Annotated in this window: 49 protein-coding genes; 22 read left to right on the top strand and 27 right to left on the bottom strand. The window is 65.5% G+C overall.

All coding sequences use genetic code 11. From position 1 onward, the window contains the following. Positions 1 to 353 precede the first annotated feature (353 nt). Positions 354 to 527, top strand: coding sequence for a hypothetical protein (locus NTD82_RS09440; RefSeq protein ID WP_262128565.1), 174 nt, complete (start codon positions 354 to 356; stop codon positions 525 to 527). A 159-nt stretch (positions 528 to 686) separates the two neighbouring features. On the opposite strand, the gene NTD82_RS09435 is transcribed toward NTD82_RS09440, so the two are convergent. Then, positions 687 to 1,550, bottom strand: a complete 864-nt coding sequence (locus NTD82_RS09435) for a GGDEF domain-containing protein (protein ID WP_095156710.1) — start codon at positions 1,548 to 1,550, stop codon at positions 687 to 689. Between the two features lie 264 nt (positions 1,551 to 1,814). On the opposite strand from NTD82_RS09435, the gene NTD82_RS09430 reads away from it, so the two are divergent. Continuing rightward, the gene (locus NTD82_RS09430) at positions 1,815 to 2,510 is read left to right on the top strand and encodes a tRNA (adenine(22)-N(1))-methyltransferase (protein ID WP_305885284.1); all 696 of its coding nucleotides are present in this window, start codon (positions 1,815 to 1,817) and stop codon (positions 2,508 to 2,510) included. A 102-nt stretch (positions 2,511 to 2,612) separates the two neighbouring features. On the opposite strand, the gene NTD82_RS09425 is transcribed toward NTD82_RS09430, so the two are convergent. Both NTD82_RS09425 and NTD82_RS09420 read right to left on the bottom strand, forming a co-directional pair. Next, a complete protein-coding gene (locus NTD82_RS09425; RefSeq protein ID WP_262128564.1) occupies positions 2,613 to 4,202 on the bottom strand; it encodes a hypothetical protein in 1,590 nt (529 codons plus the stop codon). Between the two features lie 117 nt (positions 4,203 to 4,319). Then, a complete protein-coding gene (locus NTD82_RS09420) occupies positions 4,320 to 4,937 on the bottom strand; it encodes a LysE family transporter (protein WP_262128563.1) in 618 nt (205 codons plus the stop codon). 140 nt (positions 4,938 to 5,077) lie between these two features. Here NTD82_RS09420 and NTD82_RS09415 point away from each other — a divergent pair, with 140 nt between their 5' ends. After that, positions 5,078 to 5,557, top strand: coding sequence for an isochorismatase family protein (locus NTD82_RS09415; RefSeq protein WP_262128562.1), 480 nt, complete (start codon positions 5,078 to 5,080; stop codon positions 5,555 to 5,557). Positions 5,558 to 5,621: 64 nt separating this feature from the next. Here the strand turns inward: NTD82_RS09415 and NTD82_RS09410 are convergent, their stop codons facing one another. Beyond that, positions 5,622 to 6,839 (bottom strand): MFS transporter, encoded by a 1,218-nt coding sequence (locus NTD82_RS09410; RefSeq protein ID WP_262128561.1) that lies wholly within the window; start codon positions 6,837 to 6,839, stop codon positions 5,622 to 5,624. Between the two features lie 128 nt (positions 6,840 to 6,967). Between NTD82_RS09410 and NTD82_RS09405 the strand changes: the two genes are divergently transcribed. Beyond that, positions 6,968 to 7,615 (top strand): TetR/AcrR family transcriptional regulator, encoded by a 648-nt coding sequence (locus NTD82_RS09405; RefSeq protein ID WP_262128560.1) that lies wholly within the window; start codon positions 6,968 to 6,970, stop codon positions 7,613 to 7,615. Positions 7,616 to 7,617: 2 nt separating this feature from the next. Here NTD82_RS09405 and NTD82_RS09400 read toward each other — a convergent pair whose 3' ends face one another. The 9 genes from NTD82_RS09400 to NTD82_RS09360 form a co-directional block, all read right to left on the bottom strand. Next, on the bottom strand, positions 7,618 to 8,724 hold the full coding sequence (locus tag NTD82_RS09400) for a class II histone deacetylase (RefSeq protein WP_262128559.1): 1,107 nt from the start codon (positions 8,722 to 8,724) through the stop codon (positions 7,618 to 7,620). Positions 8,725 to 8,757: 33 nt separating this feature from the next. Then, entirely contained in the window at positions 8,758 to 9,921 is a 1,164-nt protein-coding gene (locus NTD82_RS09395) for an MFS transporter (RefSeq protein WP_262128558.1), read from the bottom strand. Positions 9,922 to 9,943: 22 nt separating this feature from the next. After that, positions 9,944 to 10,816: a transporter gene (locus NTD82_RS09390; protein ID WP_262128557.1), complete on the bottom strand. Its 873-nt coding sequence runs from the start codon at positions 10,814 to 10,816 to the stop codon at positions 9,944 to 9,946. Between the two features lie 133 nt (positions 10,817 to 10,949). Next, positions 10,950 to 11,927 carry a helix-turn-helix transcriptional regulator gene (locus NTD82_RS09385; protein WP_262128556.1) on the bottom strand — a complete coding sequence of 326 codons (978 nt, stop codon included), beginning with the start codon at positions 11,925 to 11,927 and terminating at the stop codon, positions 10,950 to 10,952. Positions 11,928 to 12,383: 456 nt separating this feature from the next. Then, positions 12,384 to 13,634 (bottom strand): OprD family porin, encoded by a 1,251-nt coding sequence (locus tag NTD82_RS09380; RefSeq protein WP_262128555.1) that lies wholly within the window; start codon positions 13,632 to 13,634, stop codon positions 12,384 to 12,386. 77 nt (positions 13,635 to 13,711) lie between these two features. Continuing rightward, complete coding sequence (locus NTD82_RS09375; RefSeq protein WP_262128554.1) at positions 13,712 to 15,094, bottom strand: tripartite tricarboxylate transporter permease; 1,383 nt, start codon at positions 15,092 to 15,094, stop codon at positions 13,712 to 13,714. Continuing rightward, positions 15,094 to 15,552, bottom strand: coding sequence for a hypothetical protein (locus tag NTD82_RS09370; RefSeq protein ID WP_262128553.1), 459 nt, complete (start codon positions 15,550 to 15,552; stop codon positions 15,094 to 15,096). The genes NTD82_RS09375 and NTD82_RS09370 overlap by 1 nt, the downstream gene beginning before the upstream one ends. A gap of 100 nt (positions 15,553 to 15,652) precedes the next feature. Next, positions 15,653 to 16,567 (bottom strand): hydroxymethylglutaryl-CoA lyase, encoded by a 915-nt coding sequence (locus NTD82_RS09365; RefSeq protein ID WP_262128552.1) that lies wholly within the window; start codon positions 16,565 to 16,567, stop codon positions 15,653 to 15,655. Positions 16,568 to 16,569: 2 nt separating this feature from the next. Then, positions 16,570 to 17,856, bottom strand: a complete 1,287-nt coding sequence (locus NTD82_RS09360) for a hydroxymethylglutaryl-CoA reductase, degradative (RefSeq protein ID WP_262128551.1) — start codon at positions 17,854 to 17,856, stop codon at positions 16,570 to 16,572. A 147-nt stretch (positions 17,857 to 18,003) separates the two neighbouring features. On the opposite strand from NTD82_RS09360, the gene NTD82_RS09355 reads away from it, so the two are divergent. The 4 genes from NTD82_RS09355 (at position 18,004) to NTD82_RS09340 (ending at position 23,566) form a co-directional block, all read left to right on the top strand. Beyond that, complete coding sequence (locus NTD82_RS09355; RefSeq protein WP_262128550.1) at positions 18,004 to 19,392, top strand: PLP-dependent aminotransferase family protein; 1,389 nt, start codon at positions 18,004 to 18,006, stop codon at positions 19,390 to 19,392. A gap of 71 nt (positions 19,393 to 19,463) precedes the next feature. Further along, positions 19,464 to 19,973 (top strand): sigma-70 family RNA polymerase sigma factor, encoded by a 510-nt coding sequence (locus tag NTD82_RS09350; RefSeq protein ID WP_262128549.1) that lies wholly within the window; start codon positions 19,464 to 19,466, stop codon positions 19,971 to 19,973. 5 nt (positions 19,974 to 19,978) lie between these two features. Continuing rightward, entirely contained in the window at positions 19,979 to 20,977 is a 999-nt protein-coding gene (locus NTD82_RS09345) for a FecR domain-containing protein (RefSeq protein WP_262128548.1), read from the top strand. Positions 20,978 to 21,073: 96 nt separating this feature from the next. Continuing rightward, positions 21,074 to 23,566 (top strand): TonB-dependent siderophore receptor, encoded by a 2,493-nt coding sequence (locus NTD82_RS09340; protein WP_262128547.1) that lies wholly within the window; start codon positions 21,074 to 21,076, stop codon positions 23,564 to 23,566. 845 nt (positions 23,567 to 24,411) lie between these two features. On the opposite strand, the gene NTD82_RS09335 is transcribed toward NTD82_RS09340, so the two are convergent. Beyond that, positions 24,412 to 25,482 (bottom strand): AbrB family transcriptional regulator, encoded by a 1,071-nt coding sequence (locus tag NTD82_RS09335; protein ID WP_262128546.1) that lies wholly within the window; start codon positions 25,480 to 25,482, stop codon positions 24,412 to 24,414. 128 nt (positions 25,483 to 25,610) lie between these two features. Between NTD82_RS09335 and NTD82_RS09330 the strand changes: the two genes are divergently transcribed. Then, entirely contained in the window at positions 25,611 to 26,513 is a 903-nt protein-coding gene (locus tag NTD82_RS09330; protein ID WP_095156730.1) for a LysR family transcriptional regulator, read from the top strand. Between the two features lie 6 nt (positions 26,514 to 26,519). On the opposite strand, the gene NTD82_RS09325 is transcribed toward NTD82_RS09330, so the two are convergent. The 3 genes from NTD82_RS09325 to NTD82_RS09315 all read right to left on the bottom strand — a co-directional run bounded on the left by NTD82_RS09325 (position 26,520) and on the right by NTD82_RS09315 (position 30,220). Then, entirely contained in the window at positions 26,520 to 28,673 is a 2,154-nt protein-coding gene (locus tag NTD82_RS09325) for a TonB-dependent receptor (protein ID WP_262128545.1), read from the bottom strand. A gap of 72 nt (positions 28,674 to 28,745) precedes the next feature. Continuing rightward, a complete protein-coding gene (locus NTD82_RS09320) occupies positions 28,746 to 29,141 on the bottom strand; it encodes a DUF2946 domain-containing protein (protein ID WP_262128544.1) in 396 nt (131 codons plus the stop codon). Between the two features lie 74 nt (positions 29,142 to 29,215). After that, on the bottom strand, positions 29,216 to 30,220 hold the full coding sequence (locus tag NTD82_RS09315; protein ID WP_262128543.1) for a helix-turn-helix domain-containing protein: 1,005 nt from the start codon (positions 30,218 to 30,220) through the stop codon (positions 29,216 to 29,218). A 419-nt stretch (positions 30,221 to 30,639) separates the two neighbouring features. On the opposite strand from NTD82_RS09315, the gene NTD82_RS09310 reads away from it, so the two are divergent. The 5 genes from NTD82_RS09310 (at position 30,640) to NTD82_RS09290 (ending at position 35,425) form a co-directional block, all read left to right on the top strand. After that, on the top strand, positions 30,640 to 31,452 hold the full coding sequence (locus NTD82_RS09310; RefSeq protein ID WP_256587789.1) for a transporter: 813 nt from the start codon (positions 30,640 to 30,642) through the stop codon (positions 31,450 to 31,452). A 52-nt stretch (positions 31,453 to 31,504) separates the two neighbouring features. Further along, positions 31,505 to 32,545, top strand: a complete 1,041-nt coding sequence (locus NTD82_RS09305; protein WP_095156734.1) for a phenylacetaldoxime dehydratase family protein — start codon at positions 31,505 to 31,507, stop codon at positions 32,543 to 32,545. A gap of 20 nt (positions 32,546 to 32,565) precedes the next feature. Next, on the top strand, positions 32,566 to 33,192 hold the full coding sequence (gene nthA / locus NTD82_RS09300; RefSeq protein WP_262128542.1) for a nitrile hydratase subunit alpha: 627 nt from the start codon (positions 32,566 to 32,568) through the stop codon (positions 33,190 to 33,192). Between the two features lies 1 nt (position 33,193). Next, positions 33,194 to 33,826 (top strand): SH3-like domain-containing protein, encoded by a 633-nt coding sequence (locus NTD82_RS09295; RefSeq protein ID WP_262128541.1) that lies wholly within the window; start codon positions 33,194 to 33,196, stop codon positions 33,824 to 33,826. Between the two features lie 84 nt (positions 33,827 to 33,910). Next, positions 33,911 to 35,425, top strand: coding sequence for an amidase (locus NTD82_RS09290; RefSeq protein ID WP_262128540.1), 1,515 nt, complete (start codon positions 33,911 to 33,913; stop codon positions 35,423 to 35,425). Positions 35,426 to 35,921: 496 nt separating this feature from the next. Here NTD82_RS09290 and NTD82_RS09285 read toward each other — a convergent pair whose 3' ends face one another. Beyond that, positions 35,922 to 37,250: an OprD family porin gene (locus NTD82_RS09285; protein WP_262128539.1), complete on the bottom strand. Its 1,329-nt coding sequence runs from the start codon at positions 37,248 to 37,250 to the stop codon at positions 35,922 to 35,924. A gap of 254 nt (positions 37,251 to 37,504) precedes the next feature. Here NTD82_RS09285 and NTD82_RS09280 point away from each other — a divergent pair, with 254 nt between their 5' ends. The 5 genes from NTD82_RS09280 (at position 37,505) to NTD82_RS09260 (ending at position 43,949) form a co-directional block, all read left to right on the top strand. Further along, positions 37,505 to 39,058 (top strand): alkaline phosphatase D family protein, encoded by a 1,554-nt coding sequence (locus NTD82_RS09280; protein WP_262128538.1) that lies wholly within the window; start codon positions 37,505 to 37,507, stop codon positions 39,056 to 39,058. 155 nt (positions 39,059 to 39,213) lie between these two features. Beyond that, positions 39,214 to 39,732, top strand: a complete 519-nt coding sequence (locus tag NTD82_RS09275) for a sigma-70 family RNA polymerase sigma factor (RefSeq protein WP_262128537.1) — start codon at positions 39,214 to 39,216, stop codon at positions 39,730 to 39,732. Beyond that, positions 39,729 to 40,649 carry a DUF4880 domain-containing protein gene (locus NTD82_RS09270; protein WP_262128536.1) on the top strand — a complete coding sequence of 307 codons (921 nt, stop codon included), beginning with the start codon at positions 39,729 to 39,731 and terminating at the stop codon, positions 40,647 to 40,649. The genes NTD82_RS09275 and NTD82_RS09270 overlap by 4 nt, the downstream gene beginning before the upstream one ends. A 76-nt stretch (positions 40,650 to 40,725) precedes the next feature. Beyond that, positions 40,726 to 43,095 carry a TonB-dependent siderophore receptor gene (locus tag NTD82_RS09265; RefSeq protein ID WP_262128535.1) on the top strand — a complete coding sequence of 790 codons (2,370 nt, stop codon included), beginning with the start codon at positions 40,726 to 40,728 and terminating at the stop codon, positions 43,093 to 43,095. 14 nt (positions 43,096 to 43,109) lie between these two features. Next, the gene (locus NTD82_RS09260) at positions 43,110 to 43,949 is read left to right on the top strand and encodes an alpha/beta hydrolase (protein ID WP_262128534.1); all 840 of its coding nucleotides are present in this window, start codon (positions 43,110 to 43,112) and stop codon (positions 43,947 to 43,949) included. 6 nt (positions 43,950 to 43,955) lie between these two features. On the opposite strand, the gene NTD82_RS09255 is transcribed toward NTD82_RS09260, so the two are convergent. The 3 genes from NTD82_RS09255 to NTD82_RS09245 form a co-directional block, all read right to left on the bottom strand. After that, a complete protein-coding gene (locus NTD82_RS09255) occupies positions 43,956 to 45,287 on the bottom strand; it encodes an MFS transporter (RefSeq protein WP_262128533.1) in 1,332 nt (443 codons plus the stop codon). A 141-nt stretch (positions 45,288 to 45,428) separates the two neighbouring features. Then, positions 45,429 to 46,250: an NADPH-dependent oxidoreductase gene (locus NTD82_RS09250; protein ID WP_262128532.1), complete on the bottom strand. Its 822-nt coding sequence runs from the start codon at positions 46,248 to 46,250 to the stop codon at positions 45,429 to 45,431. Between the two features lie 134 nt (positions 46,251 to 46,384). Beyond that, complete coding sequence (locus NTD82_RS09245) at positions 46,385 to 47,086, bottom strand: GntR family transcriptional regulator (protein WP_262128531.1); 702 nt, start codon at positions 47,084 to 47,086, stop codon at positions 46,385 to 46,387. A gap of 194 nt (positions 47,087 to 47,280) precedes the next feature. On the opposite strand from NTD82_RS09245, the gene NTD82_RS09240 reads away from it, so the two are divergent. From NTD82_RS09240 to NTD82_RS09230, 3 genes are all read left to right on the top strand, one after another. Further along, entirely contained in the window at positions 47,281 to 48,342 is a 1,062-nt protein-coding gene (locus NTD82_RS09240; protein ID WP_262128530.1) for an aromatic ring-hydroxylating oxygenase subunit alpha, read from the top strand. Then, positions 48,339 to 49,289 (top strand): PDR/VanB family oxidoreductase, encoded by a 951-nt coding sequence (locus NTD82_RS09235; protein WP_262128529.1) that lies wholly within the window; start codon positions 48,339 to 48,341, stop codon positions 49,287 to 49,289. The genes NTD82_RS09240 and NTD82_RS09235 overlap by 4 nt, the downstream gene beginning before the upstream one ends. A gap of 421 nt (positions 49,290 to 49,710) precedes the next feature. Next, on the top strand, positions 49,711 to 50,754 hold the full coding sequence (locus NTD82_RS09230) for an ABC transporter substrate-binding protein (RefSeq protein WP_262128528.1): 1,044 nt from the start codon (positions 49,711 to 49,713) through the stop codon (positions 50,752 to 50,754). Here the strand turns inward: NTD82_RS09230 and NTD82_RS09225 are convergent. Genes NTD82_RS09225 through speB form a run of 6 tightly spaced genes read right to left on the bottom strand, consistent with a single transcriptional unit; the run spans position 50,751 to position 56,604 of the window. After that, entirely contained in the window at positions 50,751 to 51,650 is a 900-nt protein-coding gene (locus tag NTD82_RS09225) for a LysR family transcriptional regulator (RefSeq protein ID WP_262128527.1), read from the bottom strand. The genes NTD82_RS09230 and NTD82_RS09225 overlap by 4 nt on opposite strands. A 58-nt stretch (positions 51,651 to 51,708) precedes the next feature. Beyond that, a complete protein-coding gene (locus NTD82_RS09220) occupies positions 51,709 to 52,434 on the bottom strand; it encodes an SDR family NAD(P)-dependent oxidoreductase (protein ID WP_262128526.1) in 726 nt (241 codons plus the stop codon). Positions 52,435 to 52,449: 15 nt separating this feature from the next. Further along, complete coding sequence (locus NTD82_RS09215) at positions 52,450 to 53,367, bottom strand: NAD-dependent epimerase/dehydratase family protein (RefSeq protein WP_262128525.1); 918 nt, start codon at positions 53,365 to 53,367, stop codon at positions 52,450 to 52,452. Between the two features lie 11 nt (positions 53,368 to 53,378). Beyond that, a complete protein-coding gene (locus NTD82_RS09210) occupies positions 53,379 to 54,209 on the bottom strand; it encodes a polysaccharide deacetylase family protein (protein WP_262128524.1) in 831 nt (276 codons plus the stop codon). Continuing rightward, a complete protein-coding gene (locus NTD82_RS09205; protein ID WP_095156753.1) occupies positions 54,206 to 55,630 on the bottom strand; it encodes an APC family permease in 1,425 nt (474 codons plus the stop codon). Before NTD82_RS09205 ends, NTD82_RS09210 begins: the two co-directional genes overlap by 4 nt. Positions 55,631 to 55,647: 17 nt before the next feature. Further along, on the bottom strand, positions 55,648 to 56,604 hold the full coding sequence (gene speB / locus NTD82_RS09200; protein ID WP_262128523.1) for an agmatinase: 957 nt from the start codon (positions 56,602 to 56,604) through the stop codon (positions 55,648 to 55,650). Positions 56,605 to 56,775 lie beyond the last annotated feature (171 nt).

Below are 56,775 nucleotides of genomic sequence, written 5' to 3'. Positions count from 1 at the left end.
AGTTTGGTAAGTTGATTTTAGTTTGCGGGGAGTTGTTGAGCTTGCGTTCAGATGGTTGTTTGGTTTTTGGGGGCGTTGTTTGTTGTTTTATTGTTGGGGTTGTTGTGTTGCTATTTTTTCTGGATTCTTGGCGGTGGATGAAGGGCGAATTTTAGTTGTTGTTTGTTTTTTGCAGTTAGGTTGTGGGTGGGGAAGTTGCAAGGTCGTATTCAACGTGCACGCATCGGAAGTGCGGGCGGTCTTAAGTGGAGTTTGATGATTTTTATAGTCGTAAAGGTGTCTCGCCCCCGAAAACATGGAGCAATCCCGGGGTGAGAGAGCGACGAAGGCGTGCGTAGTGGAACGGAGTAAAAGTGTCCGCTGTTCAACGGGAAATGGGCGATGGCCTGTTCGTGAAAAATGAAAAATCGACGGCATTTATCAGCCCCGATTACGCCCGTCCCGACGTTGGAACTGTGTCCGGAAAACGGTTCAAATGGGGTGCTTGGCATCTGAATGAGTGGCTGAATATTTCCACTTATGTTTGAGCCAAAACGCGTCCGGGCATTGTTTTTATTGCCCGTGAAACCATCAGGAAAAATGTGACGCAGTAGACATTTTATGGGGGTGTCAGGCGAATACGGTATACAGCGTAATTCAAGGCCTGAGCCATTACACAGGACGCGTGGAAATACATTCCGTATGTCTTATCCCGCCGCCGAACGACGCCTTTTTACCCGGTACATATCGCTGTCCGCATGGCTGAGCAGGGTATCGGCATCCTCGCCGTCAGCGGGATAGCAGGCCACACCGATGCTGCAGGACGGCATGGAAAGCCCGTCGAAGTCGTCACCCAGCGGTTCGGCCATGACCGCGAGAATCTGCGCCACCTTTTCGGCAACGGCTTCTTCCGACGGGATATCGCTCAGCAGCACGGTGAACTCATCACCGCCCATCCTCGCCACCGTGTCCGTCTCGCGCACGCAGCGTTCCAGGCGCCGGGCAATGGCGCACAGCACGCGATCACCGGCGGCATGCCCGTGGACATCGTTGATCAGCTTGAAGTCATTGATATCCAGAAACAGCAAGGCCGCCGTGCTGTTGTGGCGCTGCGCCGTGCGCAGGGCCGATTCCAGGCGGTCATTGAACACCGAGCGGTTGGTCAGTTTGGTCAGCGGGTCGTGATGGGCGAGAAACCGCAGCTCATCCTCCGCCCGGGTCAGGGCCGTGACGTTGCGCGCGACACCGATCCGCGCCTCCACCTCGTCGGACCAGAAGGCCGCCCAGAGAATATTCACCACACCGCCGTCCTTGCGGATATAGCGGTTGCGGAAATCGAAGTGGGGTTGCCCGTTCATCACCCGAATGATCGAAGCCCGCGTGGCCGGCAGGTCGTCGGGGTGCATGTACTGGGTGATCAGGGTACCGGTCAGTTCGTCGGCGCGGTAGCCCAACAGTGCCTCGCAGGCGTCGCTGACAAAGACGATCCGGTTGTCCCGGTCGACCACGAAGACCGTGTCCAGCATCAGGTGGATCAGTTTGGGGTAGAGCGCTTTGAGGTCAACGGGCATGGTTCATGGCGTCCGATTGATACAACTTGATCATGGCCCGGCCGTGCAATCAGGCCCCGAGCGTTGTTGCAGACGTCCATGAAGTGGCGAGTGTCGCCTATCGGCTGGCCATTTGGAATGGGTTGGCCAGCGTCGCCGGTTGCAACCCGCGCGCCGATCGCCGCCAAACCAGCACCCACCATTTGAAATACCCGGCATTGCCCGACAGAATTGCCCCCGATCCGGCCAAGCGCGCCGGACGCTTGTGGTGAAAAAGGGGCGGTAGTGAACGAACAGACATTGTCCAAGCGCCTGGAGCGCGTGGCGGCGCAGGTGCCAGCCGGGGCGCGGCTGGCCGATATCGGCTCGGACCACGCTTATCTGCCGGTCGCGTTGATGCGCCGTGGCGCCATTGCGGCGGCGGTGGCGGGCGAGGTCGCGTTGACGCCGTTTCGTGCGGCCGAACGCACGGTTCGCGAGAACGACCTGCAACACGGCATCACCGTGCGCCTGGCCAACGGCCTGGCGGCGATCGAGGCGGGGGACGGGATCACGGCGGTCAGCCTGTGCGGCATGGGCGGCGAGACGATTCGCGACATCCTCGCCAGCGGCAAGGCCCACCTGAGCGGCGAGGAACGCTTGGTCCTGCAGCCCAACGGCGGCGAGCAGCCGCTACGGCAATGGCTGATGGACAACGACTACCGCATCCTCAGCGAAGAAGTGCTGCGGGAAAATCGCTTCGACTACGAAATCATCGTCGCCGAGCGTAGCGGGCCGGTGCTGTACAGCCCCGAGGAACTGTACTTCGGGCCGTTGCAGATGCAGGCGCGCAGCCCGGCCTTCCTGGCCAAGTGGCAGCGGTTGTTGCGGCTGAAGCAGCGCACGCTGGTCAACTTCGCCCAGGCCCGACAGGCCGTGCCGGAAGAGAAAGTGCGGGATTTGGCCCGGCAGGTTCAGTGGATCACTGACCTGCTGGGCTGAGGGTCAAGCATCCAGCGCCATTGCTCGTGGGTGCATGTTGGACGATTTAGGTCGCGGCGTTTCGCGAGCAAGCTCGCTCCTACACCTGTCCGCTGCACGTTGCTAGCCGCGGATCTCCGACGTATTGGACTGCAATCCCCACTCACTGCGCTTCGACGTCAACTGTGCTTCGAGAATCGAAACCCCGCGATCCCTCAACGACGCCCGTTCCTGAGTGAACGCGTCATTGAGCAGACCCAGCAGGTTACGCGACTCGGACGTCGAGGTCGGCGTGCTCACATCCGCTTCCACCGCACCATTGATAAAGGTACGAACACGCTCGTTCTGGCTAGCCTGCTGAGTCGCGGTAGCCTCGATCAGCCGGTCTTTCTTGTCGTAGGCCAGGCGAGTGCTGCTGCTCGATTGATCGTTGATCTCGTGATAGCGGTAGTTCTGCGATGCGTTATCAGTGCCAAGCGCCAGCGCCACCTCCGGGTTGAGGCTTGCGTGGTAGGCGGCTTTCAGGCTGGCCTGCTGGTCCTGTTGGACCGAGCGGGCGGCCTCAGCAGTGCCACGAACCGTGGTCGACTGGGAAACCTTGTAGTCGAAGTAGTCAGTCTCCGACAGCCGCATCGGGTTGACCTGCTTGACCTCCTGGCTGATCGAGGCGCTGAAGTCGGCCAGGCCGCTGAGCAGCACGCGGTCGTTCTTGCCCAACACCGAGGTGCGTTCGGTGGCGGTCTTGGCGCCATCGTCCGCGCTGTTGAGCTGAACGAAGGCGGCCTTGAACAGGTTCGTCAGGTTTTCATCACCCTTGCCCCGGCGCTGCGCCGTGTCGAACTGGGTCAGGTAGTTCTGGATCGCCGCCTGGCGCTGGGCATCGTTACCCAGCAGCGTCTTGTCGCGGGTATCGAGGTTCAACTGCACGTTGCCGGAAGGGCCTTGCAGGCTCAGGGTGCGGGCGCTGTCGTCCAGGCTCAGGTTGAAGCGCTGCGGTTCGCCGCTGGCGGTTTCCAGCTGGGCGCTCATCTGCAAGGAGCTGAACAGGCTCGGGTCGAGCTTGACCAGGTTACCGAGGTCCAGGCGCGGCGGATCTTCGGTCAGGCCATTGATGGCGCCTTGGAAACTGTCAGCCAGCGCAGCCAGGCCCTTGAGTTCATTGTCAGTGAGCTGGCCGCCCTCAACCTGGGCGCTGACCGCCAGGCCTTTCTCGTTGCTGGCCAGGGACAGGGTGACGGTGGCGCCGGAGGCGCTGGTCAGGGTCAGGCTGACGGCGTTGGTCGGGTTCTCGCGCAGGCCGTTGCCTTGCAGTTTCAGTGCCTCGGCGCTGGGCTGGGTGCCTTCGGTGAAGGTGAACACCGATTGCGAAACGGATTGCCCGCCATTGGCCGCCAGTTGCTCCAGCAAGGCCGCGCCGATGCCCTGGAAGCGGGCGCCGATGGAGGACGACTGGATGCTGCTGATCAGGCTGATGCTGAGTTTGTCGAGGTTGTCTTGCTCCAGCGCGTAGCGGACCTGCGACGCGCCGAGGGTGCCTCGCGAGGTGTAGAGGCGTGCGTCCTCGTTGCTGTTGGGGCTCTGCCCAAGGCTGACGGTGGTGCTGGGGATGGCCGTGACCGCCTCGACCGCGTTGATGCTCTCGGTACTGACGGGTGCCGGCTGGGGCGCAATGTACACGGGGGAAATGCGCAATCCCGCGATGGTTGGGCTCATGATCGGTAGCCTTTAGTTTCCATACTGGTTCAGGCTGTATCGGCGGCGATCCCCAGAGCTTGAAGAAATTCGTCGACCTGCCGGTTTTCGCGAGACTGTCAACGGCCGCGAGCGCTATTAGCGCATGGCCGCCAGCTTGATCCCGAAGCCCACCAGGCAAGCGCCCGCCGCGCGTTCGAAGAGGTTGCTGATGCGCGGGTTGGCGCGCATGCGCTCGGCCAGTTTATGGGTCAGGACCACGGCGATCAGGCCGTAGAGGAAGGTCACCACCGCGACGGTCGCGGCGAGGAAGCCGAACGTCACCAGGCCCTGGTGCTTCACCGGGTCGACGAACAGCGGGAAGAAGGCCATGTAGAACATGATCGCCTTGGGGTTGAGCAGGGTGATCATCATGGTCTGGCGCAAGTAGTGGCCGTTGTCCATGCGGCTTTTGCGCGGTGCGGCGCCGGGTTTGCTCAACAGCATGCGCAGGCCCAGGTACGCCAGATAGGCTGCGCCTACCCACTGCACCAGGTGGAAGGCCGCCGGATAAGCGGCCAGCAGCGTCGCGACGCCGGCGACTGCCAGCCACAACAGCACCTGATCACCGAGAATCACCCCGCAAGTCGCCGCCAGGCCCGCCTTGATTCCGCCTTTGCCGGTGGCCGTGATCAGGGCGAAGTTGCCGGGGCCGGGGATGGCCAGGACGATGATGAACGCGATCACGAAAGCGCCGTAGTCGGTCACGCCGAGCATGGGGGAATCTCCTGTAGCGGATGGAAAAAGCCGAGTGGGGCGTAGCCTATCATCCGCTGCAGGTATCGAGGGGGCCCAGTGTGTGTGGCACGCCACTGGCGATATACTCCGCGCCCTTCATTCACCTTCGAGGGCCGTCCATGCGCCAGGTGCTACTCATCGTCGATATCCAGTCCACCTTCAGCCCGCCCGAGTGGCTGGTCGACCGGGCGCGCTGGCTGTCGGCACGGTTGCCGGCGATCGCCTCGGTCGAACTGCATGATGAGCAGGTCACGCCGTTTCAACGCCAGCTTGGCTGGCACCCGGCGGCGGAAGACGAGTGCCTGGTCGAGGTTGACCGGGTGTTCGTCAAGCACGGCTACGGCCAGAGCGCCGAAGCCCTCGAGTACATCAAGCAGCTTGGGGTGGAGCGGGTGCTGGTCTGCGGCATGCAGACCGAAACCTGCGTGCTCGCTGCCGGCTTCGCGCTGTTCGATGCCGGCCTGAGCCCGACGCTGGTCACCGACCTGACCGTGGGTTCCTCGCTGGACCGCTCGGGGCGGTTGGGGATTGAGCTGTGGACCCATCATTTTCGCGAGGTCATTACGACCGCGCAGGTGATGGAGGAGTTGGCTGGGTGAGGTGCGCCGGGCATGTCCGACAGGTTTTCGCGAGCAAGCTCGCTCCTACCGCGCGACAGCGATCTCAATGCCCCGCAACCACCCCAGCCTCAGCCCGCCTCGGCCCCGGAGTAAACCCATGGGCCCGGGCCCCGCGGGCGATGGCGAAAGCGAGTCCCAGCAACACCAGCATCGCCCACGGAAACGCCTCGACGCCCCAGCGATCCAGCAACACCCCACCGGCCACGCCGCTCCCCGCAATCGCGCTGTTCCACGCCACCACGTTGAGTGACAACGCCACATCCGCGCCATCGCCCGCGGCGTCCGCCAGGGCGGTCTGCAGGAGTGTCGCCGCGCCGCCGAAGCTCAGGCCCCAGACCGCCACGCCGAGGTAGATCACTTCAGGCACGCTGCCGAGCACGCCGAATACCAGCGACACCAACGCGAAGGTCGCCAGGCTGGCAAGGGTGGTCACGCGCAGCAGCGGCTCGACCAGCCGGGCGGTCATCCAGATCCCGGCCAGCGCGAAGATGCCGAACACCAGTAGCACCAGGTCCACCCGTTCCGCCAGCCCCGCTGGCGCCACGAACGGGGCGATGTAGGTGTAGAGGATGTTGTGCGCCAGCATCCAACTGATCACCACCGCCAGCACCGGCCGCACCCCCGGCGTGGTCAGCACCGCGCGCAGCGACCGGCGCTGGTGCGCCGGCTGCGGCGGGTAGTCGGGGACTTTCACCAGCACCCAGACGATCAACGCCAAGGTCAGCGCCGAAATCAGGCCAAAGGTGCTGCGCCAGCCGACCAGCCCGCCGAGCCAGGTGCCGAGCGGCACGCCGAGGGACAGGGCGATCGGCGTGCCGACCATCGCCAATGCCAGCGCCTTGCCCTGTTGCTGCGGCGCGACCATGCGCCGCGCATAACCGGCCAGCAGGCTCCAGGCCAGACCCGCCGAGACACCGGCGAAGAAGCGCGCCACCAGGGTGACGCCGTAGTGCGACGACAGCGCGGTGATCGAGTTGAACAGCAGGAAGCCGACGATGGTCAGCAACAGCACCTTGCGCCGGCGCCAGCCACGGGTGGCGATGGTCATGGGAATCACCGCCAGCACCGAACCCAGCGCGTAGGCGGTGACCATCTGCCCGGCCATCGACGGGGAAATCGCCAGGCCCTCGCTGATCAGCGGCAACAGCCCGGCGGGCAGGGTTTCGGTGACGATGCAGAGAAAGCCGGTCATGGCCAGGGCGAGCAGGGCGCCGACGGGCAAGCGCTCGGGCGCTGCCGGCGAGGGAAGTGAGGTGGTCACGGAGAACTCCTTGAACAAGTATTTCGATTTGGATACCAATCGATACAAATGTTGGCGGTCGCTCCCGTGCGTTGTCAATGATTTATGTATCGAATAGTATCTAACTCGTTTTCCAGAGGATTTCCGACATGGCGAAAATGGGCCGTCCCCGCACATTCGATCGCGACCAAGCGGTGGACCAGGCGCTGCACCTGTTCTGGCAGCACGGTTATGACGCGACCTCGCTGACCCAGTTGAAAGCCGGGCTCGGCGGCGGGATCTCCGCACCGAGCTTCTACGCGGCGTTCGGTTCGAAGGAGGCGCTGTTCAACGAGTGCGTGCAGCGTTACCTGACGAGCTACGCCCAGGTCACCGAATGCCTCTGGGATGAATGCCTGCCACCGCGCGAGGCCATTGAAACCGCGCTGCGCCAGTCAACCTGCATGCAGTGCGAGGACGGTCATCCCAAAGGCTGCATGGTGGCGCTCGGCGTGATGAGTGCGCCGAGCCCGGAAAATGCGCGGGTGACGGAAGCGCTGACGCAGTCGCGGCTGCGCACGCGGGCGGGGTTCGTGGCCTGCGTCGAGCGAGGGATTCGCGACGGGTTACTGCCGGAGGCCACTGACGCGCGGGTGATGGCGACGGTGTTCGACAGTTTTCTGCAGGGGGTTTCGATCCTCGCCCGGGACGAGGTGCCGCATGCGCTGATCGAGGCGGCGATCCCCAGAGTGATGACCACCTGGGACGCGGCAGCGCAGTCCAGCAAGGGCCTGCAAGGCAGGCCCCGTCCAGACTGACGTCAGCGCTTTTCAGCCATCTCGTCCACCAGCCGCCGCTGGAAGGCCGTCACGGTGGCGCTCGGCTGTTGCAACTGCACGAACTCCAGCATCGGGTCGTTGACGTCGGTCCTGATGCCCGCCAGTTCCTCGATCGCCGCCAGTCCGCAGAACGGCACATACGCCTCCGAATAGCCCCCTTCATGCACCAGCACCAGCCGCCCGTGGCATAGGCGCTCGGCGGCTTCGCGCACTTGCCGGGTCATTTCGCGGAACGAGTCGCTGTGCAGCAGCATCCGCGCCAGCGGGTCGACGGCGTTGGCGTCATAGCCGCAGGCGACGACGATCAGCTCCGGCTCGAAACGCTCCAGCGCCGGGATCACGATGCGCTGCATGGCGTGCAGGTAGGCGTCATGTCCGCTGCCGGGCGGCAGCGGGATGTTGATGTTGGCCCCCAACCCCGCGCCGCGACCGCGGTCCTCTTCGCCGCTGTAGCCGGCCGGGAAGCAGCCGTCCTGGTGCAGGGAAATGGTCAGCACATCGCCGCGCTCCTCGAAGATGGACTGGGTGCCGTTGCCGTGGTGCACGTCCCAGTCGATCACCGCGACCTTGCCCAGGCCGCGTTTGGCCTTGGCCGCCTCGACGGCGATGGCGATGTTCGCCAGGAAGCAGAAGCCCATGGCGCTGTCGGCCAGGCAGTGGTGGCCCGGTGGTCGCGACAGCGAGTAGGCGTTGTCCACTTCGCCGGCCAGCACGGCGTCGACCGCGGCCATGGCCAGGCCGGCGGACAGTTGGGCGATCTCGTAGCTGCCCGGACCGATGGGCGCGTGCGGCCCGAGTTCGCCGCCGCCGGCGTCGCTCAGGGCCTTGAAGCGCTGCAGGTACTCGGCGCTGTGGACGCGCAAAAGATCCTCGTCCGTGGCGCTGGCGGCACTGCGCACCTGCAACTGGCGGGTCAGGCCGGAGACGTCCAGCAGGCTTTTCAGGCGGCGCTTGGTCTCCGGCGATTCGGCATGGCCGGCGGCGGCGGGTGGCTGCACCCAGCCGCCGACCGGCAGGGTCAGGGCATGCAGGCCGGCGCTGTGCCAGAGGCTGAGTTCATCGAAGAAAAAAGCAGTGGTTCGGCTCATGGTCTTTCCGTTCTTTCAAGGTAATGGGGCGGCTCAGGCGTTGGTGCGGCAGCCGAGAATCAGCAACAGGGAGATGAGGGTTACGCCGGCGGCGCTGATTAGCAGCGGCTGGAAACCGCCGCTGCTTTCGATCAGGCGGCCGGCGATGGCCGGGCCTATCGCCAGGCCGCCACCGATCACCAGGTTGGAGGCGTTCATCAGTTTTCCGGAGCGGTCCAGGTCCGCCAGGCAGGCGAGGATCAGCGGCAGGATGAAGGTCCAGGTGAACTTGAACGCCAGCGCCGCCAGGGCGAGCCGAGCCAGTGGCGGCTGGCCCAGCAACAACAGCACCGCGCCGGCCATCAGGCCGTAACCCAGCAGCAACAGCAGCACGCGCGGCAGGCGGTCGCCGATCAGCGAGGCGCAGCCGGCACCGACGATGCCCATCACGGTGGCGATGGCGAGCACTTCGCCGCTGGCGTCGGCGGAGATGCCGGCGTTGGCGCTGATGGCGCCGATAAAGGTCCAGACGCCGCTGAGGCTGATGTAGAAGCTGAGGATGCCGAGAATGCCCAGCGCGACTTTCCACTTCGCCGCCCGTGGACGCTCATCGACGCTCTGCTGCGCACTCGGCGCACCTTGGGGGAAGAAGCGCGCCAGCGGCAGGAACAGCGTCATCAGTACCGCCAGGGTCAGGTAGCAGGCCGCCAGTCCGTAGTGCTCGAACAGCCGGGGCAGCACGCTCAGGCCGATGGCGCCGACCACCAGTTGGCCCATCACCCACAGGCCATAGACCCGGCTCGGATTGGCCGTGGACGCGGCGCTGGACAGGCAGATGATCATCAGCGAGCCGCCGGCCAGCGCGCTGCAAAAACGCAGGGCCAGCAGCGCGCTGTAATCCTGGGCCCAGATCGACAGCAGGTTGGCGCCGATGAACAGCACGCCGGCCAACACCGCCGCGGTACGCCAGTTGACGCGCTTGAGCCACCAGAACGCGGGCAGGGTGGCCAGGCTCATGGCACCCAGCTCGGTGGAAAACAGGTCGCCGATCTGCGACGGGCTCAGTTGCCATTGCGTGGCCAGTTGCGCGGCGACGGCCGGCGCGGTCATGAGGATGGTCGGGGTGATCGCGGCAAACAGCACAATGGCCGCGAGCAGCGCCAGTTGCGAGGAGGCGAACAGGTTGCCGCCGGACAGCGGCCTGGTCTGGGTGGTCATGGGCAAGCTCCGGGACAGTCGATCAGAACACGTGGACCAGACGCAGCAAGGCGTCCGCGCCGTGGTAGCCGTTATCGGTGGCGACGTTCTGCGAGAGGCTGAACATCAGTTGGTTCTGCGGGTCGAGCCAGTGGCCGACCTCGAAACCGACCTGGGTGTAGCGCTTGTGGGTGTCGTCGATGCGCTGGTCGTTGATCCGCAGTTCGCCGCCATCGGCGTGGATCAGCCGCAGCGCGCCGTAGGTGGCGGGGGTGAAGTCGTAGGAGGCGAAGGCTTGCAGGCGGTAGAGCGGATCCTGCTTCAGCTCGGCGCCGAAATAGTCGTCGTTCTTGCCGTAGAGCTGGGCTTCGAGGTTGGCTTCCAGCACCCACTTTTCGCCGATGCCCTGGGTGTAGTTGTAAACGAAGGTGGTGCCCCAGCGGTTGGCGCCCGGCGACACGTCGGGGTTCTGCCCGTGGTACTCGCCGACCGGCAGGGTGACCAGGGTCAGCAGGCCGCTGTAGGTGCGCGAGGCCGGGTCGTTGATGAAGAACAGCGTGCCGCCGACTTGCGGGTCGCCGAAGCCGCTTTCGCCGGTGTGACCGCTGGCGCCGGGCAGGCGGGCGTCGATGTCGGCGAAGGGCACGATGAATTGCGGCGTGCACAGGGTGCCGCAGAGGTCGGTGAAGAACACCTGACGATAGGCCACGGCGTTGACCTTCAGCTCGGCCTTGCCGGTGCTGTCGGCCGGGCCGTGGAAGTCATTGGCGCGGGTCGCCGGCAAGTACAGCACGCCGAGGCTGGTGCCGGACGGCGCGCCGAAAAAGTCCCGGGCGTTGAGGTCGGCGGCGCTGGCCTGGAGGCTCAACAGGCCGCCGGTGACAGCGGCGAGGGTGCGGAGGAGGGGGTTGCTCATGCTCTTTTCGTCTCTTCTTCGAGGGGTTGTGTGGCGAACGGCTCGCCGGTGCCGGGCAGTGGCAAAAAAAAGGCAAGGGGGTGCCGTCGCCGGTAAAACCGGCGAATCGGTCAGTGCGGGTCAGCGCTGTGGATCAGTCAGGTGGCGTGTGCAGCAGGTGGGCGATGCGGGTTTTGTCGTTGACCCCGAGCTTGCTGTAGATGGCGCGGATGTGATGGCGCACGGTGTTGGGCGACATGCCCAGGTCGCGGGCGATTTCCTTGTACGTCCGGCCTTCGCCGAAGCCCTGGGCCACGGCGTTTTCACGGGGGCTGAGCTGGACGAAGACGTTGCGCCCACGGGCGGCCAGCAGGAACAGGTCGCCGACCGCCGAGGCTTCGACCTGCAACCGCTTGCCGTCGTAGCCACGGGCGTCCATGGGCACCGGTAGCAAGGGGCCGCTCCAGTCCGGCCACTCGTTCAGCAGCAGATCGACGAAGCCGCGCTCGGCGCAATGCAAGGTGCCGCGCTGGTCGCACACCGCCAGGGCGAGGTTGCGCGAAGGCGTGAGCATTTCGCGCTTGGCGACCAGCGTGCGGATATGGTTGGCCGACACCGCCGCCACCAGGTGCAGCATGATGTTGTCGAGGATTCGGCAGTCCTGCTCGGTGAAGCGCGGTGCGCCAGGGGCGCGATACAGGGCGAGGTGGTCGCTGAGGTGGGTTTGCGGGTCGATGTAGACCACGCACAGCAGCTCGCCGATGCCGTAGGTTTCCCCGAGCCAGTTGAGCCCGGCGCCGTTGGCGGGGTCGCGCATGTCGACGATGACCGTTTGCCCCGGACGTTCGTGGACGCGGTGGATGGTCACGTCGGTGTGGCGAATGGATTGCCAGTCCGGCAGGTAGCTTGGCGCCAGGTTGTAGAGGTACGAGCTGTGCTCTTCCGGCATCCCGTCGATCAACGCCGCGCGGCCCCACCAGGCGCTGGTGAACGGCAGCACCTGGCTGATGCTCGCCAGGGCGGGCTGGTGGAAATGTTCGATGTCGTTGTTTTGCGCCAGGCGTTGCAGCTCCAGCGTCATCGCGCTGAATGCCCCGAGGAGGCTGGCAAGGCTGTGTTCATGACCGCTCATGGGTTTTATTACCTCTGTGCGACTTTTCTTATTGGTTTCGTCACGGAGTCAGGGAGGACCGGAGCGCCGCGTGGACGTTGGCAGGGCCTGGGGGAGAGTGTCGGTGGATTGGGGCGGGATCACTATCCTACAGATGCAGGATGGAGGGGGAAGGTTGTTGGTCGGGGCGGGGGATTTGTTGTGGGTATCTACACATCTCGCCGGCAAGACGCAGAACCTGTAGGAGCGGCCGTTAGCCGCGATGGGCCGCAACGCGGCCCTGAATCCATCCAGCACACTGTTTCTGGCGGGTTGGGGTCTCACATTCAGGGCGCCTGAGCGTCGAAAGTGAGACCGGATATAGACAGCCACCTCGTGCAGGATGGTTTTGGGGCCGCGTTGCGGCCCATCGCGGCTAATGGCCGCTCCTACAGGTTCCGCGTGTTGCCTGTGAGATATGCAGATACCAACGCTGAATCACAACACCGAAAGCGGATAACTCACGATCACCCGATGCTCATCGAACTCATTGCTGCTGAAGTCCCGGCGCAAGGTGGAGCTGCGCCATTTGATGGTCAGGTCGCGCAGGGACCCGCTCTGGAGGGTGTAGGCCAGTTCCGTCTCACGGCCCCATTCCTTGCCGTCGCGCACCGCGCCGATATGCACGTTGTCGCCGCTGATGTAGCGAGTCATCAGTTGCAGCCCCGGCAGGCCTTCGGCGGCGAAGTCGTGGTCGTAGCGCAGCTGCCAGGAGCGCTCGCGGGCGTTGTCGTAGCTGGAGTTGAAGCTGTCGTTGGCCAGGCTGGTGCCCGCGGTGCCGTTGACGCGCATCCAGCCGGTATCGCCGCTGACCCGTTGCAGGCCGAGATAAAAGGTGTGCGCGCCGGTCCGCGCCGACAGCATCAGCGAGCCGGTGCGGTTGTCCATGTCACCCGCCAGCGAGCGGCCGCTGTCCTGGCCGACGAACCAGCCGAGGTTGGCTCCCAGGGTCCAGTTGCCCACGACCTGGCGGTGGATCAGGTTGTAGTACTGCTGGCGGTAGATGTCTTCGAGGTCCGAGTGCCAGACTCCGACCTGGGTCGCCTTGTCGTTGAACAGGTATTCCGCGCCGACGATGTCCAGCCGGTCCGACGTCGCAGCGGGCCGACCCGCCATGAACATATCGTCCATGCTCGCGTCGTTGCGCGGGCTGTTGCCGCGGAAGCGGGCTCCGTAAAGGGTCAGGTCGGCGATCTCGCGGGAGGTCACCTGTGCGCCCTGGAACGTCTGTGGCAGCGAGCGGCCGTCGTCCGAGCGCAGCACCGGCAGCATCGGCGACCATTCGCCGACCTTCAGTTCAGTCGCGGACAGCTTCGCCTTGAGCGCCACGCCCAGGCGGCCGAAGTCATCGGCCGGGCGGCCATCGTCGTGCACCGGCAGCAACTGCGTGTTGGCCGTGCCGCGACCGCCATCGAGCTTGACCGAATACAGCCCCAGCACGTCCACGCCGAAGCCGACGGTGCCCTGGGTGAAGCCCGATTTGGCGTCGAGGATGAAGCTCTGGGTCCATTCCTCGGCCTTGCTTTGCGGGAACGCCGGGTCGACGAAGTTACGGTTGATGTAGAAGTTGCGCAGGGTGAGGCCGGCCTTGGCGTCTTCGACGAAACCCTGGGCCTGGACGGCGCCGGAGCTTAGCAGCAGGCAGGCGCAGGCGGTCGGCACGCGGCGAGGGGTGCAAAGGATATTCATTGTTGTTGTTCCTTTTTTGCGGGCGAGTAAAGCCACGCAGCCAGCCCGGGCTGCGTGGGTCGTGAGGGGGGATCAGGTCAGGCGAACAGCGCGACGATGGCCGGCACGCTGAGCACGGCGGTGTAGTAGCCCATGAACTGCACACCGATGTTGAAGCCGATGAAGCGGTAGAGGAATCCGCCCAGCAGGCCGATGGTGAGGATCACCAGCAAGCCGAGCAGGCCGCCTTCCCACAGGCCGATCACCAGGATCAGGCCGACGAAGGTAGCGATCACCGCCTCGTGGCTGATGCGCCGCGACACGAACGAGGCGGCGCGGTGGGCGAAGTTCATCGAGAACGGGTACGCGATGAGGATGGCGATGACCACCGCGAGCATGCCGAAGGCGAGGAATTCCCAGGCGCTGAGCAGGTTGTGCAGGTTGTTCACCTGGCCGGTGGCGGTGTCCACGGTAAACCGCGGCGGTGCGTTGAACAGCGGCGCGGCGGGGCCGGCGGCCACCGGGCTCAGCGGCAGGCCGAAGGCGATCAACGGGATCAGCGCCTCGGCAATGTAGGTGGATTCGGTGACGCCGTTGCGCACGGTGATTACCGAGGTCAGACGGTGGTAGGCGTGCTTGATGCGCGCACCGACCACTTCACCGAGGATCACCGTCATCGCCACCGGGCTGAACACGAAGGTGGCGCTCGACACGGTGGCGGTGACCAGGGTCCAGCCGGCCTGGCGACGGTCGAGGACTTTCAGCGGGTTGGGGAACCAGCCGCCCCAGCCTTTCACGTCCGGCGACAGCGAGAAGGTCCGCGGTTCGTTGCGCTTCATCCGCGCCCGTTCCGCCGGGGCAAGCATGGCGAACAGTGCAGCGATCAGCGGGCCGATGGCGATGCCGAGGAAGTAGCTGACGCTGAGCTTGACCCCATGCTGGCCGGTGAGGGTCTGCAGGGCGATGATCACCAGCACGAAGGGCAGCAGCGCCAACACCGAGGCCCAACGGCCCGCCGAGAAGTAGGCGATGGTGGTGGCGGCGGCGAGGAACACCCACGGCGCGGCCTGTTTGATCGCACTGCCGAACGGCGCCAGCAGCACGGCGAACAGCACCGCCAGCGGCACCGCGACCAGCGCGGCGATCACCGCGCCGGAAATCATCTTGCGCAGGGCAATGTGCGGCACACCGAGGTTGCGCAGGAAATTCGCCTCGCGCATCAGCGGCGTGGCCATGGTGTCGCCGGGAATCCCCAGCAGCGCCGTCGGCACCGCGTGGGTCATGTGCTTGGCCACCGCGCCGGCGAGGAAGAAGGTGAACACCCCGGCGGCGGGCACGCCCAGCAACACCACCAGCAAGGTCAGCGGTGCCAGGGTGGTGGTTTCGTCGCTGCCGGAAATCAGGCCGATGGCGGAGAACACCACGGCGCCAATCACGCCCATCAGGGCGGCAATCAGGATCTGGTCGAACAGGGCGTCCATCAGGCGACACCTCCCTTCAGGGCCGCGCCGTGCGGGCGCGATTGGGGTTGCTGCGGCGCAGGGGTTTCGGCGTCTTCGAAGAGGCGATCCAGGCCCAGCTCACGCAACTCGGCGAGCACTTCCGGGGGCAGGTCGGACATCTGGCCGAGGCCGCCGTATTCGGCGCGCAACTCTTCGATGACCTGCAGGCGCCACGCCGGGTCGGTGACGTGTTCCACCACGTTGCGCTTGGGCTTGAACAGGCAGGCGCTGACCGCGCCGCCGACCAGCGAGCCGAGGATGCCGAGCAACATGGCGTAGGCGCGGGCCATCTGGTCGGACTCGACCCAGCCGGTCAGCAGGTGCTCAGCCAGAAAGAACGCACCCAGGCTGCACGCGGCGCCGACGGCGATGGACGCCATCAGGTGGCGGCTGTCGACGGTGTCGCCCCAGACTTCATAGAGGTTGTCGTCAGCCATGGTTGGCCTCCGGGCGGAGGCGGTGCAGGCGGCATTCAGGTTTCATTGGAATTCTCCTGCCCTTGCGGGCTTGTTGTTTTTGTTCGGGAGCAACGTCGGTTCAGGGCTGGCGAGCGCTCCTCGCGGCCAGGGCCAGGCCGACACGGGAGCGCGACGGCTGGCCCAGTTCGGCGCTGATCCGCGCGCCGACCCGGGCCATGGCCTCCAGGTCGATGCCGGTTTCGAAGCCCATGCCGTGCAGCAGGTACAGCACGTCTTCGGTGGCGACGTTGCCGCTGGCGCCGGGTGAGTAGGGGCAGCCGCCGAGGCCCGCCACCGAGCTGTCGAAGGTGCGCATGCCCAGGCTCAGCGCCGCGTGGATATTGGCGATGGCCATGCCGTAGGTGTCGTGGAAGTGGCCGGCCAGTGCCGTTATCGGTAGCGCTCGGGCACAGTGTTCGATCAAGCGCGCCGTCTCGTCCGGCCGGCCTGCACCAATGGTGTCGCCCAGGCTGATCTCATGGCAGCCCATCTGGTACAGGCGGCTGGCGACCCGGCCCACGGCATCCCTGGCGACCGGGCCGCTGAACGGGCAGCCGAGCACGCAGGATACATAGCCGCGCACCCGCACGCCCGCTTCACGCGCGGTGCGCAGCACCGGCGCGAAGCGTTCGAAGCTCTCGTCGATGGAGCAATTGATGTTGCTGCGCGAGAACGCCTCGGAGGCGGCGGCGAACACCGCCACCTCGCGACAGCCCGCCCGCAGCGCGGCGTCCAGGCCCTGGAGATTGGGCACCAGGGCGGAATAGTTGACGCCATCGTCGCGCGGCAACTGGCGGAACAGTTCTTCGGCGCCGGCCATCTGCGGCACCCAGCGCGGCGACACGAAGGCGCCGCCCTCGATATGCCGCAGGCCGGTGGCCGCCAGGTCGCGGATCAGGCTCAGACGGGCCTCTACCGACAGGTGCCGAGGCTCGTTCTGCAGGCCGTCGCGGGCTGCCATCTCGACGATTTTCACTCGCTCGGACGTGGCCATGATCACGCGCCGCGCTTTTCTTTGAGCAGTTCGACGGCGCGGTCGGCGCGCACGTCATGGGCCTGCACCAGTTGCCGGGCGACCCACTCCACCTCATCGCCGCGCGCACCGGCCACCAGGGCGATGTTGCGGGCGTGCAGCGCCATGTGCCCGCGCTGGATGCCTTCGGTCGCGAGGGCGCGCATGGCCCCGAGGTTCTGCGCCAGGCCCACGGCCACGGCGATTTCCGCCAGTTCCTGGGCGGTCTTGACGCCGAGGATGCGCAGCGACAGTTGCGCCAGCGGGTGGGTCTTGGTGGCGCCGCCGACCAGGCCGACCGGCATCGGCATTTCCAGGGTGCCGACCAGATGGCCGTTGCCATCCTTTTCCCAGGTGGTCAGCGAGCCGTAATGGCCGCTGCGGCAGGCATAGGCGTGGGCGCCGGCTTCCACGGCGCGCCAGTCGTTGCCGGTGGCGACGATCAGCGGGTCGATGCCGTTCATGATCCCTTTGTTGTGGGTGGCGGCGCGGTAGGGGTCGATGGCGGCGAAGGAGTAGGCGTCGAGGATGCCTTCGATCACTTCTTCACCGCTGAACGCGGCGGATTTCAACTGCTCCGGGGTAATCCGCACCTGGGCGCGGGCCAGGCGCAGGTCGGCGAGGTTGGAGAGGATGCGCAGGCGCACTTTGCCGCCGGTGATCTGTTCCATCAGCGGCGCCACCGCTTCGGCCATGGTGTTGACGGTGTTGGCGCCCATCGCGTCGCGCACGTCGACGATCAGGTGCGCCACCAGCATCGGGCCGCGCGGGGTGTCGGCGAAGGTGTGCACTTCGATATCGCGGCAGCCGCCGCCTAGGGTGTTCAGCAACTGGTCCTTGCGGTTGGCCAGTTCGATGATTTCGTCTTTGCGGCGCAGCAGGCTCAGGCGTGCATTGAGCGGGTCCTGCACGCCGACGATCTGCACCTGGGCGCGCATCAGCGGGGCGCTGCTGGACGTGATGAAGCCGCCGTTGGCGCGGGCCAGCTTGGCCATGTACGAGGCAGCGGCCACGATCGACGGCTCTTCCACCACCAGCGGCACCAGCACGTCGCGGCCGTTGAGCTGGAAATTGCTGGCCACGGCGTAGGGCAGTTCGAATTTGCCGATGACGTTTTCGATCATGCCATTGGCGATGTCCATCGGCAGGGCGCCGGTTTCGGCGAGCAGGCTCACGTCGTCGCTGCTCAGGTTGAGCAGTTGGCCGATATGGTCAAGGCGGGCTTCAGGGGACAGGTTGCGGAAATCGGGCAGGCGCGAGTCGAGGCTCATGGGGGGCTCCGTTGGAGTCATTGTTGTTGGGGCGGCGGCTTGAGCGCGTCGCCGGCGTGGTGCTAAATGTGCAGCCACTGTGCCCTTGAATAAAGGTACAGTTTCGCCCAACAGTACCCAGACTGTACCCAGGACAGGAGCCCGACGATGGCCCGTATCACCCTTGCCCAGCAGGTTGCCGACGCGGTGGAACAGCAGATCCGCACTGGTGTGCTCAAGGCCGGCGAGCGCCTGCCGTCGCTGCGCGAGTACATGCGCTTGCACGGGCACTCGAAGAACACGGTGATCACCGCCTACGAAATCCTCGCCTCCAAGGGCCTGGTGGAAGCGCGCCACGGCCAGGGCTTTTTCGTCGGCGCCTTGCTCCAGGCGGCGGAAGTGGATGAAACCCCGCCCTACACCCGCGCCATGGACACCATCTGGATGATGCGCCAGCAGTTCGTTCGCGAACCCGGCCTGGCGCCGCTGGGCGAGGGCTTCGCGCCGGTGTCCTGGCTGCAGGACATGCGCCTCGACAAATTCACCCGGCAAGTGATGCGCAGCGGTGCCGGCAACCTGTTCCGCTACGGCAACCGCCTCGGCAACCCGGCGCTGCGCCAGAGCCTGGTGCGCAAGCTGGCGAGCTATGCGATCAGCGCCACGCCTCGGCAGATCGTCACCACCCATGGCGCCAATCACGCGCTGGATTTGATCATCCGCCGCTTCGTCGTCCCCGGTGACGCGGTGCTGGTGGAGAACCCCGGTTACTACCCGCTGTTCGGCAAGCTGCAATTGCAGGGCGCGCGCCTGCTCAGCGTCCCGCGCCTGGCCGACGGCCCGGACATGGCTGCCCTCGAAGCGTTGCTGCGCAGCGAGCGGCCGAAGCTGTTCTTCATCCAGTCCATCAGCCACAACCCCACCGGCTCCGACATCTCCCCGGCCAAGGCTCACCAGTTGCTGCAACTGGCTGAGCGGCACGACTTGATCCTGGTGGAAGACGATGCCCTGGCCGACTTCAAGCCCAGCTCCGCGCTCAAGGTCGCGGCGCTCGATCAACTGCGCCGCTCGCTGTACATCGGCAGCTTCTCCAAATCGGTGTCGGCGGCGTTGCGGGTCGGCTACATCGCCGGCAGCAAGGAGATGATCGATGAACTGGCCGATCTGAAAATGATGCTGCACACCAGTTGCTCGGAACTGTGCGAGCGCACCGTGGATGTGATTCTTGGCGAGGGGCATTTCCTGCGGCACCTGATGCGCCTGCAGGACCGGGCCCGCGAAGCGACGTTCCGTGGCCTGGAAGTGCTCGATGAGCTGGGCGCCGAGGTGTTCTGCCGGCCCGAGCAGAGCCTGTACCTGTGGGCGCGTTTTCCGGGGATCGACGACACCGCGTCGTTCACCCGCGAGGTGCAAGGCAAGGGCGTGATGCTGGCGCCGGGGGCGATCTTCCAGACCAACCAGAAAGGCGTGACGCCATGGACGCGGTTGAATGTGGCGTACCTGGAGGAGCCGGTGTTTGCTGACTGTATTCGCCGAGGGATTGAGGCGGCCCGAGATTAAGACAGTTGCGCCGTGCTCGGACGAATCGCTAAGATTGCGAATCGTTATCATCTACGCAGGCGTTCTGGCCCATGGGCACGCACAACTCATTCGAGCAGGATGTCGAAGTCCTTTATCTGCAGCATCACAGTTGGCTCAAGAGCTGGTTGCAGCGGCGCCTGGGCGAAGCGGCGGACGCGGATGACCTGGCCCACGACACCTTTGTGCGCATCATCCGCGCCCGCAGTTCGGTCAGTGAACTCAAGCAACCCCTGGCTTACCTCGCCACCATCGCTAACAGCTTGCTGATCAACCGCTGGCGCCGCCTCGCGGTGGAACGGGCTTACGCCGAGGCCCTGGCCGCGCAGCCGGAGCACGTCGAACTTTCCGCCGAGGCGCGTTACCTGCTGATCGAAACCCTGACCGAGATCGACGCGCTGCTGCACGGCCTGTCGCCGCGGGTGCGGGAGATTTTCCTGCTCTCGCAGCTCGATGGCCTGACCTACAAGCAGATCGCGGTCCAATTGGGGTTGAGCGTCAATCAGGTGCAGAAGGCCATGCTCAAGGCGTTCAGCCGCTGCTACGCCAGCCTGTTCGAGTGATCGTCATGCCTTCCGCCAAGCACGCCGAACCGCCCATCAGCGCCCGCGTTCGCGACCAGGCGCTGGCCTGGTTGAGCCTGACCCAGTCCGGCGATATCAGCGAGGCCGAGCTGCAGCAATTGCAGCGCTGGCGCCAGAGCGACAGCGAGCACGAGCGCGCCTGGCAGCGCATGGCCCGGCTGCCGGGAATGCTGCACCACCACGCGCAGGTGCTGGACAACCCGGTGGCCCGCAGCGCCTTGCAGCACACCCGTTATGTCAGTGGCGACCGTCGCCAGGTGCTGAAATTGCTGTTCGGCGTCGGCGTGCTCGGCGCCGCGGCCTGGCGCGGCAAGGACAGCCACTGGGTTCAGGGTGAACTGGCCGACCTCAGCACCGCCACCGGCGAACGCTTGCAGCACACCCTGGCGGACGGCACCCGGTTGTGGCTGAACACAGACAGCGCGGTGGATATCCGCTTCAGTGCCGATGAACGACTGATCGTACTGCGCTTCGGCGAGATGGACATCCTCACCGGCAACGATCCCGCGCGCCGACCACTCCGGGTGCAGACCCCCGACGCGCTGTTGCAGCCACTGGGCACGCGCTTCTGCGTGCGCTGCGACGAGGACGGCAGCGGCACGCGGCTGGCGGTGAGCAGCGGGCGGGTGGCGGTGTCGATTCCGGGAGGCCCGGCGCAGCCGGTGGTCGAGGCCGGGACGCAGGCGCTCATCGATTCCCACGGGGTGTCGCACGTACGGCCGGCGGACCCGGGCAGCACCGCGTGGATCGACGGCTTCATCGTTGCCGAGCGCATGCGTCTGGAGGATTTCGTCGCGCAACTGGCACGTTATCGTCGCGGCATCCTGCGCTGCGATCCGGCGGTGGCCGACCTGCAACTCACCGGCTCCTATCCGCTGGACGACCCGGAGCGGATCTTCTCGCTGCTCCAGGACAGCCTGCCGGTGAGCGTCCAGCGCCGCACTCGCTATTGGGTCACGGTGACGCCGCGCCGGGTCGCCTAATTATTTTTTCGACGGGCTGGCAGATTTTTCGCGCTCGATTGGCTTAGGGGTAATCCCGCTGCTGACGCGGCCCCTTGACCCTCTCGGAAGTTGCTCATGACGTATCGCCTCCACCCGCTGGCCCGTGCCATTCACGACACCCGCACCTCGGCCTTGCCCCTCGCGCTCGCGGGCAGCCTGCTGCTCGGTTTCAACCTGACGGCGCAGGCCGACAGCACGGTGCAGGCGGCCAGCGCGGTGCGGGCGTTCAGCGTTGCCGCCGGCCCGCTGGACCAGGCGCTCAGCCAGTTCGGTCGGCAGGCGGCGATTCCGCTGTCCACCGATGCGCGCCTGACCACCGGTAAAACCAGTGCAGGGCTGCAAGGCCAGTTCAGCGTGGAGCAGGGGTTTGCGCGGATCCTCGCCGGCACCGGCCTGAGCGTGGTGCAAAACGCCCAGGGCAACTACCTGCTGGTGCCCGCCGCCGACAGAAGCGACGCCCTGCAACTGGCGCCGACCAGCATCAACGGCGAGAACCTCGGGGTTAACACCGAATACACCCGGTCCTACACCACCGGCGCGGTGACCATCGGCAAGAGCGAGCGCAGCCTCAAGGAAATCCCGCAGACGATCACGGTGCTGACCGCCCAGCGCCTCAAGGACCAGAACATCACCACCCTCAACGACGTCTACAACAACGTCCAGGGCGTGGTCGCCTACGGTGCGTTGAACGGCGACAACCAGCCTTATGCCCGCGGCTTCGAAATCGACAATTTCCAGATCAACAGCATCCCGATTCCGGCCGGCAGCAGCACCGGCATCACCTCGCTGAACTGGACCGACCTGATCGCCTATGAGCGCGTGGAAGTGCTCAAGGGCTCGGCCGGCCTGTTCCAGGGCGCGGGCTCGCCGGGCGGCGCGATCAACCTGGTGCGCAAGCGCGCCGGGGCTGACTTCCAGCTCAACACCACGACCCAGGCCGGCACCTGGGACAACTATCGCCAGGAAGTGGACCTGCAGGGCGCGCTGAACGAAGACAAGACCGTGCGCGGGCGCCTGGCCACCGCCTATGGCTCGCGCCACTACTTCTACGACGAGGGCAAGAGCGAGCGGGCGTCGACCTACGGCGTGATCGAGTTCGACCTGACGCCCGACACCTTGCTCAGCGTCGGCTTCAACTACCAGAACGCCAACAACCACGCGACCATGGACTGGGGCCTGCCGAGCTACAGCAACGGCACGAAGATCGACTTCAAGCGCTCCACCAACCTCAGCTCGCCGTCGGACTACAACGACGTCGAATCGACGCAGTTCTTCATCGAAGCCAAACATCAGATCAACGACGACTGGAAGGTCACCCTCGCCAGCAACTACACGCGTCTCAACCTCGACGCGCTGTACAGCAACACCGGTGGCCTGATCGATCCGGCGGACAACTCCGGCGCCTACAACTGGGCCGAAGGGCGAGGCGAAAACAACTACCAGTACAACACCGACCTGTTTATCACCGGCAACTTCGACCTGATGGGCCGGCGCAGCGAAGTCATCCTGGGGAGCAACGTCTCCCACAGCAAACGGGTCGCGGCGCGCTACGACGTGACCTGGTACGACGGCGCCTTCGACTTCATTCCCGACATCACCCAGTTCCAACCGCCGAAATACGACACCACCGACAAATACCGCACCACCACCGCGACCCTCGATCAGCAGGGGGTGTACGGCTCGTTGCGGGTCAACGTGATCGACCCGCTGGACGTCATCGTCGGCGCCCGTGTGAGTTGGTGGGACTACGCCCAGGACCAGTTCAACGAACTCAATGGCCGCCACATCCTCACAGGTCAGCAGACCAACGCCAAAGTGGTGCCGTTCTATGGCCTGGTCTACGCGCTGACGCCGGAATGGTCGGCGTACACCAGCTACTCGGAAATCTTCACCCCGCAGCTCAGCTACGAAACCGCGGCCGGCAACCCGCTGGCGCCGCGCTCCGGCGAAAGCTACGAGCTGGGCCTCAAGGGCGAGTTGTATGACGGCGCGCTGAACACCGCCTTCGCCATCTTCCGCACCAACTACTCCGGCCGCGCCCAGACCGACCAGACCCAACCCGCCACCTGCCGTTGCTACGTCGCGGGCGGCAAAGTGCGTTCGGAAGGCTTCGAAGCGGAAATGTCGGGCAAGGTCCTGCCCGGCCTGGAACTGAGCGCCGGCTACACCTATAACCGCAGCAAATACGTGCGTAACCCTGACAACGTCGCGCTGGAAGGCACCGCCTTCCTGAGTGCCATGCCGGAACACATGCTGCGCCTGTGGGCCAACTATCAGTTGCAGGGCGACCTGTCGAAGTGGCAGATCGGCGCGGGCGGCAACATCCAGAGCGGCGTGTATGGCCGTTATATCGACAGCATCCCGGGCAAGGGCGTGAAGAACGAGACAGGTGGCTATGCCATCTACAACGCCCGGGTCGGCTATGACCTGAGCCAGAACGTCAACTTGTCGCTGAACCTGGAAAACCTCTTCGACCGCACCTACTACTCGCAGACCGGCACCGTCGAAAACAGCACCTACTTCGGTAACCCGCGCAACCTGATGTTTACCGTGCGCACGCGGTTCTGAGGTAACCCGGTCGGCATGCTTGTCAGATATCAGCCTGACTGCATGCCATCGACGCTCTCAACATCGACGCCACCAGCGCCTGGCTCATTTCCAGCGACTGCTGGGTGGCCCAGACCAGGTCGCCGAATTGCTTGTCGATCAGTTCGCTGAGCTGGAGATTGGTTTCGGCGGCCGAGGTCAGTGATGCCGACAGGTGCGCCAGCGCGTCGCGGAAGTCGGCGCCCGCGCAGACGGCGAAGAGCGGTGGATGGCCGGCGGGGGAGCCGAATGGGGTGTGGGTGGTGCAGAGGGCGGAGGTTTGGGGCGGATCGGGAACAAGCTTTTCCAGTCAGGAAACCGAGTAATGGCGACCAGACGCATGCCGAAAGTTTTCCAGCACTCTCAAGATCGAGCGCCGCCCGCGCGGCGCATCGCGGATGAATCCGCTCCTACATTTGCTGCAACGTGCCATGGCCTGTCAGAGAGGTGTTGCCCGCCTTTGGCGTTTGGCGATGAATCGCGGGGAGTCTGTTGAGGCCGACTCGATACCGCGTCGTACAAACAAGGCAGTCAACCATGGCCTGACAGGCATAGGTACGTTGCAGCAAATGTAGGAGCGGATTCATCCGCGATGCGCCGCGCGGGCGGCGCTCGATCTTGAGAGCGCTGGAAAACTTCCGACATGCGCATGGTGGCCACTACTCGGTTTTTTGACTGGCACCTTCCAGCCACCAAATGACCGCGAGATGTGTAGATACCCATACAGCGATGAAGCCCGACCGAAACGACGCTGTCGCCTGGCCTGGCGCCATCGCCGGCAAGACCGGCTCCCACAGGCGATGTGCCGCGCGAGCGGACCATCCCGCTCACGCCCGCGTCAGCCGAATGATCTGCCGCGCACACCAGGCGCCGGTGAGGATGACGCCGAACAGGCGCAGGGTCTGCATCGCCAAAACCATGCCGACGTCGGCATGGGTTTCCACCGCGATGATGGCCATGGCGTCCAGCCCGCCGGGGCTCGTAGCCAGGTACATCGACAGGAAGTCGCTGCCCACCGCCTTGGCCAGCAGCCAGGCACCGGCGGCGCACAACAGGATCAGCGCCACCGCGCCGGCGATCATGGTCGGCAGGCGCTTCCACACGTAGCGCACGGTCTGGCGATCAAAGCGCAGGCCGATGTAGCAACCGATGGCGCCGTAGGCGAACGCCAGCACGCCGCTCGGCAGGGTGATCGTCAGCACACCGCCCAGTTGCAGCGCGGCGCCCAACAGCAGCGGCATCAGCAACGCCCCCGCCGGCATCTTCGACCCCGCAGCCACCCCAAGCAGGATGACCGCGAGGCTGAGCAGCAGGTCGCCCCACTGGCTGGCGTCGACCACGTCCGGTGCGCTGGCGGCGGCGCCGGCGACTTCGTCGGCACCGAGCAGATGGCTGACCAGCGAGCCGATCATCACCACGCATACCACCCGCACGTATTGCATGGTCGCCACGACCCGGGCGTCGGCACCGTTGTCCTCGGCCATCGACACCATCGCCGACGCCGCGCCCGGCGCAGTGCCCCAGGCCGCGGTGCTGCCGGGGATGCCGCCAAAGCGCACGGTGCCGAGCCCGACCAGTGCGCTGAGCGCCACCGTCAGGAAGGTCGCGAACAGCATGACCTGCCACGACTGGCCGAGGGCGGCCAGAACCGACCAGCTCACCGAATGGGCCACCAGCAGGCCGACGCAGCCCTGGCCGAAGCGAAACACCTGGCGGTGCAGTTGCAGGCGCGCACCGGAGACGGCGAAGACAATCGCCACCAGCATGGGGCCGAGAAACAGACCGGCCGGCACCGAGAGCGCGTGCAGCGACTGGCCGGCAGCGCCCGCGCAGATGACAAGCGCGAGCCATTGAAGGACAGGGAAGCGGGAAGGGCGAACAGCGAGAGGGGTTTGCAACGTCTGAATCCTCCGAGACAGAGGGGCCGCGCGAAGGAACGTGCGGCTGGCGGAGAAAATTATCGACGCCACGATTCATCAAGTCTATTTTCTACTTTTGATGAATCCATAACTGAAATTCATGAATCATGGACCTACGCGATCTCACTTACTTTGAAACCATCGCCGACTTGGGCCATCTCGGCCGGGCCGCAGAAAAGCTCAACCGCAGCCAGCCGGCGCTGAGCAAGAGCATCCAGCGCCTGGAAGAGTCCCTCGGCACCAAGCTGTTCCAGCGCGATGGCCGGCGAATCAAGCTGACGGACGTTGGCGAACTGCTGCTGGCCCGTGGCCGGGAGCTGCAACGCAGCATCGCCGAGACCGAGCGCGAGGTCCGCGATTTTGCCAGCGGCCTGGTGGGCACCCTGCGCCTGGGCTGCGCCGCGAGCATGGCCGAGCACCTGCTGCCGCAACTCACCGCCTCGTTGCTGGAGCGTGCGCCGGAGCTGACCCTGACCCTGTCCATCGCCCAGGACGATGTGCTCAAGGCGTCACTGCGGGCCGGGCAACTGGACGCGATCATCCGCCCGCTGATCGTCAATGATCCGGACTTCGAGACCTGGCCCATTCTCGAAGACGAGGCGGTGGTGGTGGCCAGCGTCGATCACCCGGTGTTCTCCGGCCCGATCACCCTCAAGGACCTGTGCCAGTACCGTTGGGTACTGGCCGGGCCGACGGTGACCGCGCGGCGCTGGATCGACAACGCCTTCACCTCCAACCAGCTACCGCCGCCGGTGGTGCAGGTGGAGACCAATTCCATTTCGCTGCTGCCGCGCCTGATCGCCCAGACCCGGCTGCTCAGCTTCGCCGCGCGAGAAACCCTGGAGCATGGCCACGGCACCGCCTGGCTGCGGGAAGTGCCGCTGGCGCAAACCACCATGCGCCGCACCGTGGCGGTCTCGGTGCGGGCCGGGGCTTACCTGCCGCCCGCCGCCGAGGCGATGGTGGCGCTGCTCAAGGAAAACGGGCGCAGGTTTTTTCGCGGAGAGTGAACGGCCTCAGTACTTCCAGTTCACCGCCAGCTCCAGGCTTCGCGGTTCACCAAGGTAGTACTGGGTGTTGCTCTGGTGGATGAAGCGGGCGTAGACCTCGTCGGTGAGGTTGCGCACGCGGGCGCTGACTTGGGTGTGTTGGTCCAGGTCGTGGCTGACGAACAGTCCGTACACCGTATAGGACGGCACCCACATCGTGTTCGCGGTGTTGGCGTACACCGACGACACGTAGCGCGCATCCGCGCCGGTCTGCCAGCCCGGCGCGACGTCCCAGGTCAGCCACAGGTTCGCCACGCGGTCGGGGATGTTGACCGGGTTCTTGCCTTTGCGCGAATACAGCACGCCGCCGATGGTTTCGTTGAACTCGTCGTACTCGGCCCGCACCCAGGCGAAGTTGCCCGACGCCAACAGGGTCGGGGTGATTTTGAACGACGCTGCCAGTTCGAGGCCGGTGGAGGTCTGTTGGCCCGCTTGGTCGGTGGTGTTGGGCACGGTGGACGAGGGCACCGAGATGTTCTTGCGCACGATGCGGTACACCGCGGCGGTGGCGCTGCCGCGACCGTCGGCAAAGTTGAACTTGCTGCCCACTTCGACCTGCCGGCCAGTGCTCAGGTCAAGGTCGCCGACCTGGGCGATGGAGGCGCCGGTCAGGCTGCCGCCCGGTGGTTCGGCGGAGGTGCTGTATTGGCTGTAGAGGCTGATGTCTTCGTTGATGTCGTAAACCAGGCCGAGGCGGCCGGTCACGGCATCCCAGCGGCGGTCGAGATTGGTCCGGGCCACATGGTCCACCACCTCGAAGTCGATATGGTCGTAGCGCAGCGCGGTGACCAGGGCGAGGCGGTCGGTCAGGCGCGTGCGGTTCTCGACGAAGGCTGACGAGGTGTCGGTCCCGGTGCTGCGGCCCTTGCTGCGCGGGGCGTCCATGCCGGGGATGTCGAGGAAGTGGTCGGGGTCGAAGTTGCCCGGCGTCACCGTGTCGAAGGCGCCCTTGGACAGCGGGTAGTTGGTCTGCTGGTTGCGGTTGTAGTCGAGGCCGAAGGCCCAGTCGCTGGTCAGGCCGAACACTTCGCTGGCGTGGGTCAGCTCGATACGGTCGCCGTTGACTTCCTGGTCGTGGCGCTGGCGGTAGCCGCCGGAACGCAGGATCTGGCGGTTGTCGTCGCTGTAGCGGTAGGTCTCCAGGTTGCGGTAATCGCGCTGGCCGTTGTAGTGGTAGAAGGTGTTGCGCAGTTGGGTGGTGTCGTTGAAGCGGTAGTCGGTGATCGAGCGCAGCCAGCGGGTGCGCTGCTCGTAGCGACCGTCTTCGACGTTGTAGTTGGCGAAGCGGTCGTGCTTGTCGATATGCAGCGTGCCGCCGAGTGGCCGCAGCACCGGCGCGCCCCAGTACGGGCTGTCTTCTTGTTCTTCCAGGTACTCGATCGCCAGGGTGTGGGAGAGCTGGTCGTTGATGTCGCTGAGCAGCGAGAAGGCCAGGTTGCCGGCACCGTTTTCCTGGCGGTCGATGTAGCCGTTGCTGGCGGTCCGGCTGTAGTCCAGGCGCGCGTAGTGGCGCGGTCCGTCGCCGTCGTTCAGCGCCTTGTTGACGCCGATGGCGGTTTCCCAGGTGTCGTAGCGGCCATAGCTGACGCGGCCTTCGACGCTGTCTTCAGCGCGGCTGGCCAGGCGGGTGATGAAGTTCAGGCTGCCGCCCACCGCGCCGCTGCCGTTGAGGAAGGACGACGGGCCGCCCAGCAGCTCGACGCGGTCGTAGATCCAGGCCCCGACCGGTCTGCCGGCGGCGCCGTATTGCAGGTTGATGCCGTTGAACAACTGGCCGATCTGCGCGCCGTTGAAGCCCCGATAGGAGACGAATCCGCCCCAGCCGGGCGGCGCCGAGGCGTTGACGCCGGGCAGCGCGTTGGCGGCGTCCTGGAAGTTGCGCGCGCCGATGCGTTCCAGGGTCTTGCGGTCGGCGACGCTGACCGACGCGGGGTTCTCGCGGGCGCTCAGGTTCAGGCGCGAGCCGCTGGCGATGGGCGTATCCAGGTCGGGGCGGGTGCCTTCGCGAGGTTTGTCGGCGTCGGCGGTGATGGTGCTGGCGGGCAGGGTCAGGCTGTCGTCCTGCGCCCACGCGCAGGTTGCGCTGCTGATCAGCAGCGCCAAGGTGGTCAGGCGAAACATAGGGTGCTTCCTGGCTTGTCTTCGATAGGCCGCGGCGGGCGGACACAGGGCGGCCCGCCGTACGCGGCGATGTCAGGGCGAAGTCAGCAGGGAGGGGGAGGCGCGGGGGTTTATCAGCGGCCAGCGATAACGCGGTGAACGGGAGATATCCAGCACCGGCAGCGGCCGGACCGCTTCACCGGCGAGCAGCCCGAGCAGGCCGAAGAACGCGGCGAGGATGATCGCGCTGAACAGGCTGGTCACGGCGCAGCCGGTGTCGCCGGTCATGCTCATGGGCAAGCCGCCGGCATCATCGAGGTTGGTGTGCACGCCGTGGTCATTGCTGACCGAACAGAACGCGCCATCGAGGCCACTGAGCTGCAACCCGGCCATCTGCCCGTGGCCGATCGCGCACAGCACGGAGCTGAGCAGCACGCTGAAATACAGCGCCCAGGCGATAAGCGATTTGTGTGGGCGGGCCAGGGTCATTGCGGCGGTGGCGCTCAGGGCAGGAAATGAAGGGCGCGGCAATCATACCGATTTTGCGTTATCTGAACAGAGGGTCAGCGCACAAGGCCCGCCTCCCGCCACTCCTTCGGTGACACCCCGTAGAACTCGCGAAACACACGGCTGAAATGCGACAGGTCGTTGAAGCCCCAACTGAAGGCCAGTTCGGAGATGCGTGCACCGGCATTGAGCGGGTGAGTCAGTTCGGCACCGCAGCGCTCCAGGCGCCGCCGCAGCACATAGCGCATCAGCGAGCTGCCCTCGCGTTCGAATAACTTGCCGATGTAGCGGCTCGACAGGCCATTGGCCTGGGCGACCTGCTGGGCGTTGAGGCCGGGGTCGCGCAGGTGGTCGTTGATGTACAGCTTGATCCGCGTCAGGGTCAGCGCCTGCGAGCGCGAGTGCTCCGGGTCCATGACCTGCAGGTTGCCCAGGGTCAGGGCAATCAGGTGGGTGGCCGACTCCGACAGCCGCGCCATTTCGGTGGGGGTGAACTGGCCGATCTGGGCCGACAGGGTTTCCAGGAAGGCGCGCAGCACCCGGCCCATGGGCGTGTCCAGCGACACCCGGGTGGCGGTGCGCGATTCCATGTCCACCACCATCTGGTTGAGGCTCGCTCGCGGCACGCTGATGATGATCTGCCGCCAGTCGCTGTCGAACGTCAGGTGGTGGGGGCGGGTGGCGTCGTAGATGGAAAATTCGCCGGGGCCGATCCGCGCGCGGCTGCCGCCTTGCTCCAGGCATTCGTGGCCTTCGAGCATGAGCACGGCGAAGTATTTGTCCTCGTCGCGGCAGCGCGGTTGCAGGTGGCGACGGTTGACCGCCTGCGCGGCGGCGCCGACGTCGCTGACCCGCAGCAGCTCGCACTTCTGCGAGCGCACCTTGCCGTAGAAGGCTGGATTGGGCAGGGCGCCGATTTCCACGTCGGCGAACAGCCGCAGGATCATCTCGCGCCAGTAGTCCACCCGGTCGTTGAAGCTATTGCTCAGTGTCGCCAGCTCAATGCTGTCGCTCGCCCAGTTGGCGGGCGACGGAATGCCCGCGCAGAAATCGTTGACCATCGTCGACGCACCCCTGTTATCGAATTTGTTCTCAGGATGAATCCTCAGCCCGCCGCGGTCCGGTCCTCGGTGGCGCTCATCGCGACGAACCGCCGCGAAGGAGCTGCAGGTTCATTCATACACCCGCAAACCCCCTCCCGCCAGCGCATCGGACGCAAGGGCCGACCAAGCACAGTTTTTGTTCCGTTTCAGCCAAGAACCACGGCGCCCGGGCTCTCATCCTTGAGTCACCGGCGGCGGGGAGGTTCGCCGGACCTGTCTCCGTGCAGGAATCTGGCCAGGACAGCCGGTCATTCGAATGCCCCAAAGAGGGCCCCTGACTCAAGGCAAACAACATGAAAAGAACAAGCCTTTCGTTTTGCGAACTGAAACACTCCGTGATCTGTGGCCTGGTGCTGATTGGCGTGTCGTTTTCCAGCATGGCGGTGGAGGTGGCGCCCGGCGACTACGAGCAGTACCCGGCAGGCGCCACCATCGGCGCGATCTACTACCAGCACGCGACCACCGACGCCTTGCGCGCCGACGGCCATTCGGCCAGCTCCGACTTCAACCTCACCTCCGATATCGGCATCCTGCGTCTGCTTCACGTCGTTCAGGTCAACGACAAGGTCACCATCGATCCGCAATTCCTGTTGCCCTTCGGCCATGTCGCCGGCAGTGCCGACGCCTCGGCGCTGGGCAGCACCAGCGGCGTCGGCGACCTGATCCTCACCGCGCCGATCAAGCTGCTGCTCAACAGCGCCCGCGACACCCTCAGCGCCAACGCCTACCTCTACGTGCCCAGCGGCAGCTACGACAAGAACGACGCGCTCAACCTCGGCGAGAACCGCTGGAAGGTGGATTTCCAGGGCGCCTACATCAAGCACTTCGGCGACAAGTGGGCGCTGGACGTGATCGGCGATGCCATCTGGTACGGCGACAACGACGCCTACGGCCCGACCTCCGCGACCCTCAAGCAGAAAGTCTCCTACGCCGCGCAACTGATGGGCCGCTACATGCCCGACCCGGCCACCGCGCTGGCGGTGGGCGTCGGCCAGCTCTGGGGCGGCGAAACCCGCGTCGATGACGTTGACCAGGACAACCGCCAACGCACCACCAACCTGCGCTTCACCGCGACCCGCTTCTTCACCCCCAAGGACCAGTTGCAACTGCAACTGGGCCGCGACCTCGTGGTGGAAAACGGGCCGCGCGAAGACTTCCGCCTGAACCTGCGCTACGCCCATATCTTCTAGGGCGCCCGATTTCCGCTGCCACACACCGACAACTACAAATGAGGTCAGCCTGATGGAATCCGCAATCGACAAGCACCTGATGTGTCCGCGCCTGCGCCCGCGCCGCATCGACGATGACTACACCCCGCCGTTCCCGGCCTGGGTCGGCCGGGCCGACGCCGAGGTCAGCCAATACGTGATGGCCTACCTTGGCGTGCAGGGCAAGGGCGAAAGCCAGTTGGGCGCGGTCTGCGCCGCGCTGCGCCAGATCGTCCAGCACTTCGGCCTGGACAACGCCCCGCGGCACTACGACATGGCCCACTACGTCGATGCCGCCGGCTACGACAACATGATCGCCATCGCCTATTGGGACGACCCGGCGACCTTCCAGCGCTGGGAGACGGACGAGCGCGTTGCTGGCTGGTGGAACGCTGCGCAGCGCGAGCAGGACGGCCTGGGCTACTTCCGCGAAATCGCCAGCCCCGGCGTCGAACGCTTCGAAACCCTGTATGCCATGCCCGTCGGCATGGAGGGCGTGGGCCTGGCGATGGGCACCCGCAGCGGCGAAATCCAGGAGCACGGCTACTGGGGCTCGATGCGCGACCGCGTGCCGCTGTCGCAGACCGACGCCATGCAGCCCAGCGGCGACCTCCAGGCCAGCCGCGCACCGGCGCGGGTCAAGGTCGGCGGGCATGAAAACCTGGTGATCATCCGCTCCGGCCAGGACTGGAGCGAAACCGTGGAGGAGGAACGCGGCCTCTACCTTGGCGAGATGGAGCCGGTGCTGCGCGCCGGCATGGACTTCCTGCGTGACGAGGGTTTGCCGGTGGGCTGCTACAGCAACCGCTACATGCAGCACATCGACGCCCGTGGCCAGCGCGAGGAAAAGAGTTTTTCCGTCAGCCACTGGCGCTCCATGTCGCACCTGGAGCGCTGGTCCGAATCGCACCCGACCCATATCGAGATTTTCGGCACCTTCATGCGCATGGTTCAGCGCCTGCAGGGCGAACTGAAGTGGAAGGGCTATCACGAAGTGAGCGTGCTGCGCGCCGCCGACCAGCACTACGAATACATCAACTGCCACCCTGGCACCGGCCTGTTGCGCGGCGTCTGAGCGCATCGAAGGAGAACCGCATGAACAAGCACAACAGCGCCGTGGCAGCGTCCGCGGCTGATCGCGCCTTTGCCCTGAAGCAGGCCCTGGAAGAACAGGGCCTGTTGCCCGAAAGCTACGTCGAGCAATTCACCGAGGTGATGGAAAACGATTTCGACCCGGCCAACGGCGCCCGCGTGGTGGCTCGCGCCTGGGTCGATCCGGCCTACCGCGAGTTGCTGCTGCGCGACGGCACCGCCGCCTGCGCGCAGTTCGGCTACACCGGGGTGCAGGGCGAGTACATCGTCGCCCTGGAAAATACCCCGACGCTGCAGAACGTCATCGTCTGCACCCTCTGTTCGTGCACCGCCTGGCCGGTGCTCGGGCTGCCGCCGGACTGGTACAAGAGCTTCGAATACCGCGCCCGGGTAGTGCGCGAGTCGCGCAGCGTGCTGCGGGAAATGGGCCTGGACCTGCTGCACGAAGTGGCGATCCGGGTCTGGGACACCAGCGCCGAAACCCGCTACATGGTCCTGCCGTTTCGTCCCGAAGGCACCGAAGGCTGGAGCGAAGAACAGCTCGCCCGCCTGGTGACCAAGGACGTGCTGATCGGCATCGCCCGGCCCGAGGTCGGTGTGCTGGCCGATCACGGCAAGGGAGGGCAGTGAAATGGACGGCATTCATGATCTGGGCGGCGTGCAGGGCTTCGGCTCGGTGGCGCACACCGCCAATTCACTGAGCTACAAGCCGGTGTTCCACGAAGACTGGGAGCACCTCGGCTACAGCCTGCTATTCCTCGGCGCCGGTGAGCTGGGGCTGTTCAATGTCGATGAACTGCGCCATGCCATCGAGCGCATGGAGCCGCGGCAGTACCTGACGTCCAGCTACTACGACCGGATCGTGGTCGGCACCGCCTCGCTGTTCGTCGAGAAGGGCGCGTTGCAGCAGCAGCGCCTGGAGCAACTGGCGGGCGGCCGTTACCCGTTGGCCCTGCCGCTCGGGCCGGGACGCGAAGCGCAGCCGCCGCGCGAGCCTTTCAAGGTGGGCGACGAGGTGCGGGTGCGCGACGAATTCGTCAGCGGCCATATCCGCATGCCCGGTTATGTGCGCGGCAAACGCGGAGTGGTACTGCACCGCACCACCCACGCCTGGCCGTTCCCGGATGCGGTGGGCCACGGCCAGCCGAGCCCGAACGAGCCGACCTACCACGTTCTGTTCACCACCCGGGAGCTGTGGGGCGATGCCGCCGATGACGGCACGGTGGTGGTCGATCTGTTCGGCGGCTACCTGCTCCAGGCCTGACGGACAGTTTTGGTGTGGCGAGTCCCCGCATGGACGTTCAGCCCCTCGCCGCACCGTTTTTCTTCTTTTCAGCGAGATACCCGCATGGCCATTCGCAGACCCGATCCGACCGAACTCGATGAGATTGCCGCCGACTTCGGCATCACCCTCACGCCCGCGCAACTGGCGGGCTATCACGCCGCGTTGCAGGCCAACTTCGACGCCTACGACCAGCTCGATGCGTTGCCTGACTATCTTCCCGCGGTGCGTTATCCGCGCCAGGACGTTCATCAACCCGCGGCCGCCGATAACCCGCTGGGGGCCTGGCAATGCAAGGCGCTGATCCGCGGCCAGGGCGCCGGGCCGCTGGCCGGCAAGCGGGTGGCGATCAAGGACAACATTGCCGTTGCCGGCCTGCCGATGCTCAACGGCACTTTCACCCTCGACGGCTACACGCCGGAAGTGGATGCCACGGTGGTCACCCGCCTGCTCGACGCCGGGGCTACCATCGCCGGCAAGGCGGTCTGCGAAGCGCTGTGCTTCTCAGGCGGCTCGCACACCTCGGCCAGCGGCCCGGTGCACAACCCGCGCCGCCATGGCTACTCGGCGGGCGGCTCGTCTTCCGGCTCCGCTGCGCTGGTGGCGGCGGGTGAAGTCGAGATGGCAGTGGGCAGCGACCAGGGCGGTTCGGTGCGGATTCCCGCTGCGTACTGCGGCGTCTGCGGCATGAAACCGACCCACGGCCTGGTGCCCTACACCGGCGCCATGCCGATCGAAAGCACCCTCGACCACCTCGGGCCGATCACCGCCACTGTGCGTGACAACGCGCTGATGCTCGACGTGCTGGCGGGTGTCGATGGCCTGGACCCTCGGCAGGCGCTTGTTGGCGCTACCGGTGGCTATGTCGAGGCGCTGAGCCTTGGTGTGGCGGGCCTGCGTATCGGCGTGCTGCGCGAAGGCTTTGGCCAGGCCAATTCCGAGGCGGTGGTGGACGAGGCGGTGCGGGAGGCGGCGCAGGTGTTGCGCCGGCTGGGCGCCAGCGTTGCGGAGGTGTCGTTGCCGATGCATGCGCAGGGGCCGGCGATCTGGCTGGCGATCGCCGCCGAGGGCGCCACGCAGCAAATGATGAAAGGCAACAGCCATGGCTTCAACTGGCGCGGGCTGTACCTCAACGGCATGATCGGGCACCACGCCAGTTGGCGCGAGCGCGCCGACGAATTACCGGACACGGTGAAAACCACGATGATTCTCGGCGAATACATCAACCGGCAGTACCAGGGCCGCTTGTACGGCAAGGCGCAGAACCTGGCGCGTGCGCTGCGCGCGGCCTATGACGAACTGTTCGAGGATTTCGACCTGCTGCTGATGCCGACACTGCCCCTGCGCGCCACGCCACTGCCGGGGCCGGATGCCGGGCTGGAAGATACGCTGGGGCGGGCGTTCGAGATGCTGGGCAACACCTGCGGCTTCGATGCCACCGGGCACCCGGCGATATCGATTCCGTGCGGGGAAAGCGATGGGTTGCCGATCGGCCTGCAACTGGTGGGGCGGTGCTTTGGCGAGAGAGAGATTTATCGAGCGGCTTATGCGTTTGAGCAGGGTTCTGTCTTGAAAGAGTAGGTGAATCTGAGGACTTCATCGCTGCATGGGGGCCGCAAAGCGCTCGCCGGGAGGCCAGGTTACGGCTGCCATGTGCATGTCGATGGATTTTCAGCGCTCTTGAAATCGAGCGCCGCCCGCGCGGCGCATCGCGACGGTTCGGCGCCCCGACAAGCTCGCTCCTACATTCGGTTGCAACGTGCCTATTCCTGTCAGGCCATGGTTGACCACCTTGTTTGCACGACGCGGTATCGAGTCGACCTCAACGGCATCCCCGCAATCCATCGCCAAACACCAAGGGCTGGCAACCCAACTCTCACAGGCCATGGCACGTTGCAACCTACTGTAGGAGCGAGCTTGCTCGCGATGCGCCGCGCGGGCGGCGCTCGATTTCAAGAGCGCTGAAAAACTCTCGGCTAGCGCCTGGTCGTCATTATCCGGTCTCCTGACTGCCCCTCATGGTCTTCATCGCGCCAAGAAGTGCGTAGATACCTATGCGGCGATGAGCCCTCAAATATCACAACAGACTCAACGGGTACTCCACGATCACCCGGGTCTCATCCAGGTCCGATTCGAACTGCGTCGCCCGGGTCGTCGCCTGGCGTACACGCAGCGACAGGTCCTTCAGCGACCCGCTCTGCACCACGTATTTCACCTCGATATCCCGCTCCCAGCGCTTCTGGTCAGTGAGCGGGTTGCCGTCGGCGTCGCGGCGCATGTAGGTGGTGTTGGCATTCGAGTAGTCGGCGTCGGTGCCCTTGCCGTAACGGGTCATGAAGCTCAGGCCCGGCACGCCATACGACGCCATGTCGAGGTCGTAGCGCAGCATCCACGAACGCTCCCCAGGCGAGTTGAAGTCGCTGTACTGGATCGAGTTGTCGAGGTAGATGGAGTCCGACTGGCGCAGGTAGTCGAAGTCGTCGTCGCCGTTGTTGCGCTGGTGGGTCAGCGCCACGGTGTGGGCGCCGAAGCGCAGGCCCAGCTTGCCGCTCCAGATGTCGTTGGTGAACTCGCCGAGCAGTTGCTTGCCTTCGTCCACCGCGCGGTAGTAGTTGAAGCCCGCCAGCAAGGTGAAGTCGTTGCTGAGCGGATAGCTGACGGAGGTGCCGAGGTAGTGCTGGTTCCAGGCGTCTTTCAGGCGGCTGGTGTACAGGCTGACGCTGGCGTGCTCGGTCAGTTGGTAGTCGCCACCGACGTAGCCGACCCACGGCGCATTGACCGGCCCACCATAGAAGGTGACGAAGTTGTCGCGCAGGTTGCTCGACACCGGCTGGCTCATGGCGTGCAGCCGGCCGCCTTGCAGGGTCAGGCCGTCGAGGCTGGTGTTGGCCAGCGTCACGCCGCGGAAGGATTCCGGCAGCAACCGCGAGTCGCCGTAGGACACCACGGGCGTGGTCGGGAATACGTCGCCGACCTTGATTACCGTGTCGAACGCCCGGGCTTTCAGCGCGCCGCCGACCTTGCTGTAGTCGTCCCGGGCATTGCCGTCGCTATCCACTGGCAGCACGTCGAACGAGCTGCGCGCACCGTTGCGGCCGCCGCCGGTATCGAGTTTCAGGCCGAGCATGGCGAAGGCATCGACGCCGACGCCCACGGTGCCTTGGGTGAAGCCCGATTCGAAACGGGCAATGATCGCGTGCGCCCACGCCTCGGAATAGCCGGCGCCGCCGGGGGCCTGCGCGCCGTTGCGGTCGTCGCGGTTGAAGTAGAAGTTGCGGTTCAGCAGCGTCAACTGGCTGCCTTCGACAAAGCCTTGCGGTTCGTCGGTTTGCGCGGCACCGACCACGCTGCTGAAACCCGCTGCGGCCGTAAAGGCCGCCAGGGAAAACCGGGTACGTCTGTTCATGATTGCTCCGTAGTCCTGGCAGTTTTTATTGTTGGGATGGCACGGTCGGTTGTTATTGATCGAGTGACCGCGCGGCATCATGGCCGGGGGAAACTAACGGGGAGGTGAGGGGGGTATTACGATTCTGAAAGGTGGGTGATTCCGCGTGCGGCCGGCAGGGGGATCGCCATGCAAATTGTCGACGCCCGGCTAACATCACTTGGCCAGCGCTCACTGGCCCCATAAAAAGCACGCCTGATCAGGGAGGATCGTCCATGAGCCTGTTACTCGGCCCGATAGTGCATTTCCAAGGCATTCACGCCGGAAAATACTGCGTTTCGGCGCTTCTGGTCGTCGACAAGGGCGACCCGGCCCCGGTCCCGAAATTGGCGAACTGCACCCAGGTCGATGTGCTCTGCATCGCCTCGATACCCTTCGACAAGCCGACCAAGGATGTCTGGCGTATCCAGGTCACCGCGACGCAGGGCAATGCCCCGCTGCAGTGCACCCTTGGGGCCAGCGGCGGTAGCGCAAGCTTTTTCGTGCCCCGCAAGGGCGAGTCACCGCGCATCGCCTACGGGTCGTGCAATGGATTCTCCGCGGACAAGTACCGCAAGAAGGTCATCGACCGCCCGAACGAGCGTTGGCTCGATATGCACACGCGGCACCAGATTCCGGACAAGGAATTCCACCTGCTGGTGATGGGCGGGGATCAGGTCTACACCGACTCGTTGATGGTGCTGGACGGCCCGATGAAGGAGTGGTCCGACCTTGGGCACAAGGCGCAGGTCAAAGCGCCCTGGAACAAGAGACTCGAAGCCCAGGTGGACAAGTTCCTGGCGGACTTGTACGTGTCGCGATGGAGTCAGGAGGGCATCAGGCAGATCCTCCACGCGATCCCCTACATCGCCATGTGGGATGACCACGACATCACCGACGGCTGGGGCTCCCATCCCCAGGACCTGCACGAGAGTCCGGTCTATCAGAATCTGTTCAGGCTGGCGTCCCGGTATTACCGCCTTTTTCAGCAGCATCTGGGGAGTGGCGCAAATCACCCCGGCGCGTTGCCGATCATCCCTGGCAAGCCAGCGCCTGCCCAGGGCTTCAGCCTGGTGTATGGCGGCCTCGGCGAACTGGCGATCCTGGTGCCGGATCTGCGCAGCGAACGGCATCCCGACTTGCACAGCAGCACCGGCTTCCAGCCCACGCAGATCGCCTCCGAAGCGACTTGGGATTCCATCTTCGCCTGGCTCGACGGGCTGGCGAAGAACCGGCCCAGGCATTTGCTGGTGTGCACCAGCCTGCCGGTGGCCTACCTCGATCTGAATGCCGCCGAAGTGGCCCTGAATGCTTTGCCGGGAACCTGGGAACTGGAAGACGACCTGCGAGACCACTGGCGCAGCAAACCTCACCGCGATGAGCGACAGCGGCTGATCAAGCGCCTGCTCAACTTCTCCGCGCTGGGCACCCGGGTCACGATTATTTCCGGCGATGTGCACGCCGCCGCGGCCGCGGTGATTGAATCCAGCCTGCCACAGCACGGCAACGGTGCCGGGGTGATTTTCCAGTTGGTCTCGACCGGCATCGTCCATACACCGCCGCCGGCAGTGGCGGTGTACTTCATGGAAAAATTCGGCGCCGGCCAGGAAACCATCGAATACGGCGTCAGCGCCCGGATGCTGCCGATCGGCTTCAAGGGCCACTACCTGGTGCCGGAACGCAACTGGCTGAGCCTGATCCCGGACTCGAAGCAGCGTATCTGGGCCAACTGGCATGTCGAGGGGCATGAACACCTGTTGACCCAGGTGATCGATCCGGTAGGCCCTTGAAAAAATCATTATCGTGACCTGGACCCATCGCCGGGCACTGCGGCAATACGTCTGGCGGGTAACGATTGTAAAAAGTTGAAATAAGAATGATTCGCTATTAATGTGCCCGCGTTCGCCACGCCAACCCGTGGCGTTTTCCTGCTGCGGGGTTTGGCATGTCGCTACATGAAGCGGATTCGATCGTTCCTTTCGAGGTGCTCTATGGCACTCACCACGGCTGGCTGAATGGCTGGCTGCGGCGTTCGGTCGGGTGTTCGCAGCAGGCGGCGGACCTCGCCCAGGACACCTTCGTGCGCCTGTTGGTGCGCGGTCAGCCGGTCAGTGACCGGGCGCCGCGGGCCTTGCTGGCGCGTATCGCCCGCGGGCTGGTGATCGACCACTGGCGCCGCGACGCGCTGGAGCGGGCGTATCTCGAAGCCCTGGCGCAGTTGCCGGAAGCCAGTCATCCCGCGCCGGACGTGCGCCACGAAGCCTTGCAATGCCTTGAGCGCATCGCCCGTCTGCTGGATGGCCTGAAGCCTGCGGTGCGCGAGGCCTTTCTGCTGTACCAGCTCGGCGGCCTGACCCACGACCAGGTTGCGCGGCAACTGGGCGTCTCCAGCCGCACGGTCGAGCGCCATGTCGCCAGCGCCCTGTGGCACTGCTATCAGGTGTGCTTCGAGGACGCGTCATGAGTGCGTCCGGTCAGCCAGTTCCGCAAGCCATCGTGCACAAGGCCATCGAGTGGCAGATGCGCCTGCGCGGCAATGCCGGCAACCCTGAATTGAACGAGCAGTTGCAGGACTGGCTACGCCGCGATCCCCGGCACCAACTGGCCTGGCAGCGCCTGCAGCAGATGGCCGGGCTGTTCCAGGCCAGCCAGTTGCCCGACGCCGGACAGACCATCCCGCTGCTGCGCCGCGCCGAAGCCGACGTCGGCCGTCGCCGCACGTTGAAGCTGCTTGGCCTGCTGGTCGGCGGTACGGCGCTGGTGGCGGTCAGTTCGCCTCCGGGCTGGCGCGCCGACTACGCGACCTTCACGGGCGAGCGTCGGCGGGTCGGCCTGGGCAACGGCGCCGAGGTCCTGCTCAACACCGACAGTTCGGCCGACGTGCAGGGCGGCGAACTGCTGCTGCGCTCCGGCGAGGTGCTGGTGGAAGGCGCGCATTGGCGGGCGCGCTGCCGCTTTGCCCAGTGCACCGGGCAGGAGGCGCGGGTGCTGTTGCGCGAGCGCGACGGCTACAGCGAGATTCGCGTCGACCGGGGCGAGGTCCAGGTCTCCGCCGCCGCCGGGCAACGCCTGTTGCGCGCGGGCGAGGGGCTGGGCGTCTCGGCGACCAGCATGACCGCGCTGGACAAGGGCGCCTTCGACCCGTTCGCCTGGACCCGCGGCCTGCTGGTGGTCAGCGACATCCGCCTGGCCGACTTCCTCGCCGAAGCCGGGCGCTATCGCCAGGGTTGGCTGGGCTGTGACGCGGCGGTGGCGGACCTGCGCCTGTCCGGGGTGTTTCGCCTGGACGAGCCAGCGTCGATGCTGGACAACATCACCCATTTGCTGCCGGTGAAGGTGGTCGAACGCACCCGCTGGTGGGTGCGCGTGGTCGCCGTTTAAAAAAACCGGAAAATTTCTGTCGGACTTCAAGGACTCGTCCGGTTAGGGAAGATCACTCCCTCATTTGGACTCCGTCATGCGTTCTGCCCGACCCCAGCCATTGCCGTTCCAGCCCCGTCATCTGCCCCGCGCCGTGTGCCTGGCGATCGCCCTGGGCGGCGGCGTCGCCAGCCTGCCCGTGCTGGCGCAAACCGCGGCGCCGGTCACGGTCGCCCCGGCCATCGCGGCCGGTCCGCTGGGCGCGGCGTTGAGTACCTTTGCCGAGCGGGCGGGGATCATCCTCTCGTATTCGCCGCAAGACGTGCGCGGCCTCAACACCGCGGGCCTGGCGCAAGGCGGCTCGCTGGAAGACGGCCTGGCGACCCTGCTCAAAGGCAGCGGCCTGGTCGCCCACAAGACCGCTTCCGGCTATGTGGTGCTGCGCGACGCAGATGCCAGCCTGCAACTGGCGCCCACCAGCATCGAGACCACCGCGCTGCAAAGCGCCTTTGCCCCGGTGCCGGGCTACTTCGCCAGCAATGCCAGCAGCGCCACCAAGAGCGACCGGCCGATCCTCGAAACCGCGCAGAGCATCAGCGTGGTCACCGCCGAGCAGATCGCCGACCGCAAGGTCAACAAGGTCGAGGACGCCGTGGCCTATGCCGCCGGTGTGCGGGTTGGCAGTTCGGGCCTGGACCCGCGTTTCGACAACATCCAGGTGCGCGGCTTCGAGACCACCATCGCCGCCGACTTCCTCGACGGCCTGCGCCAGCCGGGCAGCGGCTGGCTGTCGCTGTATTCCACCGAGGCGTACAACCTTGAGCGCATCGAAGTGCTAAAGGGCCCGGCCTCGGTGCTGTACGGGCAGATCAGCCCCGGCGGCATGGTCAACCGGGTGAGCAAGCGGCCGAGCCTGCTGGCCAGGAACGAGGTGCAGGTGCAGGGTGGCAATTACGGTCACGAGCAAGGCCAGTTCGACATCGGCGGCAAGCTCGACGAGGCGGGCGATGTGCTGTTCCGCACCGTTGGCCTGTACCGCGATTCCGGCTACTCGGTCGAGCAGATGGACAACCAGTCGCGCCTGCTGGCGCCGTCGTTGAGCTGGCAGATCGATCCCGACACCAGCCTGACCCTGCTGGCGCAGTACCAGGAACGCCAGACCGCCGCCTCGCCGATGCTCTATCAGGAAGGCGATCACCTCACCAACTTCTGGCAGGGCGACGAGTACTACGACAAGCTCCACCAGCGGCAGTGGACCTTCGGCTACGAGTTCGAGCACGCCTTCAACGAAACCTTCAGCCTCCAGCAGAACCTGCGCTACGGCGAGGTCAGCACCACCAACCAGTACCTGCAGCCCACCGGCTCCAGTGACGGCCACACCCTCGACCGTTACGCGGTGGGGCTCTACGAAGACATGCGCTCGGTGACCACCGACACCCGGCTGGTCAGCCGCTTCGCCACCGGCGACGTGCAGCACACCCTGATCAGCGGCGTGGATTACGCCTGGCTGGACACTTCGCTGCTGTACGCCTGGGGCGCGGCGCCGAGCATCGACCGCTGGGCGCCGGACTATCACCAGCCAGTGACCCGCCCCACCGACGCGCTCGCCGACCAGGACGGCATCGAGCAACGCAGCGGCCTCTATGTGCAGGACCAGATCGAGCTGGACCGCTGGCGCCTGTCCGCCGGCCTGCGCCGCGATTGGGTGCATGTGCGCCGCGACGACAACCTGACCGGTCTCAACAGCAAGACCAGCGACTCGGCCACCACCTGGCAGGCGGGCGTGCTCTACCTGTTCGACAACGGTCTGGCGCCTTACGCCAGCTACGCGCAGTCGTTCCTGCCGGTGACCGGCAACAACGCCAGCGGCCAGCCTTACAAGCCCACCGAAGGCGAGCAGTACGAAATCGGCTTGAAATACCAGCCGCCGGGCAGCAGCACGTTGCTGACCGGGTCGCTCTATCACCTGACCCAGACCAACGTGCAGACCCGCGATCTGCTCAATCCGTTGAACAACGTGCAGACCGGCGAGCAAGTTTCCCGTGGCCTGGAGCTGGAAGCCGTGTCTGACCTCGGCGAGCACCTGCGCATGACCGCCAGCTACAGCTTCAACGACGCCGAAGTCACCCGTGGCAACAATGGCGACCAGGGCAAGGTGCCGAAAAATGTGCCACGCCACCTCGCGTCGCTGTGGCTGGACTACAAGCTGCCGTTCGGCCTGGGTCTCTCCGGCGGCGTGCGCTACACCGGCAGCACCTACGGCGACCCGAGCAACGAAGTGAAGAACGAGGCCTACACCCTGGTCGACGCCGGCATTCATTACGACTTCGGCGGCGGCCTGGACGGTGTGCGCCTGGGCGTCAACGCGCGCAACCTGTTCGACGAGCGCTTCATCAACTGCCAGGACGGTTACTGCTACCGCGGTGAAGCGCGCAGCGTGGTCACCAGCCTGAGCTACCGCTGGTAAGGGGAGGGAAGCGCATGTTGAAGTCAATTCTGAAAATGGCCGGCGCCTGTTTGCTGGCCGCCGCCTCGTTGGCCAAGGCCGACCCGGTGACGCTGGACGGCACCGAGCAATGGCTGATGAAGAGTGCCGAAGGCCGCGAGTACCGGATCATGATCAGCCTGCCGGAAGGCGAGGTGCCCTGGACCGGCGGCTATCCGGTGATCTATCTGCTCGACGGCAACGCCTATTTCCCGGCGTTCCATGCCGCCAAGCGGGCGCAGGATCGCTTGCGCGGGGCGATTCTGGTGGGCATCGGCTATCCGAGCGATACGCCGCTGGACTTCGTCCGTCGCGCCTACGACCTGTCGCCGCCAGCCCCGGCGGAGCGCAACGAGCCGCCGCAGGGTGGCCAGGACGTGTTCCTCGACTTCATCGAAAAGCGCCTGATGCCCAAGGTCAACGAGCGCTTCAAGGTGGACCAGGACCAACGCAGCCTGGTCGGGCATTCGTTCGGCGGGATGTTCGGCATTTACACGCTGTTCACCCGTCCGGCGCTGTTCCAGCACTACGTCGCCATCAGCCCGAGCCTGTGGTGGCAGGATCGCTACCTGCTGGCCCACGAGCGGGCGTTCACCCGCCAGGCCCACGCCGGCAAGCTGGACCTGATCCACCGCAGCCTGACCCTGATCGCCGGCGACCGGGAAATGCCGCAGGAAATCCAGGATGTCCGCTCGCTGCAACTGCGTCTGGAAAACCTCTCGCAGTACGGCCTGCGCAGCGATTTTCAGATCGAGGCGGGCGAGGACCATGCGGCGATTCCGTTCCGCGTGCCGAACCGGGTGCTGGACGAGTTGATGAGTACGCGGCGCTACTGACGGCGCTCAGTCACCCTCCAGCCGGCGGAACACCAGGACCGACGCCAGGCAGATCAGGCTCATCGCCAACAGGGTGAGCTGGATATCACCGGCGCTGGGCTGGGCGTGGCCGCCGAGCAACTGGATCAGGCCGAGCAGCATGGCGGCCACGCAGACCGCCAGGCTCATGCTGATCTGCACGCTGGTGGCCGACAGGGTGGCGGCGCTGCTGGAGCGTTCGGCGGGGATGTCGGCGTAGGTCAGGGCACCCATCGCCGTCATCTGCAACGACCGCGACAGCCCGCCGGCGAACAGCATCAGCATCACCAGCAGCGGCGCGGTGTCGGCGCTCAACAGCGCGCAAGCCGCCATCGACAGGCTGGCCAGCAGGGTGTTGTAGACCAGCAGCCGACGAAAGCCGAAACGCCGCGCCAGCGGCACCGAAATGAACTTGATCAGCAGCGCGCCGGCGCCACCGGCAAAGGTCATCAAGCCCGCCTCCAACGCACTCAGCCCATAGCCGACCTGAAACAGCAGGACCAACAGGAACGGCAGCGCCGCAGCGCCCAGGCGGAACAGAAAACCGCCGTTCAGCACCAGGCCGAAGGTAGCGATGCGCAGCAGCGACAGGTCGAGCAGCGGCGCTTTGGCGCGCCGCGCATGGCGCACGTAAAGGCCGGCGAACAGCACGCCGATCGCCAATAGCAGGCACGACCAGGTCCGGTTCAGCGAACCGTGGCCAAGGGTTTCGAAGGCCAGCACCAGGCAGGCCAGGGCCGGGCTGCCGAGCAGGAAACCGCGCAGGTCGAGGGTCTGGCTGGCCTGGCCGGGATAGTTCGGCACATGGCGCAGCACCAGATAAATCCCCAGCAGGCCGATGGGCAGGTTGAGCAGGAAGATCCAGTGCCACGACAGCCAGGTCACCAGCATGCCGCCCAGCGGCGGCCCGAACACCGGGCCGAGCAGGGCGGGCATGGTCAGGTAGGCCATGGCCCGCAGCAGATCGCCTTTGCTCGACCAGCGCAGCAGGATCACCTGGCCCACCGGCACCATCAGCGCGCCGGCCATGCCCTGGAAGAACCGCGCCAACGCCAGTTGCCACAGGGCACTGGAGGCGGCGCAGGCCAGCGAACTGAAGACGAACAGCAAGATCGAGGCGATGAACACCCGTCGCGGCCCAAGCCGTTCGGCCAGCCAGCCGCTGAGCGGAATGAACATCGCCACCGCCAGCAGGTACAGGGTGACCACCAGGTTCATGCGCACGCTGGGCTCGCCGAAGTCCGCCGCGAGTTGCGGCAGCGCGGTGAGCACGGCGGTGGAATCGAGCAGTTCCATGAACAGCGCGCAGCCGATGATCATCGGCACCTTGCGCTGGAAGGTGCCCTCGGGTGTGGCGTCGTTGCCCAGTGGCGGGGCAGGGTCAGCTTGCCGTTCGGTGTGTGTCGGTTGGGCGATGCTGTTCAGGGCGGACTTCCATGCAAAAGAATGAGGGCGGGCGGCTCAGCGCAGTGCCAGTTGCTGGTCGTTGAGGACCTTGCCGATGCGCTCGCGGCCATGCAGGGCCGACTCGTCCTTGAGGCGGTTGATCACCTGTTCGCTCCAGCCCGGCGTGTTCTGGCCTTGCGCCCGGCTGAACGCGGCGGCGAGCGCTTCGTAGTCGCCGATCAGGCGTTGTTCCTGGGCCGCATCGACCTGGTAGGTTTCGTGGTGCAGGGTCACCGCCTGCGGCAGTCGCGGCTTGATGGCGCTGTCAGTGGCGGCGTAGCCCACGCACAGGCCGAATACCGGATAGACCAGCGGCGGCAGTTCCAGCTCATCCACCACCGCTTGCAGGTCATTGCGCAGCGCGCCGATGTAGACGGTGCCGAGGCCCAGCGCTTCGGCGGCGACCACCGCGTTTTGCGCCGCCAGCGCGGCATCGACGCTGCCCACCAACAGGCTGTCGAGATAGGACGGTGCGCGCAGCTCGGTGTCGTGCTGCGAGGCGATACGTTGGGCGCGGGAGAAATCCGCCAGCCAGATCAGGAACAGTGGCGCCTGTTCGATATGCCGCTGGTTGTTGGCGAGCCTGGCCAGGCGCGCCCGGCGGGCCGGATCACGAACCTCGATGACGCTCCAGGCCTGCAGGTTGGACGAGGTGGCCGCCGACTGGGCGGCGGCGATCAGGGTTTCCAGGGTGCCGTCGGGCAGGGCGCGGTCGCTGTAGCTGCGCACGCTGCGGTGATTGAGCAGGTGATCGATCACCGGGTTGTTCAGGGCGTTGGCGGCATGCTGCTCGCCGTAGCGTTGTTGCAGCAGGTCGGTGGTGGCGGCGTTGGACATGGCAGGCGTTCTTCATCACGGGAAGGGATGGCGAACACGGTAGGGGCAAGCGGCCTGCTTGTGAAATATCCGTTGGTGCTTTGTTAATAACAAGGCGCATATTTTTTAGCGATGAATATGCGCGAAGGGCATTTCTACTGGATGATTTTCAGCCCGTCCTGGCGCGGCCCGCTGAAGATTTTCATGTAGCGGATGGTGACGTTGGCGTGCTCGCGCATGATCGCTTCGGCGCGGGCGCTCTGCCCGGCCAGCAGGGCGTCGACGATCATGTGGTGCTGCATGTTGGCGAAGTTGAAGCGGCGGAATTCCTGGTCGAGGTTGTTGCGGTCCACGGCAATCGAACTGACCGAGGCGAAGGGCAGGTGCTCGTTGCGCGACAAGGCTTCGGCCACCGCGCCGTTGCCGCTGGCCTCGATGATGGTCTGGTGGAAGCGCTTGTTGATGTCGTGGTACGCCGCCAGGTCGTCCTCGGTGACATGGCCTTTGTCGAACAGCCGGTCGGCCTGTTCCAGGCATTCCAGCAACACCGCGCGGGCGGCTTTCGACAGACCGCTTTCCGCCGCCTGGCGCGCCGCCAGACCTTCAAGCACCGCGCGCACTTCCACCGCGTCGGACAGCGTCTGCGCGGTGACCTGCTTGACCGCGAACCCCCGCGCGCCTTGGCGTACCAGCAAGCCCTCCTGCTCCAGCGCGCGGAACGCCATGCGCACCGGCATCCGCGAGACTTCCAGCAATTCGGCGGTAGGAATCTCGGCGATCCGCTCGCCGGGGGCGAAGCGCCCGTCGAGGATCATCCTGCGAAGCAGGTTCAATACACGCTGTCCAGATCCACTCACAGGCGACTCCACGGGCCAAAGGCTTTCCAGCGCGGGACTTTACCCGCTTTGCGCGCGGCTGCGAAAGGAGGTTCGACGCAAATGCCGTGCGATTATCGAACTGTTATTGGATCCAGTAACGGCTGTTTTGTTGTGTTTTGTCCGCTGGATATTCAATCTCTGGATCCATCACAACAACAAAACGAGCCACACCCATGCATCCGAAGAACGCCTGGTACGTCGCCTGCACGCCTGATGAAATCGCCACCAAGCCGTTGGGGCGCAAAATCTGCAACGAGAACATGGTGTTTTACCGTGGCCACCAGCAGCAGGTGGCGGCGGTGGAAGACTTCTGCCCCCATCGCGGCGCGCCGCTGTCGCTGGGTTTTGTCCGCGACGGCAAGCTGGTCTGCGGTTATCACGGCCTGGTGATGGACTGCGACGGCAAGACCGCCGCCATGCCCTGCCAGCGGGTGCAGGGCTTTCCGGCCATTCGCAGCTTTCCGGTGCAAGAGCGCCACGGCTTCATCTGGGTCTGGCCGGGTGAGCCGGGGCTGGCCGATACCGCGCTGATTCCTCACCTGCACTGGGCCGAAAGCCCCGAGTGGGCCTATGGCGGCGGGCTGTACCACATCGCCTGCGACTACCGGCTGATGATCGACAACCTGATGGACCTCACCCACGAGACCTACGTGCATGCGTCGAGCATCGGCCAGAAGGAAATCGACGAAGCCCCGGTGACCACCCGCGTCGAAGGCGACACGGTGGTGACCAGCCGCTTTATGGAAAACATCCTGCCGCCGCCGTTCTGGCAGGCGGCGCTGCGCGGCAATGGCCTGGCCGACGATGTGCCGGTGGACCGCTGGCAGATCTGCCGTTTCAGCCCGCCGAGCCATGTGCTGATCGAAGTCGGCGTGGCCCATGCGGGCAGCGGTGGCTACGACGCACCAGCCGCGCTCAAGGCCGGCAGTATCGTGGTCGACTTCATCACCCCCGAGAGCGACACCTCGATCTGGTACTTCTGGGGCATGGCGCGCAACTTCAAGGCCGATGACCCGGACCTCACCGAAACCATCCGTGTCGGCCAGGGCAAGATCTTCGCCGAAGACCTGGAGATGCTCGAGCGCCAGCAGCGCAACCTGCTGGAATACCCGCAGCGCGCGCTGCTCAAGCTCAATATCGATGCCGGCGGGGTGCAGTCGCGGCGCATCATCGAGCGGATCATCGCCGCCGAGCAGGCGACGGCAGCGCCGGTGATTGCCCGGAGTGCGTCGTGATGGAAGTTGTGATCAAGGCGATGCGCCTGGTCGCCCGCGACATCCTCAGCCTCGAACTGGCCAGTGTCAGCGGCGCCGAACTGCCCGCGTTCGATGCCGGCGCGCATATCGACGTGCACTTGCCCAACGGCCTGGTGCGCCAGTATTCGCTGTGGAACAGCCCGCACGAGCGCGAGCGCTACTGCATCGGCGTGCTGCGTGATCCCGCGTCTCGCGGTGGATCCAGCGCCGTGCACCAGTTGCTCAGGGTCGGCCAGGTGATCACGGTCGGCGAGCCGCGCAACCTGTTCCCGTTGCAGCCTGCCAGGCGTTCGATCCTGTTTGCCGGTGGTATCGGCATCACGCCGATCCTGGCCATGGCCCAGAGCCTGGCGCGGCAGGGCGGCGACTTTGTGTTGCACTATTGCGCCCGCTCGCCGGACAGCGCGGCGTTCGTCGAGCGGCTGCGGGCCATGCCGTTCGCCGCGCAGGTGCAACTGCACTTCGATGACGGCGCGGCGGCACAGCGATTGAATCTGCAGGCTGTGCTGGAAGCGGAACCCGGCGACAGCCAGTTGTATGTCTGCGGCCCGGGCGGCTTCATGGAACATGTGCTGTCCGGCGCGCGGGCGGCGGGCTGGGACGAGGCGCGGCTGCACCGCGAGTATTTTGGCGCCGCGCCGGTGGCCAAGGGCGAGGACGACGCCTTCGAAGTGCGCATCCACAGCACCGGGCAAGTGTTCGCGGTGCCCGCGGACCAGTCGATCACCCGCGTGCTGGACGAGGCCGGGATCATCATCCCGGTGGCCTGCGAACAAGGCATCTGCGGCACCTGCCTGACCCGCGTGCTCGACGGCGAGCCGGACCACCGCGACCAGTTCCTCACCGCCGAGGAACGGGCGCGTAACGACCAGTTCACGCCGTGCTGTTCACGCGCCAGAAGTGGCTGCCTGGTGCTTGATCTGTAATGCCCGCCGAACACATCTGACAGCCGACGCGGATGAACCTGTAGGAGCGGCTAAAGCCGCTCCTACAGGTTGCGCATCACCACGGCATTTGCCTGCAAAGCTTTTTCATGCCCAGCGATAACAATTTTCATAATTTGCCTGCCGGCCCAACTGACGCATTATCGGCTCAAGCCAATAACAAGTGATCGCTCCGGCGATCGACAATGAGCGGCCAACTGATTCGCTCTCCGGCAGGTGTCGAACTTCGCGGCAATCCCACGACCGCATCCACAAGAACGATCGCGCACCCGCCTTACTGCCCTTTTAAGACTGTCGTGTTGCAACCGTGTCGGGGTCATGAAACCCGCGAACGCCGCTGGCGTGCGCACGGGATTTCACACCGGCCCCCGGCATTCATCTTGAGCGTAGGGAGGGTGTTTCAATGTCTTTGAATTTGCGTGCGTGCATCGTCGCAGCGGCAGCGCTGCTGGCGGGAAACCAGGCCATGGCGGCGTCCGACCGGCTGACCATCATTTCCTTCGGCGGCGCCACCAAGGCGGCGCAGGACCAGGCCTATTTCAAACCGTTCGAGCAGAGCGGGGCGGGCAAGGTGGTGGCTGGCGACTACAACGGCGAGCTGTCCAAGGTCAAAGCCATGGTCAGCGTCGGACAGATTTCCTGGGACATCGTCGAGGTGGAAAGCCCGGAACTGCTGCGCGGTTGCGAGGAAGGGCTGTTCGAGCGGCTCGATCCGGCCCTGCTGGGCAGCGGTGACAACTACATCGCCAATACCGTCAGTGAGTGCGGCGTCGCCAGCTACGTGTGGTCGATGGTGCTGGCCTACAACGCGACCAAGCTCGACACCCCGCCGGCGTCCTGGGCGGACTTCTGGGACGTGCAGCGCTTCCCCGGAAAACGCGGGCTGCGCAAGGGCGCCAAGTACACGCTGGAAGCCGCGTTGCTGGCCGACGGCGTCGCCCGCGACGACCTCTATAAAGTGCTCTCCACTCCCGCGGGTGTGTCCCGCGCCTTCGCCAAGCTCGATCAGCTCAAGCCCTACATCCAGTGGTGGGAAGCCGGCGCCCAGCCGCCGCAATGGCTGGCGGCCAATGACGTGGTGATGTCCGCCGCCTACAACGGCCGCATCGCCGTGGCGCAGAAAGAAGGCACCAACCTCGGCATCGTCTGGAACGGCGGGCTGTATGACCCGGACCACTGGGCCATCGTCCGCGGTTCGCCGAACAAGGCCCTGGCCGAGCGCTTTATCGTGTTCGCCAGCCAGGCCGACAACCAGAAAACCTTCTCGATGAACATCCCTTATGGCCCGGTGAACAAGCAGACGGTGTCGCACCTGCCGGAGGCCATCCAGGCCCAGTTGCCGACCGCGCCGGCCAATATGGACAAAGGCCTGCTGGTGGACTCGACGTTCTGGGTGGACCACGGCGAGGAACTTGAGGAGCGTTTCAACGCCTGGGCCGCCCGTTAAGCACCGGGCAGGTTCATCGCCTTGAGGAAGTTGCCCAGGCCCGGCGGGATCTCCAGCCCCTGGCGGGTGATGCAATGGAACGCCGAGGCGTAAGACAGCCGCTGCGGCAGGATCGCCCGCAGCCGGCCCTGGTCCACCCATTGCCGGGCGTAATGGGTCGGCAGGTAGCCGATGTAGGTGCCGGAAAACACCAGCAGGGCGATGGCTTCCATGGAAAAGGCGCTGATCATGTTGCTGAAGCGCAACTCGTAGGGGCGGCGGTTTTCCGCGACGTAGCCGCGGTCAACGTAGTCCGCGCTGCTGATTTCCTCGATGCCGAGGCTGTCGTCGGCGCGGTTGAAGAACGGGTGTTCGCGGCTGCAATAGAGGTTCTGCTCTTCTTCGAACAGGTCGCGGTAATCCAGCCCCGACAGCCGATGGTGGAAGGCGCCGATGGCGAGGTGCAGGCGCTCTTCCAGCACCGCCTGTTCCAACTCGTCCGGGCGCATCACGTGCAATTGCAGGCGCACCCGCGCGTTGTCCGGGCGAAACCGGGCGATGGCGGCGGGCAGCGGGCTGTCGGGCATGCTCGCGAGGCTGTCGACGGTGCCGATGCGCAGGTGCTCCTGGGTGCGGCCGTTGACTTCGACGGTCGTCTGCCGGAAGCGCTCGATGTCGGCGAACAGTTCCTGGGCCGCGCTGTAGGTGGCCAGGCCCTCGTCGGTAAGCTGGAAGCCGGCTTTGCCGCGCTTGCACAGCGAGTAGCCGACGCGGATTTCCAGGTCGCGGACCACCACGCTGAGGCGCGGCAGGCTCATGTTCAGCCTGACCTGGGCGGCGGTGAAGCCGCCCGCCTCAACGATGGTGCAGAAGGTGCGCAGCATGCGCAGGTCGATGTCGTTCAGGTTTCCCAGCATGGCTGCCTCGTCACTGTCGGATTGCACTGGCGGCGCCGGGCAGCCTTGCCGCGACGCCTCAGCCGTTCATCACACCACCACCGTTGACCCCGAGCACCTGGCCGGTGGTGAAACTGGCCTGCGCCGAGGCCAGGAAGGCCACGGTCGCGGCAATTTCCTCGGCCGTGCCCAGGCGCTGCAAGGGGTAGCGCGCGGATTCCTCGCGAATGTAGTCCGGCCCGAGCCGTTCCACCATCGGCGTCAGCGTGCCGCCCGGCGCCACCGCGTTCACCCGCACGCCGTGCGCCGCCAGCTCCCTCGCCAGGGCCTTGGTGAAGGCGATGATGCCACCCTTTGCCGCCGAGTAATGGCAAAGATTGGCGCAACCGAGCTGACCGAGGTCGGACGCGATATTGACGATGGCGCCGCTGCCTTGCCGGGTCATCAGCCGCGCCGCCTGCTGAGCGAACAGAAAGCTGCCGTAGAGGTGGACGCGGATCATCTGGTCCCACTGTTCGAAGGTCATCTCGGTGATCGGCGCTTCGTTGAGGATGCCGGCGTTGTTGACCAGCACATCCAGGCGCTCAAGGCCGCTGAACGCCTCGCGCGCCGTCTCCGGCGCCGAGACATCGCCGAGCACCACCCGCGTCTCGACACCGGCCGCGTGCAACTGCGTCACCAGCGCGGCCAGCGCCGGGCTGTCACCGAGGTCATTGAGCAGCGCGAGGTCACCCTGTTCAGCCAGGGCCAGGACCACCGCTCGGCCGATGCCGTTGGCGGCACCGGTTACCAGAAAAGTCTTCATGCGTGAGGCTCCGGATCAGTAAGGGTGGTTTTCCAGCCATTGCGCGTAGGTGGCAAGGCCGTCGCTCAGCAGGTAGGCGGGGCGATAGCCGAGTTGCCGGCGGGCGGCGCCGATATCGAACTGGGCGTTGTCGTCGAGAACGTCGATGCCGCCCGTGCCGATGTTGATTCGCGCGGCGGGATAGAGCCGGCGCACGCGCTCGGCGACATCGGCATACCGTTCCTGCTCGCCAGCGGTGACGTTGAACACGCGCTGTTCGAGTTGGCTGTCGTCGACCGTCATCGCCAGCAGGCAAGCGGCCGCGACATCGCTGACATGCACGTATTGCAGGCGGTAGTCACCGCCCGTGTGCTCCTGCAGCGGTTCGTCGTCGATGGCCGCGCGCAGCAGGCTTTTCAGGTAGCACTGCATGAACTGGCCGGGGCCGTAGATCCAGCCCGGACGCAGCGACACCACGCTGACGCCGTAGAGGTCGCTGTAGACCTGGCCGAGTTTTTCGGTGAAGACCTTGGTGCAGCCGTAAGGCGTGGTCGGGTTCAGCGGCGCCGATTCGTCGATCACGCCCATGTCCTGGTTGTGCCCGTAGGCGCACTCGGAACTGAGGTTGACCACCCGGGGAATGCCGAACAGCCGCGCCATCTCCAACACATGGGTGGTGCCCAGGGCGTTGGTCAGTACGGTCTGCAGCGGAATGTCGCGGGAGTCCACCGGGTGGGAGATCGCCGCGGTGTGGATGATCGCGTCGAAGCGCGTGGCGTTGCCGGTGTCGATCAGGTTGGCGAGCTCCACCAGGTCGCCCTGGTGGAATGGATGGTCGGGTGCCTGGCGCGGGGCACTGCGGTCGAAACCGCTGATGCTGTGGCCTTGCTCCAGCAACTGGCGCACCACTTCCTGGCCGAGAAACCCGTTGCTGCCGGTGACGAGAACGTGCATGGCGTTGCCTCTCAATAAGGGTAAAGGGGAAGGTCGAGGGCGCCGCTGCGCCACTGGCCGTGGACGTCGTCCGGGGTGCACCACCAGGCGTCGTCGAAGCCTTTGATGTACTCGATCAGCCGTTCCAGCATGAGCATTCGCGAGGGCCGGCCGATCAGTTGCGGGTGCATGGTCAACATGAAATGCCCGCCGTAGGCGCGCATGCCGTCGACTTCGGCGCGCCACAGCTCGAAGACCTTGTCCGGCGTCTCGATCACGCCGCCCATGGCCGGCTCGGCGGAATAGGCGAACTGCTCCCAGTCATCCAGCACCCAGCTCACCGGCAGTTCCAGCAACTGGCCAGGCTCCCCGCCCACCAGATAAGGACGGTCGTCGCCCATCAGGCTGCTGTCGCTCTTGAAGCCAAGCTCCACCAGCGCCTCGACCACATCCGGGGTGATTTCCCAGGTCGGTGCGCGGTAGTGGCTCACTTCGCGGCCGATGGTGCGTTCCAGCAGGCGCTTGCTGTCTTCGAGGATTCGCCGGTTCTGCGCGGGCGTCTGTTCGTCGGTACGCTCGTGGAAATAACCGTGGCAGCCGATGCCGTGACCGGCGTCGGCGATGCCGCGGACCACGTTGGGGTCCATCTCGGCCACCCGCGCCGGGATGTAGAACTGCGCGCGGATATCGTGACGGGCGAGCAGTTCGAGAATGCGCGGCACCCCCACGCGGCGGCAGTAGGCGCCCATCGACAGCAGGGTCAGGCGCCGCCCATCGAGGCTGGAGGTATCCCAGGCGGTTTCGGCGTCGAGGTCGAAACTCAGGGTGACGGCGAAGCGTTTGCGATCGGGCCACATGATCATGGGGAGACAATCCTCGTCGAAGGCGTCCGGCGACGCAGGCGGTTGTAGAGCAGCACGGCGGCGCCGCTGGCGATGATCACCGCGCCGCAATACCAGACGTGATAGAGGTAGGCCGGGTCGGCGGGCTGGGTGCCGGCGGTCCAGGCGATATACAACAGGGTCAGCAGGGCCAGGGCCGGCAGGGCGGACATCAGCACGGCGCGGCTGAAGGCCTGCTCGCGGAATACCGCGCGGATGAACGAGAGCAGCAGGGTGGCGTAGGAAATCATCATGGTGATCGACACCACGTCGTAGTACCACTGCAGCTCGCTGACCGGTTTCGCCCAGACCATCGCCAGCCCGCACAGGGTGCCGATGATGGTCAGCCGCGCCGGCACCTGGCGCCGATTGAGGCGTTCCAGCGGCGCCGGCAGGTCGCCTTCGCGGCTCATCCGGTAACCGGCGCGGACCCCGGCATTCAGCGAGATGTTCAGGCAGTTGCAGGCCGAGGTGATGATCACCAGCACCGGCAGCCACAGCAGCCATTCCGGCAGGTACAGCCGGGCGATGCTGCCGATCGCCTGGGCGCTGTCGGCGAACAGACCGGCCAGGGTGCTGGCGGGCACCGCCATCTTCCAGCCGATCGCGGCGATCGAATAGATCACCAGCATCGCCGTCAGCGTGAGCAGGAACGAGCGCTGGATGGTGCGCACCGGAGTGCGGGCCTCCTCGATGAAATTGATCGAGGAATCGAACTGGGCGAGCATCCACATGCCGAACAGCATGCCCGGGCCGATGGCCGTCCAGAAGCTGTCCAGGGAGGTCGGCAGGTAGGAACTGAGAATGCCCACGTCTGGCACCTTTGGATCGATGATTCCGGCCAGGCCGAGGCCCAGCAGCACCGTCAACTCCAGCGCCAGCAGGCACACGGCGACCTTGGCCGTGGCCTCAACACCGCGCAGGTTGAGCACCATGAACACCAGCAAGAGGACGCTGGCGACCACCTGGCCGGTGGCCGGCGAACTGTCCAGCCCCAGCAGGTTCTGCGCGTACTGCGCCCCGACCAGCGCGCACATGGCGGTGACGCTGAAACACATGATCACGTAGGTCCAGCCGAGGATGGTCGCGGCGCCCGGGTGCAGGTAGCGTTTGCTGAACACAAACACCCCGCCTGCCGCCGGGGCGCGGCGGACCAGGTAGATCAGGCTGAAGGCGATGACCATCATCGGGAAGAAATACGCCACCAGGATCGACAGCGGCGCCAACTCGCCGGACAGGGTGTAGAGCAGCGGCATGGACGACACCCCAACCCACGCCGGGCCGTTGAACGCCAGGGTGTTGGCGCAGACATTGAGGGTGCCGAGGCGGCCCTTGGACAGGGTGGTGTCGATTTCGCGCACGTCGCCGTGCCGGTCGTAACCGATGAATTCGCTGAATCGCATGATGACTTCTCCTGGGTTCAGCGGCGTTCGGCCAGCGCGTCGGCGAGGATGCACAGCAGCTCGAACATCATGGTCGCGCCCACCAGCGCGGTGGCGCCGCCAAAGTCGAACGGCGGCGAGACTTCCACCACATCGGCGCCCACCAGGTTCAGGCCGCGCAGGCCACGGATCAGGTGCTGGGCGTCCAGGGTGGTCATGCCACCGATTTCCGGGGTGCCGGTGCCGGGGGCGAAAGCCGGGTCGAGCACATCCACATCGAAGGTGATGTAGGTCGGTTCATCGCCCACCACCCGGCGCACCTCGGCCAGGGTGCCGGCCACGCCGAGGTCGTTGAACTCCTCCATATGAATCACCCGGATCCCGCATTCCTCGGCGAAGGCTTCGTCCTCGGCGGAATAGATCGAGCCGCGGATACCTATCTGCACGGTGCGGTGCGGGTCCAGCAGACCCTCTTCGATCGCCCGCCGAAACGGCGTGCCGTGGGTGTACGGGTTGTTGCCGAAGTAACGGTCGTTGGTGTCCGAGTGCGCATCGAAATGCACCATGCCGATCGGCCGATGACGGGCCAGCGCGCGAAAGATCGGCAGCGTCACCAGATGGTCGCCGCCCACCGACAACGGCACCACGCCGGCCTGATGCAATTTGCTGAAAAAGCCCTCGATCTGCTTCAGCGAATCCAGCAGATCGATGGGATTGACCGGCGCATCGCCCAGATCGCCGACCCGCACCAAGTCATAGGGCGCGATCCGGCTCACATGGTGCACCTTGCGCATCAGGCTCGACATATTGCGCACCTCCCGCGGCCCGTGCCGGGCGCCGGCGCGGTTGGTGGTGCCGCCATCCCAGGGCACGCCGACCAGACCAATGCGCACCTGCGCCGGGTCCTCGAACGCCGGCAGGCGCATGAACGTCGGGATTCCGGCAAAGCGTGGGACCACGGCTGCATCGATCGGTTGAGGATTATCAGTACTCATCGCAAGTCTCCGCATCGGCCGCAGGGAAGGGCCGACATCGTCAGGGTTGTCGTTCGGGAGGGCAGTGGGAAAAGACGGCGCGCGGGGTAATGCCAGTCAGTTAAACCTCTTGGGGCGCTTCGCGAGCAAGCTCGCTCCTACAAAAAAAACCCCCCCCCGCGGGGGCGCGCG

Origin of the sequence: Pseudomonas sp. 5P_5.1_Bac1 (genome assembly GCF_025466015.1) — a bacterium.
Classification (GTDB): domain Bacteria; phylum Pseudomonadota; class Gammaproteobacteria; order Pseudomonadales; family Pseudomonadaceae; genus Aquipseudomonas.
This window is presented reverse-complemented; position numbering and strand designations above follow the sequence as displayed.

Excerpts from the sequence above, each read along its gene's own strand:
- NTD82_RS09390 (WP_262128557.1), bottom strand. The coding sequence starts at position 10,816 with ATGAGCAACCCCCTCCTCCGCACCCTCGCCGCTGTCACCGGCGGCCTG.
- NTD82_RS09275 (WP_262128537.1), top strand. The coding sequence starts at position 39,214 with ATGTCGCTACATGAAGCGGATTCGATCGTTCCTTTCGAGGTGCTCTAT.
- NTD82_RS09225 (WP_262128527.1), bottom strand. The coding sequence starts at position 51,650 with ATGCTGGGAAACCTGAACGACATCGACCTGCGCATGCTGCGCACCTTC.
- NTD82_RS09290 (WP_262128540.1), top strand. The coding sequence starts at position 33,911 with ATGGCCATTCGCAGACCCGATCCGACCGAACTCGATGAGATTGCCGCC.
- NTD82_RS09250 (WP_262128532.1), bottom strand. The coding sequence starts at position 46,250 with ATGTCCAACGCCGCCACCACCGACCTGCTGCAACAACGCTACGGCGAG.
- NTD82_RS09210 (WP_262128524.1), bottom strand. The coding sequence starts at position 54,209 with ATGATCATGTGGCCCGATCGCAAACGCTTCGCCGTCACCCTGAGTTTC.
- NTD82_RS09425 (WP_262128564.1), bottom strand. The coding sequence starts at position 4,202 with ATGAGCCCAACCATCGCGGGATTGCGCATTTCCCCCGTGTACATTGCG.
- NTD82_RS09400 (WP_262128559.1), bottom strand. The coding sequence starts at position 8,724 with ATGAGCCGAACCACTGCTTTTTTCTTCGATGAACTCAGCCTCTGGCAC.
- NTD82_RS09240 (WP_262128530.1), top strand. The coding sequence starts at position 47,281 with ATGCATCCGAAGAACGCCTGGTACGTCGCCTGCACGCCTGATGAAATC.
- NTD82_RS09280 (WP_262128538.1), top strand. The coding sequence starts at position 37,505 with ATGAGCCTGTTACTCGGCCCGATAGTGCATTTCCAAGGCATTCACGCC.
- NTD82_RS09310 (WP_256587789.1), top strand. The coding sequence starts at position 30,640 with ATGGCGGTGGAGGTGGCGCCCGGCGACTACGAGCAGTACCCGGCAGGC.
- NTD82_RS09255 (WP_262128533.1), bottom strand. The coding sequence starts at position 45,287 with ATGATCATCGGCTGCGCGCTGTTCATGGAACTGCTCGATTCCACCGCC.
- NTD82_RS09355 (WP_262128550.1), top strand. The coding sequence starts at position 18,004 with ATGGCCCGTATCACCCTTGCCCAGCAGGTTGCCGACGCGGTGGAACAG.
- NTD82_RS09215 (WP_262128525.1), bottom strand. The coding sequence starts at position 53,367 with ATGCACGTTCTCGTCACCGGCAGCAACGGGTTTCTCGGCCAGGAAGTG.
- NTD82_RS09265 (WP_262128535.1), top strand. The coding sequence starts at position 40,726 with ATGCGTTCTGCCCGACCCCAGCCATTGCCGTTCCAGCCCCGTCATCTG.
- NTD82_RS09405 (WP_262128560.1), top strand. The coding sequence starts at position 6,968 with ATGGCGAAAATGGGCCGTCCCCGCACATTCGATCGCGACCAAGCGGTG.
- NTD82_RS09420 (WP_262128563.1), bottom strand. The coding sequence starts at position 4,937 with ATGCTCGGCGTGACCGACTACGGCGCTTTCGTGATCGCGTTCATCATC.
- NTD82_RS09270 (WP_262128536.1), top strand. The coding sequence starts at position 39,729 with ATGAGTGCGTCCGGTCAGCCAGTTCCGCAAGCCATCGTGCACAAGGCC.
- NTD82_RS09220 (WP_262128526.1), bottom strand. The coding sequence starts at position 52,434 with ATGAAGACTTTTCTGGTAACCGGTGCCGCCAACGGCATCGGCCGAGCG.
- NTD82_RS09380 (WP_262128555.1), bottom strand. The coding sequence starts at position 13,634 with ATGAATATCCTTTGCACCCCTCGCCGCGTGCCGACCGCCTGCGCCTGC.
- NTD82_RS09205 (WP_095156753.1), bottom strand. The coding sequence starts at position 55,630 with ATGCGATTCAGCGAATTCATCGGTTACGACCGGCACGGCGACGTGCGC.
- NTD82_RS09315 (WP_262128543.1), bottom strand. The coding sequence starts at position 30,220 with ATGGTCAACGATTTCTGCGCGGGCATTCCGTCGCCCGCCAACTGGGCG.
- NTD82_RS09295 (WP_262128541.1), top strand. The coding sequence starts at position 33,194 with ATGGACGGCATTCATGATCTGGGCGGCGTGCAGGGCTTCGGCTCGGTG.
- nthA (WP_262128542.1), top strand. The coding sequence starts at position 32,566 with ATGAACAAGCACAACAGCGCCGTGGCAGCGTCCGCGGCTGATCGCGCC.
- NTD82_RS09305 (WP_095156734.1), top strand. The coding sequence starts at position 31,505 with ATGGAATCCGCAATCGACAAGCACCTGATGTGTCCGCGCCTGCGCCCG.
- NTD82_RS09350 (WP_262128549.1), top strand. The coding sequence starts at position 19,464 with ATGGGCACGCACAACTCATTCGAGCAGGATGTCGAAGTCCTTTATCTG.
- NTD82_RS09325 (WP_262128545.1), bottom strand. The coding sequence starts at position 28,673 with ATGTTTCGCCTGACCACCTTGGCGCTGCTGATCAGCAGCGCAACCTGC.
- NTD82_RS09385 (WP_262128556.1), bottom strand. The coding sequence starts at position 11,927 with ATGAGCGGTCATGAACACAGCCTTGCCAGCCTCCTCGGGGCATTCAGC.
- NTD82_RS09330 (WP_095156730.1), top strand. The coding sequence starts at position 25,611 with ATGGACCTACGCGATCTCACTTACTTTGAAACCATCGCCGACTTGGGC.
- NTD82_RS09340 (WP_262128547.1), top strand. The coding sequence starts at position 21,074 with ATGACGTATCGCCTCCACCCGCTGGCCCGTGCCATTCACGACACCCGC.
- NTD82_RS09370 (WP_262128553.1), bottom strand. The coding sequence starts at position 15,552 with ATGGCTGACGACAACCTCTATGAAGTCTGGGGCGACACCGTCGACAGC.
- NTD82_RS09375 (WP_262128554.1), bottom strand. The coding sequence starts at position 15,094 with ATGGACGCCCTGTTCGACCAGATCCTGATTGCCGCCCTGATGGGCGTG.
- NTD82_RS09285 (WP_262128539.1), bottom strand. The coding sequence starts at position 37,250 with ATGAACAGACGTACCCGGTTTTCCCTGGCGGCCTTTACGGCCGCAGCG.
- NTD82_RS09395 (WP_262128558.1), bottom strand. The coding sequence starts at position 9,921 with ATGACCACCCAGACCAGGCCGCTGTCCGGCGGCAACCTGTTCGCCTCC.
- NTD82_RS09360 (WP_262128551.1), bottom strand. The coding sequence starts at position 17,856 with ATGAGCCTCGACTCGCGCCTGCCCGATTTCCGCAACCTGTCCCCTGAA.
- NTD82_RS09345 (WP_262128548.1), top strand. The coding sequence starts at position 19,979 with ATGCCTTCCGCCAAGCACGCCGAACCGCCCATCAGCGCCCGCGTTCGC.
- NTD82_RS09415 (WP_262128562.1), top strand. The coding sequence starts at position 5,078 with ATGCGCCAGGTGCTACTCATCGTCGATATCCAGTCCACCTTCAGCCCG.
- NTD82_RS09260 (WP_262128534.1), top strand. The coding sequence starts at position 43,110 with ATGTTGAAGTCAATTCTGAAAATGGCCGGCGCCTGTTTGCTGGCCGCC.
- NTD82_RS09320 (WP_262128544.1), bottom strand. The coding sequence starts at position 29,141 with ATGACCCTGGCCCGCCCACACAAATCGCTTATCGCCTGGGCGCTGTAT.
- speB (WP_262128523.1), bottom strand. The coding sequence starts at position 56,604 with ATGAGTACTGATAATCCTCAACCGATCGATGCAGCCGTGGTCCCACGC.
- NTD82_RS09435 (WP_095156710.1), bottom strand. The coding sequence starts at position 1,550 with ATGCCCGTTGACCTCAAAGCGCTCTACCCCAAACTGATCCACCTGATG.
- NTD82_RS09365 (WP_262128552.1), bottom strand. The coding sequence starts at position 16,567 with ATGGCCACGTCCGAGCGAGTGAAAATCGTCGAGATGGCAGCCCGCGAC.
- NTD82_RS09230 (WP_262128528.1), top strand. The coding sequence starts at position 49,711 with ATGTCTTTGAATTTGCGTGCGTGCATCGTCGCAGCGGCAGCGCTGCTG.